Consider the following 56,984-nt stretch of genomic DNA (forward strand, 5'->3'; position numbering starts at 1 on the left):
GGTAGTGTGGGGTTTCCCCATGTGAGAGTAGGTCATCGTCAAGATTAAATTCCGAAACCCCATTTGCGAAAGCAGATGGGGTTTTGTTTTTGCGCCGAGAAAAATGCTGTCAGATCTGCGACAGCTCCTACACAGATTGTCGGTGGCAATCATCCCCTGTTGCCCTTAAGGTTCGGGCTTAGATATTTGCATCATTAGCCAAGGAAGCAACCATGTCCGTCACAACCTCTCTGAGCCCCGGTTTCATGGTGGTGCATGGCAACCGCCCGGATGAGCTGCGCAGTCTGGTTGTGTCCTGGATGCGACGTTATCCCTTGGAGCCGCTGGAAAACGAGATTGCCCTGGTACAAAGCAACGGCATCGCGCAATGGCTCAAACTGGCCCTGGCCGAAGATACCTTGCAGGACGATCAGGGTGGCTGCGGAATTGCAGCAGCCATCGACGTTCAGCTCCCCGGCAGTTTCATGTGGAAGCTGTATCGGCAGGTGCTGGGCCGCGAGGAAATCCCGGAAATCTCCCTGCTGGATAAAGCACCGCTGACCTGGCGCCTGATGCGCCTGCTCCCCGCTTTGATCGACCAGCCACACTTTGAGCCGCTGCAACGCTTCCTCACCGCCGACACCGATCTGCGCAAACGCTATCAACTGTCCGAACGCCTGGCTGATCTGTTCGACCAATATCAGGTCTATCGCGCCGACTGGCTGGAAGACTGGGCCGCCGGACGTCATCAATTGCGCAGCGTTCGTGGTGAGATCAAACCCCTGGCCCCTGCCAATATCTGGCAGGCCGAGCTCTGGCGTGCCTTGTTGCTGGATGTCGGTGAGCAAGGCATGGCCCAGAGCCGCGCCGGGGTGCACCAGCGTTTTATCGAGCATATGAGCCAACTCACAGACGCGCCAAACGGCCTGCCTGCACGAGTGATTGTCTTCGGCATTTCTTCATTGCCCGCCCAGGCGCTGGAAGCCCTGGCCGCCCTGGCAAAATTCAGCCAGGTGCTTCTCTGTGTACATAACCCTTGTCGCCATCACTGGGCCGATATCGTGGCCGACAAGGACCTGCTGCGCCACCAGTACAAACGCCAGACCCGCAAGAGCGGCATGCCGCAGATACTCGATGCCGAAGCCATGCACCAGCACGCTCACCCGCTGCTTGCGGCCTGGGGCAAGCAGGGTCGTGATTACATCAATCTGCTGGACACCCACGACGAGCCCAACAGCTACCGTTCATGGTTCAAGGACGAGCGTATCGACCTGTTCAGCGAGAGTGAGCCGACCACGCTGCTCAGCCAGTTGCAGGACGATATTCTCGAGCTGCGCCCTTTGGATGAGACACGCTCGCTATGGCCTGCTGTCGCGCCTCTGGAAGACCGCTCTATCCGTTTCCATGTCGCCCACAGCGCCCAGCGTGAAGTGGAGGTGCTGCACGACCAGTTGCTCGCCCGCTTCAGCAAGGACCCGAGTCTGCGGCCCCGGGACATCATCGTCATGGTCCCGGATATCGATAGCTACGCGCCGCATATACGCGCCGTGTTCGGTCAGCTTGATCGTCATGACAACCGCTTTATTCCCTTCACCCTGTCGGACCAGAGCCAGCGGGGGCGTGATCCGTTACTGATCGCCGTCGAGCATTTGTTGAAGATCCCCGATAGCCGTTTCCCTGTCAGCGAGATCCTCGACCTGTTGGATGTCCCGGCCCTGCGCGCGCGCTTCAAGATTCAGGAGCGTGACTTGCCAATGCTGCACCGTTGGATCGAAGGCGCTGGTGTGCGTTGGGGCCTGAGTGCCGGGCAACGTGCAGGGCTCGGCCTGCCTGAAGGCCTTGAACAGAACAGCTGGCATTTCGGCTTGCGTCGCATGCTGCTCGGTTACGCGGTAGGTGCCGGTGCGGCCTATGAAGGTATAGAACCCTACGACGAAATCGGTGGCCTTGATGCGGCCCTGATCGGCCCTTTGGTAGCCTTGATCGATGCCCTGGAAGTCGCTCATCGCGAGTTCTCCCAGATCGCGACACCCGAGGCCTGGGGGATGCGTCTGCAAGCGTTGATTCAAGTGTTTTTCCGTGCCGACAGCGAGCACGACGACTATCTGCTCAGCCAGCTGGAGCAATTGCGCGAGACCTGGATGCAGACCTGCGAGGCCGTCGGTCTGACTGATGAACTACCGCTCACGGTGGTCCGCGAAGCCTGGCTGGCGGGGCTCGATCAGGGGCGTCTGTCCCAGCGTTTTCTCGCCGGGTCGGTGAACTTTTGCACCCTGATGCCCATGCGCGCCATCCCCTTCAAGCTGGTCTGCCTGCTGGGTATGAACGACGGTGATTACCCGCGTGCGCAACCACCACTGGACTTCGACCTGATGGGTGGCGACTACCGCCCCGGTGACCGTTCGCGCCGTGAAGACGACCGTTATCTGCTGCTCGAAGCATTGCTCTCGGCCCGTGAGCAGCTTTACATCAGTTGGGTTGGCCACAGCATTCGCGACAACAGCGAGCGCCCGGCATCGGTACTGATTGGTCAACTGCGCGATCACCTGGCCAGCGGCTGGAAGCTGGCCGGTGCCGAGCTGGCGGATGATGCCGGGCAGCGGCTGCTTGAGGCGCTGACTCTGCATCATCCGTTGCAACCTTTCAGCGGCAAATACTTCCACGAAGGCAACACCGCACTGTTCAGCTTTGCCCGCGAATGGCAGGTGTTGCATGGTCCACTTGAACAACCGATATCACTGCTTAGCCTGCCCAAACACGAGCAGGACGAACCCCTGAGCCTGATGCAGTTGCAAGATTTCCTGCGCAACCCGGTCAAACACTTCTTCAGCCAGCGCCTGAAGATCTATTTTGAAGTGGCGCAAGCCCCGCTGGCCGATGAAGAGCCCTTCGTGCTCGACGCGCTTGAGCGCTACAGCCTGAGCGAAAGCCTGCTCAGCGCCGCCCTGGTTGAAACGGCAGGCAGCGACGATGCCCTGCAAGCCCGGGCCCGTCGTCTGCAAGCCAGTGGCCTGCTGCCCATGGCCGGTTTCGGCACCAGCCTGCAACAGGAATTGATTGAGCCGCTGCCCGAGCTGCTGCAACGCTATCAGGCGCTGCTGCAACTCTGGCCGCAGGCGTTGGAGAGCGCGCTGCCCATGACCTTCAGTCATCAGGGCGTCACGGTGGATGGCTGGCTCGGCGGGCTGCGACAGAACGCACAGAACCAGTACCTGCTGATCCATGTAATCCCCAATTCCATCGGCTCGAAGAAGACTCGCAAATGGCACCGCCTGGTACGCCCTTGGGTGACCCATCTGGTGGCCTGCGCCTGTGGCCTGCCCTTGAGCACGGCGCTGGTGGCCAGTGACGAAACCCTACTGCTCGAAGCGCTGCCTCTGGAACATGCCCGGACTACTCTGGAGCACCTGCTCACGGCCTGGCTCAAGGGCATGGACCAACCGCTGCCGGTGGCGGTGAAGACCGCCTTTGCCTGGCTCGGCCAGACTGATCCGGCGAAGGCCGAAGCAGCGGCCTGCAAGGCCTATGAAGGTGACGGCGTGAACAGCGATGGCGAGCGCCGCGAAAGCACTGCCCTGGCCCGGCAGTTCCCGGACTTCGCTGGGTTGATCGACAGCGAAGAATTCCAGGGTTGGTGCGAAACCCTGTATCGACCGATTATCAACGCGCCCTGGCAGTCCCTGTCCGGCGCGGAGGCCAGCGCATGACTCTTGCTAACTCGTCCCTGCCCCTGGCCCTGCGCTTCCCCCTGCACGGCAGCCAGTTGATCGAGGCCAGTGCTGGTACGGGCAAGACCTTTACCATTTCCGCCCTGTACTTGCGCCTGATCTTGGGCCATGGGGACAGTGAGTCCGCCTTTGGCCGCGAGTTGCTGCCGCCGCAGATTCTCGTCGTGACCTTCACCGACGCTGCAACCAAGGAACTGCGCGACCGCATTCGCACGCGTCTGGCCGAAGCGGCGCGGTTCTTCCGCGACGAGATCGCCGCCCCCGATGCCCTGCTCGCTGATTTGCGTGATCAGTACGCCACCGAGCAGTGGTCGTCCTGCGCCAGTCGCCTGGATATCGCCGCGCAATGGATGGACGAAGCGGCTGTCTCGACTATCCACGGCTGGTGCCAGCGCATGCTGCGCGAGCATGCCTTCGACAGCGGCAGCCTGTTTACCCAGAGCCTGGAAACCGATCACAGCGAATTGCTCGGTGAAGTGCTGCGCGACTACTGGCGGCGTTTTTGCTACCCCATGAGTGCCGACGCCCTGGACTGGGTGCGCGCTAACTGGGGCGGCCCGGCAGCCTTGCTCTCGCGGGTTCGCGGGCTGTTCGGCAGTGAGCGTAAGGTGCCGCAGCAAGCGCCTGCCGAGCTGATTCTGGCGGCCTTGCAGGAGCGCCGCGAGGCCCTGAAAACCCTCAAGGCTCCCTGGCTCGAGTGGTCTGCGCAGCTGTACCGTATCTGCCTCGACGGTGTGGCGAACAAGGCCGTCGACGGGCGCAAGATGCAGGAGCGCTACTTCAAACCGTGGTTCGACAAGATTACTGACTGGGCCAGCGACGACACTCAAGAGGTGCTGGATATCGGCACCGGCTTCACGCGCCTGACCCCCGAGGGCATGGCCGAAGCCTGGAAGGGCAGTGCGCCTGACCATCCTGCTCTCGACGCGATGCTCGAACTCAAGGCCGCTCTCGACCGCTTGCCCACCCCCGACGCTGCCGTGCTCGAGCATGCCGCGTACTGGGTAGGCCTGCGTTTTGAGGAAGAGAAACGCCGTCGTGCCGAAATGGGTTTCGATGATATGTTGCTCAGGCTCGACGCCGCGCTTGGCGCCGATGGAGGCGAGCGTCTGGCCAGCCTGATTCGCGAGCAGTTTCCGGTAGCCCTGATCGATGAGTTCCAGGACACCGACCCAGTGCAGTACCGGATTTTCGAGCGCATCTATCGCCTGGAAGAAAATCAGCGCGAGACGGGCCTGTTCCTCATTGGCGACCCCAAGCAGGCGATCTATGCCTTCCGCGGCGCCGATATCTACACCTACCTGCGTGCCCGTACCGCCACTGCCGGGCGCTGGCATAACCTGGACACCAACTTCCGTTCCAGCCATGCCATGGTCGCTACGGTCAATCATCTGTTCCTGCGCGCCGAACAGCGTGATATCGGCCGCGGCGCCTTTCTGTTCCGCGACGGTGAGGACAATCAGGTGCCCTTCCTGCCAGCGCTGTCCCAGGGCCGCAAGGAAGTGCTGCAGATCGACGGCGAACCGGGGGCGGCACTGACCGTCTGGCAGATGGCAAGCGATCAACCGGTGTCCGGTGTGGGTTATCGGCAGCAATTGGCGGCCAGTTGTGCCAGCGAGATCGTCCGGTTGCTCAATGGCGGCCAACAGGGGCGTACCGGCTTTGCCAAGACTGACGGCGCCCTGCGCGGCGTGCTGCCTGCCGATATCGCTATCCTCGTGCGCGACGGCAAGGAGGCTCAGGCCATACGCGGCGAGCTGACCGCCCGTGGCGTGCGCAGCGTGTATCTGTCGGACAAGGACTCGGTGTTCGCCGCCCAGGAAGCCCATGATGTGCTCGCCTGGCTGCGTGCCTGTGCCGAGCCGGATGTCGAGCGCAGCCTGCGTTCGGCGCTGGCCTGCATCACCCTGAACCTGTCCCTGGCCGAGCTGGAACGGCTCAATCAGGATGAATTGGCCTGGGAAGCGCGGGTCATGCAGTTCCGCAAATATCGAGATGTCTGGCGTAGCCAAGGCGTGCTGCCGATGCTGCGCCGCCTGCTCCACGATTTTGAATTACCCCAGGCGCTGATCGCCCGCAATGACGGCGAGCGAGTGCTGACCAACCTGCTGCATCTGTCCGAATTGCTGCAGCAGGCCGCCGCCGAGCTGGATGGCGAACAGGCGTTGATCCGTCATCTGGGCGAGCACCTGGCCTTGTCCGGGCAGGCCGGGGAAGAGCAGATCCTGCGTCTGGAAAGCGACGAGCAACTGGTCAAGGTGGTGACCATCCACAAGTCCAAGGGCCTGCAATACCCCTTGGTGTTCCTGCCCTTTATTTGTTCGTCGAAGCCAGTGGACGGCAGTCGGCTGCCCCTGCATTTCCACGATGCACAGGGCCATGCGCAGATCAGCCTCAAGCCTACCGAGGAGCTGATCGAGCGCTCGGACAACGAACGCTTGGCGGAAGATTTGCGCCTGCTCTACGTCGCCCTGACTCGCTCCGAACACGCCTGCTGGCTCGGCGTGGCTGACCTCAAGCGCGGCACCTCCAGCAGCTCGATGCTGCACCGCTCGGCATTGGGTTACCTGCTCGGCGGTGGCCTGCCATTGACCGATGCCAGTACCCTGGCGAGCTGGCTGCGGGATCTGGCCGAAAGCTGCGACGGCTTGGAGGTGCGGGATGTGCCCGAAGTCACCACTGACAGCTTCAGCCCGCCGGCCAATCTGGCAGCCCTGCGCAAACCGCGCCTGCCCCGGCGCAGCGCCGCGGAAAACTGGTGGATCGCCTCCTACAGTGCCCTGCGCATCGGTGACACCCTGGTCGCCGGCAGCGATGAATCGCCGGATACGCCACAGCAGCAAAAGCTGTTCGATGACGAGCGCCTTGATCCCGAAGCACCCCGTGAGGTGCCATCCAGTGGCGGCGATATCCATCGCTTCCCCCGTGGCTCCAACCCCGGCACCTTCCTTCATGGCCTGCTGGAATGGGCCGGTGAAGAAGGCTTTGCCCAGGTTGCTGCCGATCCGCAGCGTCTCGAGGACGCCGTGGCCCGCCGCTGCAACCGGCGTGGCTGGACCAGCTGGATCACCACCCTGCGTGACTGGCTGCAACACCTGCTCAACATGCCGTTGGCATTGGGCGCCGATGTCGCGCCGGTGGCCCTGGCAGGCCTGGATCAGCCCAACCAGTACCGTATCGAGATGGAGTTCTGGTTCGCCTGCCACAAGGTCGACGTGGCGCAGATGGATGCCCTGGTGCGCCGCTACACCCATAACAACGCGCCACGGGCCGCGACCCAGACCGTATCGATCAATGGCATGTTCAAGGGGTTTATCGACCTGACCTTCGAGCACCAAGGGCGCTATTACGTGGCCGATTACAAATCCAACTGGCTAGGCCTCGATAACCAGGCCTACACCGAACAGGCCATGCTCGATTCCATGCTGGAAAACCGCTATGACCTGCAATACGTGCTCTATCTGCTGGCCCTGCATCGCCAGCTCAAGGCGCGTCTGGCCGACTATGACTACGACCGGCACATGGGCGGCGCGCTCTATGTGTTCCTGCGCGGCATCGACTCCCCCGGCCAGGGCCTGTTCTTTACCCGGCCGCCCCGCGAACTGATCGAACGCCTGGACCTGCTGTTCCAGGGCCAGCCTGACCTGCTTGCCGGAGAACCCGCATGAGCCGCTCCTTCGCCGATTTGCTGCCGACGCCCTTGGGTGATCAGAGCCTGAGTGGTCTGGCTCCCCTGAGCCGGGTCGATGACCTGCTGTTGCTGCTGGAGTGCTGGGTCGAGCGCGGCTGGCTACGGGCTTTGGACCGGGCCTTTGTCGGGTTTCTCAGCGGGCTGGATGCCGAGGCCGATCCTTTGGTGCTACTGGCGGCGGCCCTGACCAGTCACCAGCTGGGTCACGGCCATGTCTGCCTGGACCTGCACGAAACCCTCAAGGCGCCGGACTTTGCCCTGTCCCTGCCGCCCGAGGGCGATGTGCAGAACACGCCGATGCTGCTGCCGTCGCAACTGTTGGTGGCACTGGATGGCGATGCCTGGTGCCGAGCGTTGGCCGCTAGTCTGTTGGTCGCCCAGGCCGATGACTTCAGCGATGCAGGCATGAGCAAGCCCTTGGTGCTCTCCGGCGAGCGCCTGTACCTGCGCCGTTACTGGACCTACGAGCGGCGCATCGATGCCGCCTTGCGTCAGCGCCTGGCGCAACAGGAAGCCGCCCCCAAGGATCTGGCACAACGTCTCGACAGCCTGTTCGGCAAGGCCGGCAGCAACCTGCAAATCGACTGGCAGAAACTGGCCTGTGCCATCGCCACCCGCGGTGCATTCAGCATCATCACCGGCGGCCCCGGCACCGGCAAGACCACCACCGTGGTGCGCCTGTTGGCGCTGTTACAGGCGCCGGCGGTGCAAAGCGGCACCCCATTGCGCATCCGCCTGGCGGCTCCGACCGGCAAGGCCGCTGCGCGTCTGACCGAGTCCATCAGCCAGCAGGTGTTGAGCCTGGATGTCAGCGAAGAGGTGCGGCAGAAGATCCCCAGCGAAGTGACCACCGTGCATCGTCTGTTGGGCAGTCGTCCCGGCACCCGGCATTTCCGTCATCACGCGGGCAATCCGTTGCCGCTGGACGTACTGGTGGTAGACGAGGCCTCGATGATCGACCTGGAAATGATGGCCAATCTGCAGGACGCCTTGCCGTCCCACGCACGCATGGTACTGCTGGGTGACAAGGACCAGTTGGCCTCGGTGGAAGCCGGAGCAGTATTGGGTGATCTGTGTCGCGACGCCGAAGTCGGCCGCTACAGCCCGCAGACCCAGGCCTGGTTGCAGTCGGTCAGTGGCGAAGACTTGAGTCAGAGTGAGTTGCAGACCGGTGATCAGGCCCGCGAGCCGCTGGCGCAACAGGTGGTGATGCTGCGTTATTCCCGACGTTTTGGTGAGGGCAGTGGTATCGGCCAGTTGTCGCGTCTGGTCAACAGCCAGCAGGATAGCCAGGCTCGTGCGCTGTTGAATGCGCGCAGTCATGACGACCTGTTTGCCCTGGCGCTCAAGGGCGAGCAGGACAAGGCGCTGGAGCATCTGCTGCTCGACGGCCATGGCAGCGGCGGCCCGCAAGGCTATCGCTATTACCTGAGCGTATTGGCGCAGGAGCGTCCACAAGCCAGTGCACCGTTGGAAAATCCGTGCTGGAGCCAGTGGGGGCGCAAGGTGCTGGAAGCTTTCGATGCCTTCCAGTTGCTCTGTGCCGTGCGTAAGGGCGCCTGGGGCGTGGAAGGGCTGAATCTGCGGATCACTGCGGCGTTGGATCAGGCCGGGCTGATCAATAGCGATCAGCCTTGGTACGAGGGCCGCCCGGTGCTGATGACCCGCAACGACTACGGCCTGGGCCTGATGAATGGCGATATTGGCATCACCCTCAGCCTGCCGGAACTCGACTATGCCAAGACCGGCAAACAGGTGCTGCGCGTGGCCTTCCCGCGCAACGACGGCAGCGGCGGGGTGCGTTTCGTTTTGCCGAGTCGGCTCAATGATGTGGAAACCGTGTACGCCATGACCGTGCACAAATCCCAGGGCTCGGAATTCGCCCATACCGCGCTGATTTTGCCGGAGGCGCTGAACCCGGTACTGACCAAGGAGTTGATCTACACCGGTATTACCCGTGCCAAGCACTGGTTCAGCCTGATCGAACCGCGCCAGGGCGTGTTCGAAGAAGCGCTGCAGCGCAAGGTCAAACGCTTGAGCGGGTTAATGTTGGGGTTGTCCAAGGCCTGACACCCTATTCCCTGCACAACTCGTTGGAGCGAGGCTTGCCCGCGAATCTGGCGACGCGCAATACCAGGCAAACCGCGTCGCATCTTTCGCGGGCAAGCCTCGCTCTAACGGTGTTGCGGCGCTTTAGCCCATCTGCTCCATCAATCCCGCAGCGCTATCGAACTCCATCGCTGCCGCCCGCTCCAGGCCCATGAACTGCAACACCCGCTCACCGGCCTTGCCTGCGCGAATGGTCTGCGGCCCTGCGTCGGCTTGCACCACGCCGTCTTCCATGAAAATCACCCGGTCGGAGATGGACATGGCGAAGTCCATTTCGTGGGTGACGATGAGCATGGTCATACCTTCCTTGGCCAGGTCGCTGATGACTTTGAGCACCTCGGAGACCAACTCCGGGTCCAGCGCCGAAGTGGGTTCGTCGAACAGCATGATCTGCGGGTCCATCGCCAGTGCGCGGGCAATGGCTACCCGTTGTTGCTGGCCGCCGGACAGCTGATGCGGATACTTCAGCGCGTGAGCAAGCAAGCCGACCTTATCCAGCAAGGCATAGGCCCGTTCTTCGCTGATGGCTTCGTCGCGGCCGTGGTAGACCGGTGCCATCGTCACGTTGTCGAGGATGGTGCGGTGCGGGAACAGGTTGAAGTTCTGGAACACCATGCCGATGCGCTGCACACCCCGGCGGATCTGCGGGTTATTCGGTTTGTCGCCAGCATGAATAAAGCTTTCACCGAACAGGATGATCTCGCCCTTGTCGATGCTTTCCAGGCCATTGACCGTGCGAATCAGCGAAGTCTTGCCCGAGCCCGACGGGCCAATGATAGAGATCACCTGACCACTGTTGACGTCCAGGTCGATGCCCTTGAGCACCTGATGATGGCCGTAGCTCTTGTGAATATTCTTGAGTTGCAGCGCGGGAGTTGCGCCACTGTTGACCGGCGTTTCGTTGCGCAGGGCAACCTTGCCCAGGCGTGCGCGCAGGCTTTCCACGTCGCTGTGTTCCAGGGTTTGCGGCTTGCGGTTGTTCAGCTCCAGATGCTGCTCCAGGCGCTGGAAAAGCCAGCCGAACACGGTGACGATCAGCACGTAGTACACCGCCACCGCCGACAGGGTTTCCATCACCAGGAAGTTGGTCGCATACAGGCGCTGGCCGACGGTCAGCAGCTCGGTCAGAGAAATCACCGAGACCAGGGAGGTCAGCTTGACCACCGTGATGTATTCGTTGATCAGGGTCGGCAGGGAGATGCGGAATGCCTGTGGGATCACGATCAAGCGTTGCAGGCCGATCACGCCGATACCCAGGGCGCGGCCCGCTTCCTTCTGGCCCTTGGCCACGGAAATCAGACCGCCACGATGAATCTCCGCCATATAGGCCGCTTCCGTCACCACCAGTGCCAGCAGGCCGGAGTAGAACGGGTTGGACAGCACTTCACGGGTAAAGGGAAACATCTGTGGCAGGTTGTAGACGAATACCACCAGCACCAGCAGCGGCACGCTACGGAAGAACCAGATATAAATCGACGCCGGAATGCTCAACCAGCGGGCGCTCGACAACTTCGCCGACGCCAGCAGAAAGCCCAGTAACATACCAATGAACCAACCCAGCGCGCTGAGTTCGATCACGGTGATGCAGGACTCCCAGAAATCCGAAATCGAGAACAGGGAAAAAAAGTAAGGCCAATCGAATTCCATGGGCACCTCAAGCTGTCGGCCCCGTGGGAGGCCGACAGGTCAAACAGAGAGAAGAATCAGTTGCTTGGTTCTTCGAGATTGTATTTCTTCAGCAGGGCTGCATATTCGCCGGACTTCTTGGTTTCTTCGAAGGCCTTGAGCAGCGCGTCATGCAGCTCGGTGTTGCCCTTCTTCACGTAGATACCCAAGGTCTGCTGATAGATCGAGTGCTCGGTGCTGACCACGACACGGCCCTTGGTGCGCTCGGCGATCAAACCGGCAGCGCCGTCGATTTCCACTTGGGCCTGGACGTTGCCCGACAGCAGCGCCTGAGTCACTTCCGGCGCGGACGGGAACTCGCTGACGGTGATGGCGCCCTTGCTGTTCGGCACGCAGTAGTCAGTGGACAGCTTGTTGAACTGGGCGACCCAGGTGGTGCCCTTTTCCAGGCCGACTTTCAGGCCGCAGAGGTCTTCCGGCACTTTCGGGCTCAGGGGGCTGCCCTTGAGCACCATGATCGCCGCGCCGGTCTTGGCGTAAGGAATGGCATCGGCTTTCAGTTTGCGTTCATCGGTCACGTACATGCCGGAGATGATCGCGTCGTAGTGGCCGGAGTCCAGGCTGGTGATCAGAGTCGAGAACTTGGTATCGGTAAATTCGGTCTTCAGGCCCATGTGCTTGGCCAGCAGACGGGACAGATCCGGGTCGGCGCCGACCACGTTTTTCTTCTCGTCATAGGACTCGAACGGCGGATAGGTGATTTCCATCCCTACCTTGAAAACACCCGGGCTTACGGTCGCGGCCGCATGGGCCAGGTTGGCACCGAGCACGGCGGCGGCAAGCAGGGTCAAGCGGACAGCAGTGTTCTGGTTGTTGCGCATCGTCGGTGACTCCGGATCAGGAAAGGTTAAGCACGGTTTTGGTTGGCAAAGCGGTATTTCTATTCTGTTCAGCAGGCCTCAGGCCGGGTCTGCCGCCTGGTTTTTCAGGTGACCGAAACTCGACGGCTTGCGGGCCTTTTCGTAGAGCTTGAGTTCGCCGCTCGCCACTTTCTTGCGCAGGTACTGATAGGTCTGCAAGGCCTGGCCGAACATGTGTTCGCCGATGGTGATCTCCTCGTAATCCTTGCCGTCCTGAGCGAATTGCGGCAGCGGTTTGATCTGGGTGTGGAAGTCACAGGCGTAAAACAACGGGAAGGAATAACGCTCCTCGCTGACGGTGCGCACGCGGTGAGCGGTTGCAACGAACGTACCAGCGGTCATCACTTCGAGCATGTCGCCGATATTCACCACGAAGGCGCCTTCCACCGGCGGCGCGTCGATCCACTGGCCCTGATCGTTCATCACTTCCAGGCCCGGCTTGTCGGCGAGCAGGATGGTGAAGCACTCGTAATCGGTGTGTGCACCAATACCGGGCGCGTCCTGGGCGGCGCCGTCGAACGGGTAGTGGATCAGGCGCAGCTTGGAAGGCGGGCGGGTGACCATGGCATCGAAGTAGCCTTCTTCCAGGCCCAGGGCCAGGGCGAAGCCGTCGAACAGGCGGCGGCCGAGGGCGAAGATCGCTGCGTAATAAGCTTCCACTGCCGGACGGAAGCCGGGCAGGTCCGGCCACTCGTTGGCGCCGATCAGCGGGGTCTTGGCGATCACCAGCGGGTCTTCGTCACCCACTTCGAAGCCGATATCGAAGGCTTCCTTATGATCCGGCTTGCCCTTGGCATACACCTCTTCGCCTTCCGGCACGAAGCCCTTGTGGCTGCGCGAAGTGCCGATGTAGTGCTGCATCTTGTATTCCAGGGACTGAGCGAACAGGTCCTTGGCGGCCTGGCGCAGGCCGTCGATCAGGCCTTGCTCGATGCCGTGGTTCTTGATGTACAGAAAGCCCACGGCGCGTGCTGCGGCGCCGAGGTCTTCGGCCACGAGCTTGCGCTGTGCGATATCGGCACTGAACAGCCCGGCGATATCCACCACCGGGATGCTGTTGAAATTGGCGGTCGCCGAAACGGCGGCGGCTGAAGGTTCGGACATGACGAAACGCTCCTTATCGGCTGGAGGAATGAGTGAAGCGTTGAAAGTGTTCGCGCTCGGTCTGACCCATCCACACATTCAGCGACCACAGATCGGCCACCGGGACATTGGTGAAGGGTAGGTGATGCAAGTATCCGTCGGCGCCGAATTCCGGAGTCAGGGTCGTAACCTGATAACCGCGAGCCTGCTGCGAGCGCCAGATGGCTTCCCAGTGTTGTTGATGGAAGGCCAGCTCTTTGGCGTATTCCGGCGCGCCAGGGTGCGGCACTTGCGGGCCCTGGTCATAACCGACCCGGGCTTGAATGTGATGGACGCGTTCGACAAAGGCGCTGAGGTCATCTTCCGGGTCATTAAGCAGGCGCTCGCAAGTGACGACCCAGTGGCTGATATCACTGGTGAAGCGCATGTCCGGCAACTGCCGGATCAACTCAAGCGTGACCCACGGGTTGAACAGTGAACGCGCGCGATGGCTTTCGAAGGTGCACATCTGCCCGTGCTTGCGCGCCAGTTCCATGGCCTGGCCGAAGAACTCGACCTGTTGGGCCAGTGACCAGCGATCATTGCCGGCCAGAAGATTGACGAAGCGCGGGTCCATTTCGCCGGCCCAGCCAAGCTTTTTGTCCAGGTCGGTGAGGTGCTCGGCGACAGTGGCCGACTGTTCAGGCAATACGTCGTAGGCGGTGAAAACGGTGGCGATATAGCCGACCTGATTGCTGCGTAAAAAGGCCGCGAACTCGGCGCGCTCCACGGCGGACAGCGGCAGGCGGGCTTCCATGCCGCTGAAACCGGCGGCAAGCAATTCTTCCAGAGCCTGGGTCTTGCTGGCGGTGTAGCCCCACAGCGTGCGGAATATTTCCAGTTTCATCGAGCGACCCCAAAGCTTGCACTAATGATTGAACGAGTTGCGCCTCGACCAAAGGTCAGGAGCAGGCGACAACGGGCAGTAACCATTTGCAAGACAGGCGCTGGTCGCATCTCGATGGAACGACTCGTTATGGGGGCTGATCTTATTGGCGCCCGACGAGCGGGAAGAATAGGAAAGCTTAAATCCATAGTTCAGAGATTTCTAAACTATGTGGATCCCAGTCAACCTATCCTAAAGGTTACTAACTATTTCTGTGTAATTAAGTAGACTAGTCATCTATGAGCGAGTCCAGTGTCGTTGGAGCCGGGCTTGCCCGCGAATCAGACGGCGTGCATTTCCAGGCAAACCGTAATGAGGCCTTCGCGGGCAAGCCTCGCTCCAACAGGATGACCAACTGTAATCGCTGTATTTGCTTCTATATAACGAATACGCCTAAAAGCTATGCAATAGCTCTACACCGCATCATCCCTATAAACCCGGCAGCCATGTTCTACCGGGATGCAGCAAAAAAACCGAAGCCTTCGCGCACTGCCATTCCCGGGCCATGACCCGGACGAGCCGTGCGCGTGAACCGTGATTTAAGCCCGAGGTTGCGATGCAAAAACTGACGATCAATGGCCAGGAGCAAGAGCTGGATGTCCCCGATGACATGCCTTTGCTCTGGGCCCTGCGCGATGTAATGGGCCTGACCGGCACCAAATATGGCTGCGGCATCGCCCAGTGCGGCGTGTGTACCGTGCACCTGGACGGCCATGCCGTGCGCTCTTGCGTGTTGCCGGTCAGCGCCGTGGCGGGGCGCAAAGTCACCACCATCGAAGCCATCGGCGAGCAGCCGATCGGTCAGGCTGTGCAGAAGGCCTGGCTGGAGCACGAAGTGGTGCAGTGCGGTTACTGCCAGTCGGGCCAGATCATGTCAGCGGTGGCGCTGCTGCAGGAACACCCGAAGGCCAACGACGAACAGATCGTCAACGCCATGTCGGGCAACCTGTGCCGCTGTGCCACCTATACCCGTGTTCGCGCCGCCATCAAAAGCGTCAGCCAGGCCTGAGGAAGTCGTCATGTCCGATACAACACAAACCGCCGCGATGGTTTCGCGTCGCGGGCTGCTCAAGGGTGGCGCATTGTTGGGTGGCCTGGTGGTCAGTACCTGGCTGCCGCCATTAATGTCCCGTGGTTTTGCCGCTGACGCCATTCAAGGCGCGCGCCTGGGTGATGCCGCCGAGAAGGGCTACGGCGCCTTCGTGCGCATCGACCATGCCGGCCAGGTCACCGTGATTTCGCCGAAGATCGAAATGGGCCAGGGCGTGCAGACCGGCATTGCCATGATGGTCGCCGAAGAACTCGAAGTGCCCCTGAGCCAGGTAACCATTGCCGAAGCTCCGCCCAATGCGGCGCTGTACACCGACACCCTGCTGCAATTCCAGGCCACCGGTGGTTCATCTTCGACGCGCTACACCTGGGAGCCGCTGCGCAAGGCCGGTGCCGGGGCGCGCATTGTGCTGACTCAGGCTGCCGCCCTGCGCTGGAACGTCGCGCCGAGCCAGTGCCACGCCGAAAATGGCCGGATCATCGGCCCCAATGGCCAGAGCGCCGGTTACGGCGAACTGGTGGACGCCGCCGCCGCACTGCCGTTGCCTACGGATATCCCGCTCAAGGCCATCGCCGACTTCAAGTTGCTGGGCAAGCCCGTGCAACGCCTGGACACCCCGCACAAGGTCAATGGCAGCGCCAAGTTCACCATCGACCTGCAAGTCCCCGACATGCTCATTGCCTCGTCCCTGACCTGCCCGGTCCGTGGCGGTACATTGCGCAGCGTTAAAGATGACGCCGCGCGTAAAGTGCCCGGCGTGCGTGACGTGATTCGCCTGAGCAATGCCGTGGCCGTTACCGCGACCAACTTCTGGGCCTGTCAGCAGGCGCTCAAGGCCCTGGAAATCGAATGGGATCTGGGGCCGCACGCCAACACCGACTCCGCGCAACTGGACAAGGCCCTGCTTGACGCCAGCTCGAAAGACGGCGTGTTCGCCAAGCAGGCCGGTGATATCGCCGGTGCCCTGAAAAGCGCGCCGAGCCATTTCGAAGCGGTCTACGAACAACCTTTCCTGTCCCACTCGCCGCTTGAGCCCATGACCTGCGTGGCCCATGTGCGGCCCGACGCTTGCGAGCTTTGGGTCGGTTGCCAGGCGCCGGGTTTCGCCCAGATGGGCGCGGCCAAGGTCTGCGGCATGCCGGTGGAAAAAGTCGTGATCCACAACCAGCTCATCGGCGGCGGCTTCGGTCGCCGTCTGGAGTCGGACTTTATCTTTCAGGCCGTGGATATCGCCCGTCAGGTCAGCTACCCGATCAAGCTGATCTGGAGCCGCGAAGAGGACATGACCCACGACCTCTATCGCCCGCACTACGTCGACCGCCTCAACGCAGCGCTGGACAAGGACCTGCGTCCGGTCGGCTGGGAGCACCGCATTGCCGGTGCCTCGGTAGTGGCCGCCTATCTGGGGGCGCTGCCACCCAATGGCGTGGACGGCGATGCCGTGGAAGTGGCCATCGACCCGATCTACACCTTGCCGCACCTGCAGGTGCGCTACATCCGCCAAGACCCGGAAGCAATTGCCGTGTCCTGGTGGCGCGGTGTGGGGCCGCTGCGCAGCACTTACGCCGTGGAAAGCTTTATCGACGAACTGGCCCATAACGCCAAGGCCGATCCGGTGGAATACCGCCTGAGCCTGATGCAGTCGCAACCCCGCGCCCAAGCCGTGCTAAAAAAGGCCGCTGAACTGGCCGACTGGAAGACCCCGCTGCCTGCAGGTAGCGGCCGTGGCGTTGCGGTTTCGGCAGTGTTCGGCAGCTTCGTCGCCACCGTGGTCGAGATTGAAAAGCAGGGCGACAAGGGCCTGCATATCAAGCGCCTGATCACCGTGGTCGATTGCGGCTTCGTCAACAACCCGACCTCGGTGCTGTCGCAGATGGAAGGCGGCACTTTGTTCGGCCTGTCGGCCGCGCTGTTCAACGAAGTCCTGGTCGAAAAAGGCCAGGTGCAGCAGACCAACTTCCACACCTATCGGCAGATCCGCATGAGCGACGCGCCGCCGGTGGAGGTGCACCTGATGCCAAGCCTGGAAAGCCCTGGCGGTGTCGGCGAAACCGGTGCGGTGCCCGCAGCGGCCGCTTTGGTCAACGCCGTGCATGCCGCAACCGGCGTTCGCGAGCGTCGTCTGCCCCTGAGCCGTTTCGGCTATTTCACTGTTTAAGGAGCGCACCATGAAATTATTCAAGCATGCGCTCGGCCTGCTGGCAGGCGCGTTTGTCCTGACATCCCAGGCTGCCGACCCGACGCTGGTCAGCAAGGGCGAATACCTGACCCGCGCCGCCGACTGCCTGGCCTGCCACGTCATCCCCGGCGGCAAGCCCTATGCCGGTGGCCTGGAATTCAAGCTGCCGTTTGGCAGCCTGTACTCGCCCAACATCACCCCGGACAAAGAAACCGGCATCGGCAACTGGAGCGATGACGACTTCGTCAGCGCCCTGCAAAAAGGCGTGGGCAAGGACGGCAAGCATTACTATCCGGCCTTCCCGTACACCTCCTATACGCTGATGTCCCGTGATGAGCTGTTGGCGATCAAGGCCTATCTGTTCAGCCTGGAACCTGTGAAGCAGGCGCCGCCGGAAAATACCCTGTCGTTCCCGTTCAACCAGCGTTGGGGCATGACCTTCTGGAACCTGATCTTCGCTTCCGACGAGCGCTTTGTGCCGGACAGCAAGCAGACTGCCGAATGGAACCGTGGCGCCTATCTGGTTCAGGGGCCGGGCCACTGCGGCGAATGCCACACCCCGCGCAACCTGTTCCAGGCCCTGAGCAGCGGCAAGGCCCTGGCCGGTGCCGAGATCGGCAACTGGCGCGCCTATAACATCAGCGGTGATGCCCAGCACGGTATCGGTGCCTGGCCGCAGGAAGCGCTGATCAGCTACCTGTCCACCGGTTATGCGCCGGGCTATGGCGGGGCGGGCGGGCCGATGGCTGATGCGGTCGAGCACAGCCTGCGTTTCCTCGATCCGGCCGATATCAAGGCCATTGCCGTCTACCTCAAGTCCACCCCGGCGCAGACCGACGGCGTGCCGCGACCGACTGCCAACGTCAACGACGCTGCGCTGCAGGCAGGCCTGGGCATGAAGTTGTTCAACGACAACTGCGTGGCCTGCCACCGCCTCGATGGCAGCGGCAACCAGTCGCCAGTGGCGGGCCTGGCCGGGCTGAAAACCGTCAACGACCCGACCGGCAAAAACCTCGTCGCCACGCTGTTGGAAGGCCACACGCCGGGCGCCGTTCGCGTCGACCAGCGCATGCCCAACTTCGCCCACAGCTACAGCGATGCGGAAATGGCGGCGGTCAGCACCTTCGTGCTGCGGCGCTTTGGTCAGAGTAATGGTCAGGTCAAACCGGAGGATGTGACGAGCAGCAGGGCGGGGGCGCTGCATTAATTTGAAATAAAACCCTTAGCAGACTCTGCCCTGTCATCGACGCTGCGATGTTTTGCAGTAAACCCTGGACAAGGTGGGCAGCGAATTGTGGGAGCGAATTCATTCGCGAAAGCGGCATTCCAGGCGATGGAGTTTCTGTGCCTGTAATGCCCTCTTCGCGAATGAATTCGTTCGCACTTAATTCGCTCCCACACGCATCTCCGTATTTAAGAAATATCTTGCAACATCCTTCGGTCATTATGGGATCCAACTTTCTCAAGCTTTCCCCCCATCTGCCGCTAACCCACAAAGGAGATACAAACTCGATACAAAGACGCTAACCAGCCAGGAAGCTCCATGACTTCTATATCCGCAGTGAACTCAACGTTGCAGGCGACGCTTATGCCCGTCAGCACGACCCCTCCGGTGCAAAGTGATGCAGGGGCTTCCACCACGCCGGATACGCCAGCGTCGGTCGTCGTGCTTGGCGAAAACACTTCAATTGGTTATGCCGAAACCTACACTTCGCGCGGCATCGTGCCCGGCGGCAGTGTGAACGTCGTGCAGGAAAGTGAAGGCTACAACAAGGTGACTTACGCCATGTTGGGCAACCTTGACTCGTCCTCGACCAACACCCGTTTCCGCGGCGTGGGCGCAGCTCTGATGCAGCAACTGGCGGAAGGCAAGAGCACGTCTATTACGCAGTCACTGCTCAAGGCGAGCAATTCGTCCAGTACCGATGCCATCACCTCGGCGCAGAATGACCTGCACAGCAAGTCTGCCAACACCTTCTCCCTGACCCTGAAAATGGCCAGCGGGGCTACCGTGACCCTGAGCCTGGCCGGTGGCAGCCGTGGCCTGGCAGTATCTGCTGATGTGTCCGGCGGCAAACTCAGCGCCGAAGAACTGAACGCCCTGGGCGACCTGGCCGATTCATTCCAGGGCGCCATCGATGGCCTGACCGCCGTGCCGCCAAGCCTGAAGCTGGGCGATCTGGCCAAGCTCGACCCGAACATGTTTGCCTCGATCGACCTCAGCTCCACGCTCAAGCTCGATGCAGACCATACGCAGACTTTCAGCTTCCATGCCGACAGTGCGTCCAAGTCCCTGAGCCTGGTCGGGCCAAATGGCAACATTGCCCTGACCGTGGATACCAAGAACGCCGCTATCCTCGGTAACGCCGAGCAACAGGCCAAGGCCTTGAGTGCTTACCTCGACCAGTTCGAGGACGCGCGCAAACGCGGCGAAGGCGACGATAACCTGATGTCGATGTTCAAAAGCGCCTTTACTGACCTCAACGGCTATAACAGCCCGGTCACTTCGGCCGGCGGCGCACCCCAGCGTCTCAATGCGATCACCCTGAACGATGTTGATCACGGCATGCTGACGGGCCTTGCCGACTTCAGCGCATCCATCGAGCAAGCGGCGAGCCGTCCGAACCCGATGCAGCCAAGCGAAATCGACAAGTTCACCTACAACGTGTCGCAGAACTCCGTGACCAAGGGCAATAGCCAGCAGAACCGCTCGGTGGAACAGAATCAGCAATCAGACCTGAGCGCGGCGTTCCACAAGAACCTCTACCCAGGTTCAGCGCTGGACCTGACCAGCGATAAAAAGACTCAGAACTACTACTACACCGAGATCGAGGACAAGGCGAGCAGCACCACCAAGCTGGCCTATGACAAGGGTTCGCTGGTCGAAGCCAGCCTGAGCCAGAGCGCCAGCCAGACCACTCGCACACGCAAATACGTATTGGGCGAGCTGGAATCGGATATCTACACGCCCAAGGAAGTGAGCAAGTCCAAGAACATGCTCAGCCTCATCCAGGCGGCCGTGCAGCGTGATACCGAATCGCGACGCATGAGTGGCAAATCCACGCTGCAGGACGACATGAAAGACTTCCACAGCAAGATCCTGCTGCAACCCAATCCGTCGTTGATTCGTAACTGATCGACCACCTATAGCGAGCTCAGCCTGCCCCGTTGGAGCGAGGCTTGCCCGCGAATCAGCCGATGCGGTGTATCAGACACACCGCATTGAGGCTTTCGCGGGCAAGCCTCGCTCCAACAGATCACGATGGCGCATTTTCAGCGCCGCAGTGAGTCCCGACAGCACTCCCGCCCCACACCGCTGTCTGTTCCTGTAACAGGAATATTCCCTCAGCAGGCACGCTATGAACCCGTGGTGGCAAGAAGTCGTCGACACCCTCGAAGCAGAATTCTCTGATCTCACCGACGCCTCGGAACTGACCCGCATTACCGTGCGCCTGGTCATCGCCGCCGTATTGGGCGGGGTGCTGGGGTTCGAGCGTGAGCATCAGGGCAAGGCCGCCGGCATGCGTACCCACATGCTGGTGGCCATGGGCGCGGCGTTGTTTGTGCTGGTGCCGAGCATGGCCGGCTCCGACGCCCAGGCGCTGAGCCGGGTCGTGCAGGGAATCGTCGCCGGTATCGGCTTTCTCGGCGCCGGGACCATTCTCAAGGGCAACGGCCACGACACCAGTCACGTCAAAGGCCTGACCACCGCCGCCGGCCTGTGGATGACCGCCGCCATCGGCACCGCCGCAGGCATGGGCCGTGAAGCCACGGCGGTCCTCAGTACCTTGCTGGCCCTGGGCATCCTCAGCCTGATGCCGTCGCTCGTCGAACGCATCGTCCCGATCAAGAAAAAGCCCCAGGATCAAGAGCAGCCCTGACCCTTACTCGAAGAACTCATCCTCAAGCGTGGCGGGCGGCTCTTCACTCGGCGGGTCACCTTTGGGAATCACCGGTGGCATCGTAGTGGGTGGATCTTCAGCTGGCGGTACGGGTAATACAGGCTTGTCGATATTGGGATCAGGGGTTTCTGCCGGGATCGGAATGCTCATCGGTTTCACCTTCCAGTCATGGGTTTTCGACGCTTGAAACGTTTCGACCGCAGGGTGGGCGCAATGATTCAAAGCGATGCTCGGGCGGCCTATATGATGGCGTATGGCCTGGTTTTGTCTCATCAAAAGTGACGAATGTGCAGGACCGCTCCCTTTCTTTTGAGGGAAATTTCCTTAACAATTCCGGCCCCTTGTTTCTGCGAATTTCAGGGTCTAGCCTGCGTCCCGCCACTGAAAGGTTCGGTGGTCGGGTGTGAGAACCTGAGTTCATGTGTTAGCAAGGCGTCCAGATTTTTTACCGAGCTGTTTTCGGTAGATGCTCTATGACGGCTGTTACGGGCAGACTTCGGTCTGACCGGGTTTGCATGTGGCTCGGCTTCTCACCCCGTTAACAGCCGTCACCTCTTCATCGTGTGAGAACGATAAAGAGGCGTTTTTGGAGTTATCACATGCTAGACAAATTGATCCCCGATCCACCCCACACCCCCGAAGAAACCCTGATCCGCATATTCGAGATCCTGCGTTGCGCCGCAGCGGTCGTCTACGAATCCGGCGATCAGCTCAATGGCACCAAGCGCGACCTGCCTTTTGCGGCGATGTACCTGATCGATATGGCTAAGGCCTTGGCCAATCATCAGATTGAGCAGCTGCAGGCACAGCGAGCGACGTGACCCTTGTTTAATGTGGGACCGGCTTTAGCCGGGAAGGCATGGGTAGGGTCGATACATTTCTATCGCCTGCCTAATGGTCTTCCCGGCTAAAGCCGGTCCCACAAAACGCTCATCCATTCAACTCGATTACAACGTCTGCCAATTCTGCACACTGCTGCGCTCGAGCATACGCCCGTGCCAGGCAAGCAGCGCGGTGCATTCTGGCGGCACTTGCAGATCCACCAACCCGGCAAAGATCAAACCGCCAATCACCGTAATATCGGCCATCGAGAATGTGTCCCCGGCGATAAACGCCTGCTTTCTCAGCACACCATCAAAGTAATGCATGCCTCGCACCGCCTTGTCGCGCTGGCGAAAGCCCCACTCGGCGTTCTGATACAGCTCCACCTCAGGGCCAAGCCCCGGCGTACCGTGGTGGAAGTAAGTACTGATGGCATCGAGCAATTCCAATTCAGCGCGCTTGCTCATCATATGGATCACACCCTGCTCGCGCGGCGTGCTGCCGGTGAGGGTCGGCGTGCCTTGCAGGTGATCGAGGTACTGGGTGATCGCGGTGCATTCGGCAATCAGAGTGCCGTCATCGAGCTCCAGCACCGGCAGGGTGCCGGAGTAGTTCAGGGCCAGGAACTCGGGCTTCTTGTGCTCGCCTTTCCACAGGTCCACCGAGACAAAACTCACCTGCGCCTGCAGGTTCTTTTCAGCCAGGGCGATACGTACGCGTGCCGGATAAGGGCCGGTGTGCCAGTCATAAATCTTCATTGAACAAAGCCTTTGCAAGGGATCAGGGGAAAGGCGAGAGGCGTAACAAATCTGCCTGTCTGCCAGTTGACAGGTAAAACGATAGGCGTTAATTTTTTATCGGTCAAGCCCCGCTGTCGCTTAATATGCCCAGCCATTGCAGAGGGGCGGGAGGCAAGACAGTGAGTTCGAATTATCGGGAAGCCATACTGATGGCCGCCAAATGCGCGGCCCAGGCCCATGGCTACAGCGGGCTGAATTTCCGTGATCTGGGCGAAGAAGTCGGGATCAAGAGCGCGAGCATCTACTACCACTTCCGCAGCAAGGCCGAGTTGGGCGCAGCGGTTGCCCGGCGTTACTGGGAAGACACTTCAGCCAACATGGAAGCCCTGCTGGCCGAGTCCGCCGAGCCCTTGCACGCCCTGCGCGAATACTCTGGCCTGTTCCGCAACTCATTGGCCAACGACAACCGCCTGTGCCTGGGCAGCTTCCTCGGCGCCGAATTCGACGACCTGCCGGACGAAGTCAAAACCGAAGTACAGACCTTCGCCGATATCAACGTCGCCTGGCTGAGCAAAGTCCTCCTCGCCGCCAACGCCTTGCCCGCCGCCAACAGCGAAAAACGCGCCCGCGCCATCTACGCCGCCGTGGCCGGCGCACAACTCATGGCCCGCAGCCGCGCGGACATCGCGCTGTATGACGAATTGATCGACAGCTATCGCGAGGCGGGGTTATTGCCGGAGTAGGTGTACTGGCGTGGCGACGGACTGAATTGGAATGCAATTTCCTCCGGGGTTTGAAAATATATAACTCCAGGCGTACTTTTTCTTTGAGCCTGGAGGGCTTCAGGGAGACTGAAATGAAATACCCGATTTGCATCGAGCGGGGCGATGATCGCACCGCCTTCGGCATCCAGATCCCGGACATTCCCGGTGCCATCACTGCGGGCGATACCTTCGAGCAAGCCCATAGCGCCGCCGTCGAGATCGCCCACATCATGCTGCAAGAAATCGCAGCGGCGGGCGGTGAGATTCCCAAGCCCAAGGCATGGTCAGAACACGCAAAGAACCCGGACTTCGACGGTATGGGCTGGGGCATGCTGGAAATCGATATCACGCCTTACCTGGGCAAGACCGAGAAGGTCAATGTCACGCTGCCGGGCTATGTGATTCAGCGGATCGATCAGTACGTTCGTGATCACAACATCAAGAGCCGTTCGACATTCCTGGCTGACGCGGCGCTGGAGAAGATGGGGCGGGTATAAGCCTCGCCTGTATCAAACACTGCGCAAATACCTGAACTGAAATGAGCTTTTGTGGGAGCCGGCTTGCTGGCGATGGCGTCGGATCAAACACCGACATCCTTGCGAGCGCTGCGCACTTGATCGCCACGGTGCGGCGATCCGACAAGCCGGCCCCCACAGGATGTGCTTTCACCCCTGCTGGCCTATCAATCGATAAACCCCACCACGTTGCTCTCGCCCAATAAAAACGCCCGATTCAACTCGGTCGTCTCCCTGATGTAATCCCACAGCAAGGTAATGCGCTTCAACTTGCGCAAATCCTCGCGGCAGTACATCCAGAATTGGCGGGTGATGTTCACTTCTTCCGCCAGCACCGGCAGCAGCCGTGGATCCTGCGCGGCAAGGAAGCACGGCAGGATCGCCAGTGCGCGGCCTTGCAGGGCGGCGACGTATTGGGCGATGACGCTGGTGCTACGCAGGTGGGCCTGGGCGCCGGGGAGCAAGTTGGCCAGGTAGAGCAATTCGGAGCTGAAGGCCAGGTCGTCGACGTAGCTGATAAAGCGGTGTTCGGCCAGGTCCGCAGTGCTGTGGATCGACGGGTGTTGCTCCAGATAATCCCGGGTCGCGTACAGGCGCAGGTTGTAGTCGCACAGCTTGCAGCACACGTAGGGGCCGTGTTCCGGGCGTTCCAGAGCGATGACGATATCGGCTTCGCGCTTGGACAGGCTGATGAAGTGCGGCAGCGGCAGGATATCCACCGAAATGGCTGGGTAGGTATCGAGGAAGTGGCTCAACTGCGGGGTGATGAAGAAGCTGCCGAAACCTTCGGTGCAGCCCATGCGGATATGCCCCGACAGCGCCACGCCCGACCCTGAAACCTGCTCGCACGCCAGGTGCAGGGTGCTCTCGATGGACTCGGCATAACCCAACAAACGCTGGCCCTCGGCGGTGAGGATAAAGCCGTTGTTGCGCGACTTTTCGAACAGCAACGTCCCCAGCGCCGTCTCCAGTGCATTGATCCGCCGGGACACGGTGGTGTAGTCCACTGCCAGGCGCTTGGCCGCCGAACTGGCTTTGCGCGTGCGCGCCACTTCGAGGAAAAACTTCAAGTCATCCCAGTTCAAGGCACCCAAGGAGGTGAGGCTTTTTTGCATGTTGAACCTGCTTTTATGTGCGTTCTTATTAGAAGTTTGCACATCTATACTCCGAAGCACGCCCACAACCAATACCGGAATTCGATCAAGAAACCGTGAACTTGATGCCCATGACTGACCGTAGGACCGGCTTTAGCCGGGAGGGCGTTCGCTCGCGGCTAAAGCCGCTCCTACGAATGCAATACAGCGCAAAAACACATCCCGAACACCCTGCACAAAAATAAATAAAGCGGAGGAGTTTATGAAGAACGCCATTACGGCTGACGCTGGCGCGCTCGATGCCAGTGCTGCAAAGAAAACCCGTTCCTATCGTCTTGCCGGGATGGCAAGCATGGCCGGTACCACCATCGAGTGGTACGACTTTTTCCTCTACGGCACGGCTGCCGCCCTGATCTTCAGCAAAATCTTTTTCCCCGCACTGGACCCGATTACCGGCGTGCTGGCGTCGTTCGCCACCTATGCCGTGGGCTTTCTTGGCCGTCCGCTGGGCGGGGTGATTTTCGGTCACTTTGGCGACAAGATCGGCCGCAAGTCGATGCTGTTGCTGACGCTGATGCTGATGGGGATTCCGACCATCATCATCGGCCTGATCCCCACCTACGAGCAGATCGGCTACTGGGCCGCGCTGATTCTCGTGGGGATGCGCTTCCTGCAAGGCATGGCCGTCGGTGGCGAGTGGGGAGGGGCGGTATTGATGGCCGTGGAGCATGCGCCGGAAGGCAAGAAAGGCTTCTATGGCAGCCTGCCGCAAACCGGCGTGGGGGCCGGGTTGGTGCTGGCGTCCCTGGCCATGGGCCTGGTGGCGAAGCTGCCGGAAGCCGACATGCTCAGCTGGGGCTGGCGCCTGCCGTTCATCGCCAGTGTGGTGCTGCTTGGTGTTGGTTGGCTGATTCGCCTGAAAGTGCCGGAGTCGCCAGATTTTGAGCGCATCAAGAAAGAAAACACCGCCGTCAAAATGCCGCTGTTCAAGGTCCTGCGCGAACACCCGCGGGAAACCCTGACCATCATCGGCGCCCGTACCGCCGAGAATGCTTGGTTCTACATGTCGGTGACCTTCGCCCTGGCTTACGCCGCCAACCAGTTGCACATCCCCCGTGCCGACGTGCTCAACGCCATTACGGCCGGTGCGGCGCTGTCGTTGTTCACCATGCCGTTCTGCGGGCATCTGTCGGACAAGGTCGGCCAGCGCCGCCTGTATTTCGCCGGTTTGCTGTTGCTCTGCGCCTTTGTCTATCCGTTCTTCGCCATGCTCGAAACCCGTGAGCCGACCCTGGTCTGGTGGGCCATGGTGCTGGCGGTGGGTGTGGTCTTCCCGATTCTCTATGCACCGGAATCCCTGCTGTTTGCCCGGCAGTTCCCGGCGCAGATCCGCTACAGCGGCATCTCCGTCTCAGTGCAACTGGCCGGCGTTCTGGGCGGCGGATTCGCGCCGATGATCGCCACCAAATTGCTCGAATCCGGCGGCGGAAGCCCGCATTACGTCATCGTTTACCTGATCGGCATGGGTGTCGTGGCGCTGTTCTGCACCGCGCTGATGAAACGCGATCCGAAGCGCGTCGCCTGACCGAACTTACTTGAGGAAACTGCCAAATGAATGCCCATAACAACAACACCAGCGTCGCCCGGGTCAAACTGCTGATCGACGGCGAGTGGGTTGAATCCCAGAGCACCGAGTGGCGCGATATCGTCAATCCGGCCACTCAGCAAGTCCTGGCCCAAGTGCCTTTCGCCACCCTGGGCGAACTGGATGCCGCCGTCGCCGCTGCGCAAAAGGCCTTCCTGACCTGGCGCCACACCCCGGTGGGTGCGCGCATGCGCATCATGCTCAAGTTGCAGGCGCTGATCCGCGAGCATTCCAAGCGCATCGCCGCCGTGCTCAGTGCCGAGCAGGGCAAGACCATTGCCGATGCCGAGGGCGATATCTTCCGCGGCCTGGAAGTGGTCGAGCACGCCTGTTCCATCGGCACCCTGCAGATGGGTGAATTCAGCGAGAACGTCGCCGGTGGCGTCGATACCTACACCCTGCGCCAGCCGATCGGTGTCTGTGCGGGCATCACGCCTTTCAACTTCCCGGCGATGATTCCGCTGTGGATGTTCCCCATGGCCATCGCCTGCGGCAACACCTTCGTGCTCAAGCCATCGGAGCAGGACCCGATGTCGACCATGCTGCTGGTTGAGCTGGCGGTGGAGGCGGGCGTGCCCGCTGGTGTGCTCAACGTGGTGCATGGCGGCAAGGACGTCGTCGACGGCATCTGCACCCACAAAGACATCAAGGCGGTGTCGTTCGTCGGTTCGACGGCGGTGGGCACTCACGTCTACAACCTCGCCGGGCAACACGGCAAGCGCGTGCAATCGATGATGGGCGCGAAAAACCATGCCGTGGTGCTGCCTGACGCCAACCGCACGCAGACCCTCAACGCTTTGGTCGGTGCCGGTTTCGGCGCGGCCGGTCAGCGTTGCATGGCAACCTCGGTGGTGGTGCTGGTCGGCGCGGCCAAACAGTGGCTGCCGGACCTCAAGGCCCTGGCGCAGAAGCTCAAGGTCAATGCCGGTTCAGAGGCGGGGACGGACGTCGGCCCGGTGATCTCGCGCCAGGCGAAGAAGCGCATTCTCGATCTGATCGAAAGCGGCGTGCGTGAAGGTGCCAAGCTGGAACTGGACGGCCGCGACATCAAGGTGCCGGGCTTCGAGGACGGTAACTTTGTCGGCCCGACGCTGTTCTCCGGCGTGACCACCGAGATGCAGATTTACACCCAGGAAATCTTCGGCCCGGTACTGGTGGTGCTGGAAGTCGACACCCTCGATCAGGCGATCGCCCTGGTCAACGCCAACCCTTACGGTAACGGCACCGGTCTGTTCACCCAGAGCGGCGCGGCGGCGCGCAAATTCCAGAGCGAAATCGACGTTGGCCAGGTGGGCATCAATATCCCGATTCCGGTGCCGGTGCCGTTCTTCAGCTTTACCGGCTCGCGTGGTTCCAAGCTCGGCGACCTCGGTCCGTACGGCAAGCAGGTGGTGCAGTTCTACACTCAGACCAAGACCGTCACCAGTCGCTGGTTCGATGACGACAGCGTCAACGATGGCGTGAATACGACGATCAACCTGCGTTAGGGAGAACTGCCATGAAAATTGCATTTATTGGCCTTGGCAATATGGGCGCCCCGATGGCGCGAAACCTGCTCAAGGCCGGCTACCAGTTGCACCTGTTCGACTTGAACACCGCCGTGCTGGCGGAACTGGCCGCCCTCGGCGGGCGCATCAGCGAATCACCGAAACACGCGGCCCAGGGCAGCGACATGGTCATCACCATGCTGCCCGCCGCCGCCCATGTGCGCAGCGTGTACCTGGGTGAAGACGGCGTACTCGCCGGGATCGCCGCCGGGGTGCCTGCGGTTGATTGCAGCACCATCGACCCGCAGACCATTCGTGACGTCGCTGCGGCGGCGGCCAAACAGGGGGTGGTACTGGGTGACGCGCCGGTCTCGGGCGGTACCGGTGGCGCCCAGGCCGGGACCCTGACCTTTATGGTCGGCGCCAGTGCCGAACACTTTGAAGTGCTCAAGCCGGTGCTGGCGCGCATGGGCAAGAACATCGTGCACTGCGGCGATATCGGCACCGGGCAGATCGCCAAGATCTGCAACAACATGCTGCTGGGCATCTCCATGATCGGCGTCGCCGAAGCCATGGCCCTGGGCAATTCGTTGGGCATCGATACCGGGATCCTGGCCAATATCATCAACAGCTCCACGGGCCGTTGCTGGAGCTCGGAAATCTACAACCCCTGGCCCGGCGTGGTCGAAACCGCCCCGGCTTCACGCGGCTATACCGGCGGCTTTGGCGCCGACCTGATGCTCAAGGACCTGGGCCTGGCCACCGAAGCGGCGCGGGCCGCCCATCAACCGGTAATCCTCGGCGCCCTGGCCCAGCAGCTCTATCAAGCGATGAGCCAGCGCGGTGAGGGAGGGAAGGATTTCTCGGCGATTATTGAGGGGTATTGCAAGGCTGAATGATGGCGTTGTGCTAACTCCCGTAGGAGATCTCGTGGGAGCGAATTCATTCGCGAAAGCGATATTCAAGCCGCTGAAGATGCGCTGAATTTACTGGCCTCTTCGCGAATGAATTCGCTCCCACCATATGCTCCCGGTTCAGCCAGCCAGCAACGCGTTCAGCTCGCCTTTTCTTTCCAGTAGCGCCAAATCATCAAACCCGCCCACATGCAGGTCGTTGATGAAAATCTGCGGCACGCTGCGGCGGCCGCTGCGGCTCATCATTTCCAGCATTTTCTCGTTCGAGCCGGCGACGTTGATTTCGATCGGCTTGATCCCTTTACCCGCCAGCAGGCTTTTCGCGGCGACGCAGTAGGGGCAGGTATTGGTGGTGTAGACGGTGACTTCGCTCATGGCGGACTCCGATGCGAGTAAGGACATGGACCTATCCTAGGGCGATGGGTGTATCGTTCGGCTGCTAAAAGTCGAAGAAATGCAACCGATCGTCCAAACCCGAGGTGTCCATGGATCGCCTGTCCACGCTGCTCAATCACTTCGGTGTCAGTGCCGGGACCTTTCACAGCGGTGAGTTCTGCAACGCAGCAGCCTTCGACGAGGGCGGGCGTCATGGTCATCTGCATGTGCTGCGCAGCGGCGTGCTTGGGCTGCGCCTGGCCGATAATCGCGAGCTGACCCTGAGCGAGCCGACATTGATTTTCTTCCCTCGGCCTTACACCCATCGCCTCATTCCTGATGGTACTGAACCGGCGCAAGTCGTTTGTGCGAGCCTGGATTTCGCCGCCGGGTCGGGCAATCCGATAGCCGCTGCTCTGCCCGATTACTTGCTGCTGCCGTTGTCTTCCAGCGCGCTATTGGGGCCGACGCTGGAGTGGCTGTTTGCCGAGGCGTTCGGGGATATGTGCGGGCGCGAGGCAGTGATGGATCGGCTGTTCGAGCTGTTGGTGATCCAGCTGTTGCGCTATTTGCTCAACGAAGAGCAACTGGGCAGCGGCATGCTTGCGGGGTTGGCGGACGTGCGTCTGGCCAAGGCATTGAACCTGATGCACGCCATGCCGCAACAAGCCTGGACGGTAGGTGAGCTGGCCGAAGCGGCGGGGATGTCGCGCGCCAGTTTTGCCGCACACTTTCATGAGGTGGTTGGGCAGCCACCCGCCGAGTATCTGCTCAGCTGGCGGGTGAGCCTTGCGCAGAAACGCCTGCGCGAGGGCCGCCCCATCGCCTTGATCGCCGATGAGGTCGGTTATGAAAGTCCTTCGGCACTGGCGCGGGCCTTTCGCCGTAGAACCGGCTCAAGCCCGCGCCAGTGGTTGCAGGCCACTCAGAACGGTTTGTAAGGCAGGAACTTGCCATCCATGGTGATGACGGCGCGGGAGCCGCCTTCCGGGTCGTCCACTTTCTTCACGTCGAGTTTGAAGTTGATGGCGCTGATAATGCCGTCGCCGAACTGCTCATGGACGATGGCTTTGAGGGTGGTGCCGTAGACCTGAATCATCTCGTAGAAGCGATAGATGGTCGGATCAGTCGGGATGCCATTGGGCAGGCTGCCGCGCAGGGGAATGGTCTGCAGTTGAGCGACGGTGTTGTCGTCCAGGTCCAGGTGCTTGCCAATGACTTTCGCGGCATCGGCCGGCAGCGGGTGCTGGCCGAGCAGGGCGGCGGTGACATAGGCCAGACTCAGGCCGGTGCCTTCGGTCAACTGGGCGAAGGACATGTCCTTGCGGGCTTTGAGTTCCAGAACTTTGCTGGTCAGGGCCTGGGACGGGTCCTGGAACGCATGGGACTGTTGCATGGAGGTATTCCTGTAAGCGAGGGAAGGGCGGCAGTGGCCCATACTCATCGCCTCTGCGCGATAGCGTCCAAGACCGATATGCAATAGTTTCTATTGCTCCTGCCTATAGCTTCTGCGGAGATCTCCATGCTGCTGCGCCATATCCGTTACCTGCTGGCCGTGGCCGAACAGGGCAACTTCAGCCGTGCCGCCGAGGTGCTGCATGTTTCGCAACCGACGTTGTCCCAGCAGATCAAACAACTGGAGGAGGAGCTCGGCGCCGAACTGCTCGACCGCTCGGGCCGCAGCGTCCGGCCTACGGCTGCGGGGGCGGCGTATATCGAACATGCGCGCAAGATGCTGCTGGAGCTTGAAGCTGGCAAGCGGGCCATTCACGATGTGCAGGACCTGTCACGAGGCACCTTGCGCCTGGCCCTCACGCCGACTTTCATCCCTTACCTGGCCGGCCCGCTGATCCGCAACTTCACGGCCAGGTATCCCGATATCCACCTGACCGTCCTCGAGCGCTCGCTGAACGACATCGAGAGTGAGCTGGCCGAGGACAGCATCGATATCGCCATTGCCTTCGACACCGTGCGCAACCCGGAAATCGAGTGCCTGCCGCTGTTGGTGGAGACCCTGGGCCTGATGGTGGGCAAACATCATCCCTTCTATGCCCGCAACAAGACCTGGGTGGCGCCGCCGCAGTTGTCCGAGCAGCCTCTGGTCCTGCTGACCAAAGACTTCATCACGCGGACCTGCATCGAGGAGTACTTCCGTGAGCATGAGGTCAAGCCCAAGGTGGTGATGGAGACCAACTCGGTTGGGGCGATCCTGGAGATTCTGCGTCACGCGCCCATGGCCACCATCCTGCCCGAGGCGATCGCCAGTGAAGAACGCGGCCTGCGCTGCTACCAGCTCAAAGGCTATCCGCCTCAGCGTACGGCAGCGCTGTTGCGGCGGCGTCATGGTTACCAGAGCGCGGCGGCGTTGGCGTTTACGCAGATGGCTGAGGCGTGGTGTGTTGATAATCTTGGTGGGCGGGAGGTCTAGATCTCAGTAGCGGACACTGTGGGACCGAACCGGTAATACGCCTTCCCGGCTGAAGCCGGTCCCACGACAAACCGTGTTCGAATCTTAAGTTTGTGTTGAGGCAGGTAAGCGGGGTTCGACGTAGCTCAGGGACAGGTTGACTTCGTCCTTGATCACATCGAGCAAGTGGACGGCGGAGAAGGCCAGGTCGCGGTCTGCCCCTGTTCGGTTTTCGCCGCTCTCATAAGCAACGGCTGCGGTGCAACGCAACAGATCAGATATCCGCAGCAGTGATTTTTCGAGTAAAGCTTGAGTTTCAACGGTGATCATTAAGGGGATACCTTTAAGCAAGGCCACCGCATTTGCGCTGCTAAACGGAATGGGTGGCGACTTTGACGCGGGTTAGCAGACCGGTTGTACCCCCAGTACCGGCGCACTCGTAGGTGCCCCACGCAAAGTCGCCATGACGCAACTTACACGCAGGGGTACAAGTCAGGCTGCTAAACCCGATCACTGATTTTCAGCGACCGGCGCAGACTAGAGAGCGAAATTCCTCCGCGCAATGCGTTCGGGATTCTTTCGGAAAGTTCATACGAAAAATACCGAAACTTCTTTCGGGAGAGCATTTTATTGTGAGAGAAAGTAAACTTTCCTTTATTTCTGTAGGAAAGCTTAACTTCGGTTTGTAGGTAGTGTCTGGAAATTCTAAAGTCTCGATTGTGTTCTAGCTATCCCATGACTGGACTCAATACTCTCGCGCTTCCAGTTACAGGGAGTTCAAGAGATGAGCAAGGCTTACGTATTTATTAATGACCGAATGCAGGGCGATAACGCTATAAAGGCAGCGCTGGGCGCAGACAAAAAATTCGACACGCTCAATGTCCATATACGCAATCAAGTCGTTCTTCCGGGGCAAATCGTTATTGTCCCCGACAGCAGTACCCAATCATGCACTATCGAAGAGGCCGAACTCATCCGTATGGCCCAGCATGTCAGCCATCAGATTCACCATAATTCCCTCGGTTCCGATGGCCTGATGCTGAAGAACTACGATGTGCTGCAAGATGTGCTTGGCTACGGTTCACTGGGTATCGGCGCCGTCTCAGGTAGTTGGAGCAACCACCTCAGCGCGATTGAAAAGACCCTCGCGGATATCGAGAGGCTGCACAAGCTCGCCCTTCAGCGTGGTACGCCGATTGCCCGGCAAGAATTCATCAATCAACGCCAGGTGTTGTTCACCAAGCTGGATGGCCAGCTCAAAGGCATCGCCCGCTGGGGCTCGGGGCTGAGGAACAGAGGTTCGATCAAGAAGATGCTGGGTATCTCGACGAAAAGCTATCTGCATAGCGGCGAGATACGGGATTACGCAAAACGCATGAACGGCGTGGCCAGAGCGGCGAAGGTGCTTAAATCCGGGACCTATGTGGGGATTACATTGAACGCGGTTTCGACGGGGTTGGAGATTGAAGAGGCTTGCGCTGTGGGGCGGGAGGGAGCTTGTGAGCGGGCTCAATATGTGGAAGGGAGCAAGTTGGTGGCGGGTGTCGGTGGTGGATTATTTGGAGGTGCAGTGGCAGGGATGGCGGCTAAATCGATATGCGTCGCCGTTGCGGTACCTACGGGAGGATGGGGCGCTTTGGCTTGTGGAATCATTGTCGGGCTCGCAGGCGGATATGCAGGCGGAGCCATTGGGGAGAAAGGTGGCGCGGTTGCTGGGGAGCTGCTTTATAAATGGAGAACGCTGTGATGGATATTGATCCAGGATTGTGGGCAATCGCCGTCTTCTTCAACGTCTTTATATGTGTAGGTCTTTTGTTGTTTTTCTATTACCGAAGGCTGGAAGTACTGGAGAGCTATCTTGAAGGCGTTAAGTCTGTCGAGTGGAATCGATCTGTGTGCGGAGACAGCTATCTCGGTCGTCAGTTGAGATTCTCTAACATAATGCTGATCGTGCTCATGCCAAATCTTCTTTTTAAGCGCGGGCAGATTCCAAAGGGCGCAGACAAACGCATACCTGAAAAACTGCGACGACAGTTGAAGGCTGCGACGGTGTACATGGTGCTTACGGCAGTGGCTATGGTGGTGTTTTATTTCGCATTACCCGACGAGCCTGCCACTTGATATCGCTCTTTTAGAACTGGCTTGCCGGGTAATGTGTTTATCAATTGCTGGCGATGGATTGGTCTGCTATCTGGTTGCGAGCGCTGCGCACTCGATCGCCACCAAGGCAGCTCCTACAGATCTCATTGCAGATACAGGGCAAGGCGGAAAAAGCTAGGATACGATCCCTTCCCTGACCCCTTATGGAGCCCCCCGCATGGCCTTGCATATCAACACACCGCTGCTCGAATCCCGCGCCCTGAGCGAGCGCGCCGGTTATTCCGTGTGGCTGAAACTCGATGCCCTGCAGCCGCCCGGCTCGTTCAAGATTCGCGGTGTGGGGCATGCCTGTGAAGTCCACCATGCTCGCGGCGCCAAGCGCTTCATTTCGTCTTCGGGCGGTAATGCCGGGTTGGCGGTGGCGTATGCCGGGCGGGTGTTGGCTGTGCCGGTGACAGTGGTGGTGCCGCAAACCACTACGCAGCGCGCGCAGGATTTGTTGCGTCTCGAACAGGCCGAGGTGATCGTGCACGGCGCGTCCTGGCAGGAGGCCAATGCCCTGGCCCAGACTCTGGTGACGGATGCCGATGCCTTTATCCACCCTTTCGACGATCCACTGCTGTGGACCGGCCATGCCACGCTGATAGACGAAGTCGCGGCGGCCGGGCTCAAGCCGGATGCAGTGGTCTTGTCGGTGGGCGGCGGCGGCCTGTTGTCGGGGATGATCGAGGGGCTGCACCGCAATGGCTGGCAGGACGTACCGGTGTATGCGGTGGAAACCACGGGCGCGGCGTCCTTTCACGCGGCGGTGCAGGCCGGGGAGGCGGTGGAGATCGCGGCGATTACTTCGGTGGCGACTTCCCTTGGCGCCAAACGGGTCTGCGAGCAGGCGGTGGCGAGCCTGAGGGATCACCGAATCCACAGCATCGTGGTGTCGGATGCCGAGGCGCTTGATGCGTGTGAGCAATTCCTCAGCGACCACCGTGTGCTGGTCGAACCTGCCTGCGGTGCTGCGCTGGCCCTGGCCTATCACCCGGAAAAACTTCAGGTCCGGGGCAAAGTGCTGTTTATCGTCTGCGGCGGTGCGACGGCAACCCTTGAGCAGATTCGGGCCTGGGCCAAAGCCTGATCATCGCTGGCTGAGCCAGGGTGTTTGCGGGCTCCAGAAGATGATGTCGACGCCCAGATAATCCTCGGCGAAACGAACGAATTCTTCGCGGGTGAAGGGCGCGCCGGACTTTGGATTGGTGTAGGTCAGGGTCGGTTCCTGCACCGCCATGGCGACCTGTTCCAGTCGCGGCTTGTAGCGATTGAAGAACGGGTAGGTGTTGTTCATATGGGCTTTTCTGTAGGGCACGATATCCGGGCCGCCGAGGCCGATGCGATTGCTTGCCGCGAACTCGAACAGGCGCGACATATAGCGCTGGTCGTCATTCCATTCGCAGGGAAAGAAGTTGACGTACTGCACCACAGGGGACTGTTTGAAGGCGTTGCGGGCGAAGCGGATGTTGTCCAGCGTCGCGGCGAAGTAGCCCTCGCAGGTGAAGCCGGAGGACGCATCATTCACATCAATATCGATAGCCGTTTCCGGCAAATTCATACCGGCGATGCGGCCATCGAATGACGTCGCCAGGGCAGCCAGCAACGCCTGGAAACGCGCCCGCACACCGGGTTGCCATTGCATCGCCACCCAGCCCTGGCCTTCGGGCATGCCTTCACCGGCATTGTCCGATTGCGCGACCAGCCCGCCGTGATAGACCGGCTCCTGTTGCAGATAAAGCGGGATATTGCGGGCGTCGGGATCGAAGAAACGATCCTGTATCTGGATGAACAGTTTCTTGTCGCGGGCGGTCAGGTGAGCCAGGTCTTTTTCGATGGCGGAAAAGTCGTACTGGCCTTGGGCGTTTTCCAGCCGCTTCCACGAGTAGACAATCTGCACCCCTTCGATATCGGGGCGTGCCAACAATGTCTCAAGTTGATCAAGCTCGCCGGATGAGGTGTAGAGATAGTGCTTTGGCGGGGCCGCCAAGACGTTGCCGATGCCAATGATCAGCAGGGCAATGAGGGTGATGAGGCTGCGCATTTTTCACATCCCTGGCAGTGGGTAAGGGATGTTTTATAGGTGATTATGCGGTGGAATGTGCGGTATGGGGATATCGCAAGGCGACGAGTTTTGCAAAGGCCAATTTGTGTAGCCCATTTTGTGGCAGCCACTTGTGGGAGCGAATTCATTCGCGAAGAGGCCGGTACTTCCGATAGAAATCGTCGTCGGGAATGCCGCTTTCGCGAATGAATTCGCTCCCACAGAATTGGCTCCCACAAAAAATATGCTCATTTCATCTTGCGATGACGATCAGGCAAAAACGAAATACTTGCGCACGGTCTCGACCACTTCCCAAGTCCCTTTGAAGCCTGGCTCGATGATGAACTTGTCGCCGGCTTTCAGGTGGATCGGGTCTTTACCTTCCGGGGTCAGGACGCAGTAGCCTTCCTGGAAGTCGCAGTATTCCCACTTGGTGTATTCCACGTACCACTTGCCTGGGGTGCAGATCCAGGTGCCCATGATCTTTTCGCCGTCAGCGGAGGTGTAGCAGTTGAGGTTGACGGTGTGCGGGTCGCCCGCGAGTTTTTCCCACTTGCAGGCATCGACGACGGGCAGTGGGTGGGTATCGCGCAGGATGGTAATCAGGTTAGACATGACAGCTCCAGATCAGTGGCGCAAATTGCGTGCGCCCACCATAGGCCGGATAGGGCAGGGTCAGTTGTCTGAACTCGACATCGGGTTGTCCATAAACGCTGGTTTTCAGCCTTGTTTCAGTGCGTCCAGCAAGACCCTGGCATAACCCGGCAAGGCGTTGAAGTCGCGGGCGCACAGCAGCAATCGGCGCTGCGCCCAGGGATCGTTCAACGCCACGCTCTGGAACGGGCGCGGCGTTTGCCAACGCTGTAACACGACCTGCGGCATCACACTTAAGCCGACACCCCTGGCAACCATGCGCATGGCCGCGTCGAAGCCTTCGGCGCGCACGCGAATTTTCAGGCGGCGGCCGACGTGCAGTGACTGTTCTTCCAGGTACAGGGCCAATGCGCTATTGGCGCTCATGCCAACGAATTCGTGGTCCAGGGCCTGGCTGAAACTCAGGGTTTCTTCGCCGGCCAAGGGATGGCCGAGAGGCATCAACAGCGCCAGTGGATCGTCACGAAATGGCAGGGTCTGTAGGTCGCTGGCGTCCACTGCATCGGAAATGATCCCGATGTCCGCCGCGCCTTGGCGTAGAGCGTGAAGGATGCGCAGGCTTGGGTGCTCTTCCAGTTCGACATCAATCGACGGGTTGCTGACCAGAAAGTCCGCCAGCAACTCCGGCAGGTGTTCACTCAGGGCTGAACTGTTGCCCAGCAGGCGCACTCGGCCCTTGAAGCCCTTGGCGTAGTCGCCCAGATCCGATTGCATGCGCTCGACCTGTTGCAGGATCAGCCGCGCATGCTGAGCCATAGCCTGGCCCGCTGGCGTCGGCGTGACACCGCGGCGGCCACGTTCGAACAGCGGGGTATTCAGTGAGGCTTCCAGCGCGCGGACCCTGGCGCTGGCCGAGGCCAGGGACAGGTGGCTGCGATTGGCGGCGGCGGTGATATTGCCGCTTTCCACGACTTTGAGGATCAGGCGCAGGTCAGTCAGGTCGAAGTACATGTCGATCAGCCTATGGCAGAAACTGAGGCTGGCTCAGTATATGGCAGATTTTCAATGCGTGCGGTGGCAGCCATGATGAGGCCATGAACGCACTGATCGAACACTATCAAATACTGGGTTGGGGTCTGTCGGCACTTGTGCTGGGCACCTTTCTGCTGGCCGGCACGGTCAAGGGTGTGATCGGCCTCGGCCTGCCGACAGTGGCCATGGGCTTGTTGGGCCTGGCTATGCTTCCGGCTCAGGCAGCGGCGCTGTTGATCATTCCATCGACGGTGACCAACGTCTGGCAGTTGGCGATCGGCGGGCAGTTGCGGCCGTTGCTCAAGCGCCTGTGGCCGCTGCTGACCATGGTAGCTCTCGGCACCGGAGTGGGCTCATGGCTGTTGGGCATGAGTGCGGGGCCGACCATGAGCCGGGCGCTGGGAGCAGCATTGCTGTTGTATGCGCTGTCTGCCCTGTGTTTGCCGCAACTGCATGTGCCCCAGCGGCATGAGCGCTGGCTGGGACCATTATGTGGGTTTTTAACTGGCTTGATCAGTTCGGCCACAGGCGTGTTTGCCATTCCCGTTGTGCCTTATCTGCAGTCCTTGGGGCTTGCCCGCAACCAGTTGGTTCAGGCCCTGGGCCTGGCCTTCACTGTCGGCACCCTGGCCTTGGCGGCAGGGTTGTTCAGCAACGGTGCTCTGGGCAGCGGCGAGCTGGGTGCTTCACTGCTGGCGCTGATCCCGGCGTTACTGGGCATGTGGCTGGGGCAGTTGCTGCGCCAGCGCATCAGCGCCCAGGTGTTCAAGCGCCTGTTCCTGCTTGGCGTCGCCGGGCTGGGCCTGCATTTAATGATTAGCGGATGACGGGCTGATCATGTCGATCAGACGGATCTCGAAATCCCGCTCCAGGTAATACATGCGGTTTTCGAAGAAGCGCGCCATATGCGGCAGCGAGGAGTGCACATCCAGGTGCGCCCTGGATTGCCAGACTTCGTAGAAGATAAACAGTGCAGGATTCTCGCGGTCGCGCAGCATGTGGTACTCGATGCAGCCATCTTCTTCGCGACTCTGCTCCACGTACTGACTGAACAGGGCCAGAAACGCGTCCGACTTTTCCGGTTTGGTGTAAGCGTGGAGGATAAAACCGTGCAAGGCGTTCATGGGACGGGTTCCTGAAGAAAGAAAGTCGCTGAATGCTAATTCAAGAGTCATGCGATTATTTGTGCCTTTAAGGCAAATATCATTTGCTCCGCCTCTGGTTAATCAGTCGCTACTGCATCGTTATCCTGCCGTCACTTTCCTTTACTGACTTCCCGGTCCAGCCCTGTGGGTTTACGGGATAGCGACGAGATCACGATGAAAAAAATCTTGTTTTTGAATGGCGGCAAGCAGTTCGCTCACTCCGAAGGCCGTTACAACGCCACTCTGCAAGAAGCCGCCGTAGCCTTTATGGACCACGCCGGTTTTGACGTGAAAGAAACCTTTATCGACGGCGGTTACGACGTCGCCGAAGAAGTGCAGAAGTTTCTCTGGGCCGACGTCATCGTCTGGCAGATGCCGGGTTGGTGGATGGGCGCGCCGTGGACGGTCAAGAAGTACATCGACGAAGTCTTCACCGAAGGCTATGGCAGCCTGTATGCCAACGACGGCCGTACCCGTTCCGACGCGTCGCAGAAATACGGCAGCGGCGGTTTGCTGCAAGGTCGCCAGTACATGATTTCCGCGACCTGGAACGCCCCGCAACAAGCCTTCGATGATCCGACCGACTTCTTCGAAGCCAAGGGCGTTGACGCCGTGTACTTTCCATTCCACAAGGCCAATCAGTTCCTTGGCCTGACCGGTCTGCCGACTTTCCTGGCGGTGGACGTGATGAAAGTGCCGAATATCGAAGCCGATGTGCAGCGCTATCAGGCGCACCTGGCACAGGTTTTCAATATCAGTGCCTGAGTAGCCCTGCGATAGTCGGATGTTCTTTGCTTCAAACACGGCTAACATCCAGCGTGTTTTGAGCGGAGAACAATAATGAAAGCCAGATCCGACGAGCTACAAGTTTTTATTTCTGTCATCGAAAGTGGCTCTATTTCGGCGGCTGCCGAGCAATTCGGCCAGACGCCTTCGGCCGTGAGTCGCACCTTGTCGCGGCTCGAAGCCAAGCTGGAAACCACCCTGATCAACCGCACCACGCGGCGCATGGATCTGACCGAGGAGGGCAAGTTCTTCCTCGAGCGTGCGCGGCAGATTCTGGCGCAAATGGAAGACCTCGAAGAGCGTCTGTCCTTGCGTCAGCAACACCCGGCCGGCCGCCTGCGGATCAATGCGGCATTTCCCTTCATGCTGCATTCGGTGGTGCCCTATGTCGCCGAGTTTCGCCTGCTGTATCCCGATATCCAGTTGGAGCTGAACAGCAACGATCTGATCATCGACCTGTTGGAACAGAGCACCGACGTCGCCATTCGTATCGGCAGCCTGGCCGACTCGACCCTGCATGCCCGCTCGTTGGGCAGCAGCCCGCTGAATATCCTTGCCAGCCCCGCTTACCTTGAACAGCACGGCACGCCGCGCCGCGTTCCGGACCTGAGCAGTCATACGCTGCTGGGCTTTACCCAGACCGAAACCCTTAACCACTGGCCCCTGCGCCATGCCGAGGGCGATCGCCTGTTTATTCAGCCTGCGGTCTCGGCCTCGAGCGGCGAAACGCTGCGTCAACTGGCTATTGCCGGGGAGGGGATTGTCTGCCTGTCGCACTTCATGACCCACGACGACATCCGCAAGGGCCGCCTCAAAGTACTGTTGCCCGACGCCAATAGCGGCTATCGACAGCCGATTCATGCGGTGTACTACCGCAACTCGCAACTGGCCCTGCGGATTCAGTGCTTTCTGGATTTCATTCAGCAGAAGATGGCGGGGTATGCCGCGTAGAGCGCATTACCAAATTGTGGGAGCCGGCTTGTCGGATCGCCGCACCGTGGCGATCAAGTGCGAAGCGCTCGCACGAGCGGCGGTGACTGACCTGACGCCATCGCCAGCAAGCCGGCTCCCACCATACAGGTCTATGTTCGACAGGCCTTTACCGATTATTTACCCTCTCAGCCCCTTGCCGTTCAGCTTGCTGCGGTTAGGCTGGCGCATCGCCTGTCCCGACCTTTTATCGAGATAACCCTGTGAAGTTCATTCCTGTTCAATATCGCCTGGCCACGGCTGTCCTGCTGGGGACTTTGGGCCTGTTATCCGCCTGTTCTAGTACGCCTACCGATCCGCGCATCAAGTTCAACGAGCAGCTCGATGAGGACCTCGGCACTGCCTATAAGTCGCCTCGCCAGCAGGTAACCGGTTGGGCGGCAGACTGGGATTTGGCCGGGCAATCGGTCGAGGTGGCCTCGCAGGCTCCGGCGACGGCGGGCCCGGTGCCGCTGATCATCTATCTGCCGGGGCTGGGTGAGGCGGCCACGGCCGGTGAGCAGTGGCGGCGGGCTTGGGCGCAGGCCGGTTATGCCGTGTTGTCGATTCAGGATCAGAACGACGGACCGGATATCTACGCCAGTGGCCTGGCTCTGGCCGGTGACTTTCATAGCCTGGCGGCCTATCGCTATGCCGACTCGGCATTGCAGCGGCGCCTGGTTACGGTGCAGAAAGTGATCAGCGAAGCGCGCAGCCGCGCCGCCAAGGGTGATGCGCAACTGGCGGCCATCGACTGGAATCAGGTGGTATTCGCCGGTTTTGACCTCGGCGCGCAAACCGCCGTCGCCATGGCGATGAACCCGGCAGCCGTGCAAGTGCAGCCCAAGGCGCTGCTGTTGCTCAGCCCTTACGCCGAAGCCGGGGCCGATCCGGCGCAGTTCGCCAAGGTAACGGTGCCGGTGTTGTCGCTGACCGGGCAGAATGACGAAGACCCGTTCAACTGGGTCAACACTTACCACCTGCGTCAGGTGGTCGGTGACTCGGTGAATGTCGCCGGGAGTTATCAGGTGGACCTGAACCGGGCCACTCACAAAACCCTTTCCGGCACGGAACTGGTGAGTGCGCCGAAGCCGGATAGCAAGACCGCCAGGCTGCCCGAGGCTACCGATAGCGGCAGCAAACAAGCTCATGGCGGCGGCAAGGGCCGCAGCCGCGGCGCACCTTCGCGAGGGGCCAATGGTCCGTCGGCCGGTGAGCCACCGACTGATCCGAAGCAGGTTGCCGCGATTCAGGCGATTAGCCTGGCGTTTCTCGACAGCCAGCTCAAGCGTGCGCCGGGGGCGGCGGACTGGTTGCACAGGGGGGCAACGGGCTGGCTTGGCGATGCCGGGCGGTTGAAGGAAAAAGTCGGGCGCTGATTGCTGAGTTTGGCAGGCGTCAATCTGCGGGGGTGATTGCTGTGGGAGCGAATTCTGTGGGAGCGAATTCATTCGCGAAGAGGCCAGTGAATTCACCTCCTTTTCGCGGATAAATCCGCTCCCACAGTAGCGCGTGCATATCGTCGGATCTGTGGGAGCGGATTCATCCGCGAAGGGGCTGCTCTGGCTTTACAGCAAACATAGAATCTCCCACACGGTGCGCCTACTCACCGTTATTTGTGACCTCTACGCAACATTCATTTGGCCTGACATGACTTTTTCAGGGGTAATACCTGCTTGATACTGGGGGCAACTGTTACTCACCCCTGAGGAGTCATCCCATGAAGATTTTCATTACAGGCGCTGCCGGTTTTATCGGCGGCTCCATTGCCACCGCCCTGGTCAAGCAGGGTCATCAAGTCACCGGTCTGGTGCGCAATGCCGAGCAGGAAGCTGAAATGCTGAGCCTGGGCATCACGCCGATCACCGGCACCCTGGACGACAGCGGCTTGCTCTGCGAGCAGGCGCGCCAGGCCGATGCGGTGATCAATGCCGCCAGCAGCGACCATCGCGGCGCAGTAGATGCGTTGATCGCCGGTTTGCAAGGCTCGGACAAGGTGTTCCTGCATACCAGCGGTTCGAGCATCGTCGGTGATGCATCGGGCGGTAAAGGCAGCGACGTTATTTATTACGAAGGCCAGTTGCCCGAGCCGACTGTCGACAAGGCCGCGCGGGTCGCCATCGACAATTTAGTGCTCGATGCCGCCAAGCGGGGGGTACGTTCGGCGGTGATCTGCAACACCCTGATCTACGGCCATAGCCTGGGCGTGAAACGCGACAGCGTGCAGTTGCCCCGCTTGCTCAAGCAGGCGCAGAAAAGCGGCGTCGTCCGTCACGTCGGCAGCGGCCAGAATATCTGGTCCAACGTGCATATCGAGGACGTAGTAGCGCTCTATAGCCTGGCGCTTGCGAAGAACCCGGCGGGTACGTTCTATTTCGTCGAAAGTGGCGAGGCGGCGTTTGCCGATATGAGCAATGCCATCGCCAAAGCCCTGAACCTCGGCCCGGCCCAGGACTGGCCGCTCAAGGATGCCGAAGCAGAGTGGGGTTATGAGATGGCCAATTACGGCCTGGGCTCCAATAGCCGGGTGCGCGGCAAGAATGCCCGTGAGCTGCTGGGGTGGGTGCCCAAGCGTACCGATGTGACCGAGTGGATTCTCAACGAGATGCTGTAACTGATTCAGTGGTAGACCCGCCCCGTCTAAGACGCCGTGCTGTCACGCAGCAAACACTAACCGGGGCAGGGGGCAAATCTTGTGGGAGCGAATTCATTCGCGAAGAGGCCGGTACATTCGACGCACTTTCATCGTCTGGCACACTGCTTTCGCGAATGAATTCGCTCCCACAGAGTCTTTGTCAGTACATCCGATACATTTCTGTATCTGAAATACCGCCTTCGCGGGCAAGCCTCGCTCCCACCGATCTAGAGCGCTTTCGAAATGACTTAGTGATGCTCACGCGTCGCGCGGAAGCTCACGTCTTTCCAGCGTTCTTCCATCAGTGCCAGGTTGACCCGGGTTGGCGCCAGGTAGGTCAGGTGACCGCCGCCGTCCAGTGCCAGGTTTTCCACGGCCTTGTTTTCAAACTCTTCGAGCTTCTTTTTGTCCGCGCATTCGATCCAGCGGGCCGACCAGACGGTGATCGGCTCGTAGGCGCATTCGACCTTGTATTCTTCCTTCAGGCGGCTGGCGACCACATCGAACTGCAGCACACCAACGGCGCCAAGGATGATGTCGTTGCTGCGCTGCGGAAAGAACACCTGGGTGGCGCCTTCTTCGGCCAACTGCTGCAGGCCCTGGCGCAGTTGCTTGGACTTGAGCGGGTCTTTCAGGCGTACGCGGCGGAACAGTTCAGGGGCGAAGTGCGGGATTCCGGTGAAGCCCAAGGCTTCGCCTTCGCTGAAGGTGTCGCCGATCTGGATCGTGCCGTGGTTGTGCAGGCCGATGATGTCGCCGGCGTAGGCCTCTTCCAGTTGCTCGCGCTCGGAGGAGAAGAACGTCAGGGCGTCACCGATACGCACGTCCTTGCCCAGGCGTACGTGGCGCATTTTCATACCCTTTTCGTAACGGCCCGAACAGATACGCATGAAGGCGATACGGTCGCGGTGCTTGGGGTCCATGTTCGCCTGAATCTTGAACACGAAGCCGGTGAACTTCTCTTCCACCGGCTCGACGGTGCGCTCGTTGGCGACCCGGGCCAGAGGTTTCGGTGCCCAGTTGACCACGGCGTCGAGGACGTGATCGACGCCGAAGTTACCCAGCGCCGTACCGAAGAATACCGGGGTCAGTTGACCGTCGAGGAACTCCTGCTGGTTGAACTCGTGGCAGGCACCCTGCACCAGTTCCAACTGCTCGATGAAACGCTCGTACTCGTCACCCAGGTGGGCGCGGGCTTCGTCGGAGTCCAGTTTCTCGATGATCTTGACGTCGGTGCGCTCATGACCGTGACCGGCGGTGTAGACGATGATGTAGTCGTCGGCCAGGTGGTAGACACCCTTGAAGTCTCGGTAGCAGCCAATCGGCCAGGTGATCGGCGCCGCCTTGATCTTGAGGACCGCTTCGATTTCATCCAACAGCTCGATGGGGTCGCGGATATCGCGGTCGAGTTTGTTGATGAAGCTGACGATGGGCGTGTCGCGCAGGCGGCAGACGTCCATCAGGGCGATGGTGCGTGGCTCTACACCCTTACCGCCGTCGAGGACCATCAGCGCTGAGTCAACCGCCGTCAGAGTGCGGTAGGTGTCTTCGGAGAAGTCTTCGTGGCCCGGGGTGTCGAGCAGGTTGATCATGTGATCGCGATACGGGAACTGCATGACCGAGGTGGTGATGGAGATGCCGCGTTGCTTCTCCATTTCCATCCAGTCGGACGTCGCATGGCGATCGGACTTGCGTGATTTCACCGTACCAGCAACGGCAATGGCCTTACCCATCAACAGCAACTTTTCAGTGATGGTGGTTTTACCCGCATCCGGGTGAGAAATGATGGCGAAGGTGCGGCGTTTCGCGACTTCGGCGGCCTGTTGGGTCATGGGAAATCGCCTGGCAGGTGAGTCAAAAAAGGGCAGCGATTATAGCCTAAGTCAAGGCAATAACCGAACCGTTCAGTCGATTAGGGGTGGCAATTTGCTGCTTCAGATGGGAACCTTTTAAAACGTGGAGACGTCCATTCCCCTGCAACACGCACTGTCAGGGTCTGCAATATCAGCAAGTTAGCTTGACGAAGCTGCGCTCATGGCTTGTGTTTTCGCCGGGGTACAAACCTCAACGGCGACCCACCCGCTGCTCTTCGCGAACGCTGCGACAGACCACCCGCAAGGGTTGGCCCTGGCATCCGTTCGCCGACTGAAATAAGGAGTCCGCCCGTGGCTAATCGCTATGGCAAGGGGCTGTTGGGAGGTACGGTGACTATCGTACTCCTGGCCCTGCTGGTCCACTGGATCGGCATCGATACAATCAGGCAGTATCAGGATGATCTGCTGTTTTACCTGCAAGCACACGTGATACTGGTTCTGGTCTCAATGTGCGCCGCCCTCGTGGTGGGCATCCCGGCGGGCATCGCCCTGAGCCGCCCGCAGCGCATCGGCAGCGCCGAACGCTTCATGCAGATCTTCAACGTCGGTAACACCGTGCCGCCTCTCGCGGTTCTGGCCATCGCCTTGGGTATCCTCGGCATCGGCAGTGGTCCGGCCATCTTCGCCCTGTTCCTCGCCTCGCTGCTGCCCATCGTGCGCAACACCTTCGAAGGCCTGAAGAACGTACAGGGTTCGCTCAAGGAAGCCGCTACCGGCATCGGCATGACCCCGCGCCAGGTGCTCTGGCAGGTGGAATTGCCCAATGCCGTGCCGATCATTGTCGGCGGTGTGCGGGTCGCGCTGGCGATCAACGTCGGCACCGCGCCACTGGTGTTCCTGATCGGCGCCAACAGCCTTGGCAGCCTGATCTTCCCCGGCATTGCCTTGAACAATCAGCCACAGCTGATCCTGGGCGCAGCTTGTACGGCGCTGCTGGCGCTGTTGCTCGACGGCCTGGTGACCCTCGCCAGTCGTATCTGGCTGGAACGTGGCCTGGCTCGCTGAGCCCGCCGAGAGAAGGAAACAACTCATGAAAAAGACAGGCTGGTTTTTAGCCTTTGCCTTGCTGTTCGCCGGATTTGCCCAGGCGGCGGATAAACCGCTGTTGCGCATCGGTGCCCGGGTGTTCACCGAGCAGACCTTGCTCGCCGAACTGACCGCGCAATACCTGCGCACCAAGAACTATGACGTGCAGATCACCGGCGGCCTGGGCAGTACCCTGGCCCGCAGCGCCCAGGAAACCGGGCAGTTGGATCTGGTCTGGGAATACACCGGTGTGTCGCTGGTGTCCTACAACCATATCGATGAAAAGCTCGACAGCCAGCAGACCTATGACCGGGTCAAGCAATTGGACGCGAAGAAGGGCCTGACCTGGCTCTCGCCGTCCAAGTTCAACAACACCTACGCCCTGGCCCTGCCGCAGAAGATCGCCGACCAGTACCCGCAGATCAACACCATGTCGGACCTGAGCCAGGTGCTCAAGGATGAGGTCAAGGAAGGTCATATCGTCGCCCTCGACACCGAGTTCGCCAACCGTTCCGACGGTCTGGTGGGCATGGTCAAGCACTACGACATGAACCTCGGCCGCGAGAATACCCGGCAGATGGATGCCGGGCTGGTCTACACGGCGCTGCGCAACGGCCAGGTCTTCGCCGGGCTGGTCTACACCACCGACGGGCGCCTGAATGCCTTCCGCCTGAAAGTGTTGCAGGACGACAAGCATTACTTCCCGGACTACACCGCCGCGCCGGTGATTCGCCAGGCCTATCTGGATCAGCACCCGGACCTCACTGGGCTGCTCAAGCCCCTGGCCGACCTGCTGGATAACGCCACCATGCGCGAGCTCAATGCCCGGGTCGATGTCGATCACGACAGCCCATCCACCGTTGCCGCAGATTTCCTGCGCGCGCATCCACTGAACTGAACAGGAGAAGATCATGAGCTTTCTTAACGCCTTCTCCCATCTGGACTGGGCCCAGGTCCTGCACCTGACCTGGCAGCACATCACCCTGGTCGGCATCGCTGTGACGTTGGCGATTGTCATCGGCGTGCCGCTTGGCATCCTGATGACCCGCTTCCCGAGCCTGGCCGGTCCCCTGCAAGCCAGCGCCACCGTATTGCTGACCGTGCCGTCGATTGCCCTGTTCGGCCTGCTGCTGCCGTTCTACTCCAAGTTCGGCCAGGGCCTGGGGCCGATGCCGGCCATCACCGCGGTGTTCCTTTATTCCCTGCTGCCGATCATGCGCAACACCTACCTGGCTTTGACCAGCGTCGAGCCGGGCATCCGTGAAGCCGCCAAAGGCATCGGCATGACCTTCGGCCAGCGCCTGCGCATGGTCGAGCTGCCCATCGCCGTGCCGGTGATCCTCGCCGGTGTACGCACCGCCGTGGTGATGAATATCGGTGTCATGACCATCGCCGCCACCATCGGCGCCGGTGGCCTGGGCGTCCTGATTCTCGCTTCCATCAGCCGCAGCGACATGTCGATGCTGATCGTCGGCGCCTTGCTGGTCAGCCTCCTGGCCATCTTCGCCGACCTGCTTCTGCAATGGCTGCAACGCACGCTGACTCCAAAAGGATTACTGAAATGATCGAACTCCAGAACCTGAGCAAAACATTCCAGAGCAATGGCAAAGCAGTCAAAGCCGTTGATTCCGTCAGCCTGACCGTCAATGAAGGCGAGATCTGTGTGTTCCTCGGCCCGTCGGGCTGCGGCAAAAGCACCACGCTGAAAATGATCAACCGCCTGATCATGCCGACCTCCGGCAAGGTGCTGATCAATGGCGAAGACACCACGGGCCTGGATGAAGTGACCCTGCGTCGCAATATCGGCTATGTGATTCAGCAGATCGGCCTGTTTCCGAACATGACCATCGAAGAAAACATCACCGTGGTGCCACGCCTGCTCGGCTGGGACAAGCAGAAATGCCACGACCGTGCCCGCGAACTGATGAGCATGATCAAGCTTGAGCCCAAGCAATATCTGCATCGCTATCCCCGTGAACTGTCCGGTGGTCAGCAGCAGCGTATCGGCGTGATCCGTGCCCTGGCTGCCGATGCGCCGGTCTTGCTGATGGATGAACCCTTCGGCGCGGTGGACCCGATCAATCGCGAGATGATCCAGAACGAGTTCTTCGAGATGCAGCGGGCGCTGAACAAGACCGTGATCATGGTCAGCCACGACATCGACGAAGCCATCAAGTTGGGCGACAAGATCGCCATCTTCCGTGCGGGCAAGCTGCTGCAGATCGATCATCCGGACACGCTGCTGGCGCACCCGGCCGATGAGTTCGTCTCCAACTTCGTCGGTCAGGACAGCACCCTCAAGCGCCTGCTGCTGGTCAAGGCCGAAGACGCCGCCGACAACGCGCCTTCGGTCAGCCCGGAAACCCCAGTGGCCGACGCCCTGGAAGTCATGGACGAAAACGACCGCCGCTATGTCGTGGTCACCGATAGCGAGAACAAGGCCATGGGCTATGTGCGCCGCCGCGACTTGCACCGTCAGACCGGCACCTGCGCGCAGTTCCTGCGCGAGTTCAACGCCACTGCCGCCTACGACGAACACCTGCGCATCCTGCTGTCGCGCATGTACGAGTTCAACCGCTCGTGGCTGCCGGTGATGGATGCCGAGCGCGTATTCCTCGGTGAGGTGACTCAGGAGTCGATTGCCGCTTACCTGAGTTCCGGGCGTTCGCGAGGGATGAAGACCAGTATCGTGTCGCCGGCTGAATTAGCCTGAAACTTGAGTCCCTGCAGGACTAGTTTTAGCCGGGAGGCCACTCTTCCGGCTAAAACCAGTCCTACGATTTCGCTCTATCGACGGGATTCGGCACTGCCTGGTTTATCTAATTAAATGATCAAGTTTTTCGTAATCTAAAGAGGTATTTATAGGGCACGCCGTGTCGATCTTACGGTACATATCCAGTATCGATAGAGAAAATGCTTCACTGTGTATGTTCTTTTCAGTGATTTGGAAGAAACCGAATGGCTCAGCTTTAGCAATTGTCCAGGTCGCGAGAATTTGAGTCTTCGGAAAAGTGGGTGTCAGAACTTCTTTTTGGGTCCCCTCTGCTTGAGCCGGGAGATTAAAACGCTGTTCAAATTTGCGCACCTCTGCGGTAACGTCGACCCCCATGTTGGCATGTGCGAAGTACAGAACGCCCGGTTTGGCTCCTCCTATGCCTCCTTTAATGCATCCGTAGGCATATTCGGTGGCTTTTGAAATTGATTTCGACCAAGCGAGCACGGCCTTGGTTTGCATATGCGTCATTACCTTCTTTTCCCTCCAACTGTCACGAATGATAGTCGGTTGGGAAAAGCGTGTGTCTGCTGCTGCCTTGAACCCCTCTGCTTGAAGTTCTTTGAAAGTAAATCCTGCGCCACGGAATACAAGAAGATCGAGTACCTGCCATTGTGTACTCCAGGTCCACTCTGGTTTGTCGTTATGGATCAATAGGTCGTTTGTTAGATGCACCTGAGTAAACGTCGGAGTACGAGTTCTGGTATGGCAACGCGGGCAGCTTTGCGGTGGGTCCTTGGGGTTCAACCCCGAGACTTTCATGCAGGAGAAACATTTATATAGAAATAGATCCTTGCGGCACACCGGGCAGGGATGGGTGCAGCCTGACGCGACATCAGCGACATTGATGTAGCTCATACAAAATACGCAGGTAGTCAGTGCCATAAAAACTCCTTGATATTATGAGCCACCAGCGCAAAAAACACCGTTCGTGAATCAGTCCTGATAGACAGTACTCAGCTGACGACTACGCTGTAGTTGATTTTTATAGCCGAATTTCGCGACCTTGCCTGTGATTTTTTTCACCGCTGGGCGAAGCCTGTGCCCCGATCTGGAAATGCGCGTGTCGTGAATGCTAAGGACGTGGTGATCGGCAATCGGAATCGGATACGGCGGGAACATCACGCTGTCATGTCGGTCGGTTATATAGGGGGGAGTGGGTGACGGGTTCCCCCACGGGTGAAAACAGGCAGAAAAGCGACATTTTTTGTTGATCTCGAGCCCTTCAGGTCCTAAAGTTCGCGCCGAACGTCCATGCTGGAAACGATCCATCCGGCTCAAGTACTGACGACGAGACAGCAAGGCCAAGGGCAGCGTCGCTCCCATGGCCTTTTTGCTTTCGGCGACATGCCTTGGGAAGTAGGCGAACCAAAGTGGGGATACGGAGGACGTTCGGTAGGGCATGTCATTGATGACTGGCCCTCGCACCCATTTATTCATTTGTTTGCCATTGGAGTCCCTGAGCATGCCGATCAAGGTTGAAGACTATTTCGAAAAAAACACCTTCGATAAAATGAAGGCGTTCGCCGACAAACAGGAAACCCCGTTTGTCGTGATCGACACCCAGATGATCAGCCAGGCCTACGACGACCTGCGCGCAGGCTTCGAATTCGCCAAGGTCTACTACGCGGTCAAGGCCAACCCGGCTGTCGAGATCATCGACCTGCTGAACAAAAAGGGTTCGAGCTTCGACATCGCGTCCATCTACGAGCTGGACAAGGTCTTGAACCAGGGCGTCAGCGCCGACCGTATCAGCTACGGCAACACCATCAAGAAATCCAAGGACATCCGCTACTTCTACGACAAGGGCGTGCGTCTGTACTCCACCGACTCGGAAGCCGACCTGCGCAACATTGCCAAGGCCGCGCCGGGTTCGAAAGTCTATGTGCGGATCCTCACCGAAGGCTCGACCACCGCTGACTGGCCTCTGTCGCGCAAATTCGGCTGCCAGACCGACATGGCCATGGATCTGCTGATCCTTGCCCGTGACCTGGGCCTGGTGCCTTACGGCGTGTCTTTCCACGTTGGCTCGCAACAGCGCGACATCAGCGTCTGGGACGCCGCCATCGCCAAGGTCAAGGTCATCTTCGAGCGTCTGAAAGAAGAAGACGGCATCGAACTCAAGCTGATCAACATGGGTGGCGGCTTCCCGGCCAACTACATCACCCGTACCAACAGCCTGGAAACCTACGCGGAAGAAATCATCCGCTTCCTCAAGGAAGACTTCGGTGACGACCTGCCGGAAATCATCCTGGAGCCGGGCCGTTCGCTGATCGCCAACGCCGGTATCCTGGTCAGCGAAGTGGTGCTGGTTGCGCGTAAATCCCGCACCGCCGTCGAGCGTTGGGTGTACACGGATGTGGGCAAGTTCTCCGGCCTGATCGAAACCATGGACGAGGCCATCAAGTTCCCGATCTGGACCGAGAAGAAGGGCGAGATGGAAGAAGTGGTTATCGCCGGTCCTACCTGCGACAGCGCCGACATCATGTACGAAAACTACAAGTACGGCCTGCCCCTGAACCTGGCCATTGGCGACCGCCTGTACTGGCTGTCCACCGGTGCCTACACCACCAGTTACAGCGCCGTAGAGTTCAATGGCTTCCCGCCGCTGAAGTCCTATTACGTGTAAGGTTTTCACTGCATAAAAAACCCGCGCTCAGTCGCGGGTTTTTTTATGGGTGTTATGTATGGGTATGTATTAATGGATCCATAGTTACCAGTTTATAGGTGTGTGTTTACTATGGGTTGCTTGGTTGTTACGAGTTGTATGTAAGAAAAGTGAGTGTATTAATCTATTGTGCCGGATTTTTCTTACGCTATTTGATGTGGGGTGTTGTCTTGACGGTTGTTTTACTTAAGGTCTAACCTAGATTTGTGAGCCGCCGATTGGTCTTTAAAAGGCTTTTTTATCGAGCTCACTCCATCAGGGAAGAAAATAACTTAAAGGACCAATAGCAATGAGTGAATCATTAGCGTTGAAAGACGATAATTCCGTAGTTGAGGATGCGGCCAAAGCGCCCGGTGTTCTATTTGAGGCATCCGTTGGGGATTCTCCCGATGTATTGCGCGATAAAGGGTTGATTCTGACAAAAGAGCAGATAAAAAATCTCAAGAAATACGAAGTTGCCGGGTTGGCTTTACCGACTCAATTGCATGATGTCGTTGCCTATCTGGGGTATGAAAGCGGTGCAGGTCAAGGATTAGAGGCCTCAGACTTTCAAAAAACCTTCAGTACCATTCACGCCCACGCCAGACAGTGGAATCCCCTGCGCACGGACTTGATCAATGTAGGCACTAAACTGGAAATTTTCGCTGGCAAGATGGAAGTTTACGGCCGGACCATGGAAGGTATCTATGCGGATATCAGGGCGCTCGGAACGCTGGAAGTTCACGGTATTAAGACGCTGGAAGATGTGAAACGGTTAAAGTTGGAGCTGGGTGACCAATTTCCAGGTATTGATCTGGATGCAAATGACTTGGAAACCAAAAGTGAATTCGCTCTTTATCTGTCGAAAATTCTTGATCTGGTCAAAGAGCAGGAATCAGAGGTCGATGACATAACGCAACGCCTGGCGTCATTTGGTTTTGAGTTGGCGAATACCGTTCATCCTGCCATACGTCTTAAGATGAAAGTTATTGAAAATAGCTCCTTGAGTGAGCAAGTGAGGCAGTTGAAAGATGTTATAGATAATCGTGATGTGCAAATAGACGAAAAATCCAAAGAGTATAAAAAACTTGTCAGCAGTTCCCTGGGCTCTTTGACAGGAGGTGTACCAGGCTTGGCTGGGGCTATCTATTTCGGTGTCGAGGCCGAAAAAGTGCGGAAGGAGAGGAACAGATTACTTGCTGAGCAAAGCAAGGATGTCGCTGACATGCAGCATAAAGATCACGTTATCGGTTCTTTGAAAAGCGTAAAGCTGGATCTGCAAAGACTCGACATTATCGTCATCGATGCCGATATCGCGACCCAGAACCTGACTCTCGTCTGGAACCGGCTTGGAGATTATTTTAAACAGTCCAGCCAATCGGTGGACGCTATCAATGATGCGCTTGCTGTCAGGAGTTTCATGACTAACTTTCGCCTGGTGGCTGAGCCTTGGAAGGGGATCAAAGAAGATGCACGCAAGCTATTGGATGTTTTTGCTGAAGCCGATAAAGAGTTCACAGAAGAATATGTGGGGCTGACCAATGAGTAATATTTTGAAATTTCCCAGCACGCTTGAATTCCTTTCGCCCGATGCGAAAGCAATGCGGCGCCATAAAGACAATGCGAACGATCACGTGATCAACGCCACCGTTGCCTACAATGATACGGCTTATCTTCCACCTCTACAAAGGAAGGTGGAATCTTCGAATAATGCACTCAATGTGACCCAATTTATGTTTCCGTTGAGCGTTCAGAGTATCTCTCTGGATCTGGAATCAAAAGTTAGTCAGCTGCGCTCGTTATTAGACGAACTGGCAAATCCGGCCAGTGAGCAGGAGCGTCAAGATATACTTGAGGATATCAATACACTCCTGGCAGCGGCATTGGTCAAGACAAAAGTCGAGTTTCAGAAGTTATCGTCCAGCATCAGCCCTCTTCTGGAAGGGTTTGATCGTACGCCGACATCGGGATACTTGCTGGGGCATAAAAATGATATCGAACGTTTGTCGAAGGATATCGAGCAAGCCAATAACACGTTGGGTGAGTTGGTGGAGCAACGCAAGACAATCACTGACGCAATCGGTGCAATTGAAAAAATAGGCTTTGAAAAAATTGCAATGGATACTCTGCTGACTGTAGAAGGTCTTGATGCAATTGATGCCGCAGCGCCGCAGGTTGCTGCAGTCAAGCTGGCAATTGAGTCGACGAAAAAATTCATCGAGCACATTGGTAGCGTCATGAATTATCTGGGGCTGACAGCAGCACGCGATGTGATTGTCAAACGCATTAATGAGCAGCAGACAATCATGGGTACCAAAAACAACGAAATCAGGCTGACCAAGCTTCGTATAAGTTTCATTGACGCGATACATGGCTTTGACGACAGTTGTCAGGCGTACTTTGGCGAACTGTCGAAAGTTACGGACGCCCTTGATTTGTTCGTCCGTGCCAACACCTCCATGACCGCTTCGGATCTGGATTCGGTGACCAAGTTCATTGGTGATGCTCAGCAAATGTCGGCCTACCTCAAAGCCATCCAATAAGCGCATTATCTTTTCACGGCAAGTCGAACAGTTGTTCGGCTTGCCATTTCAAGATTTCTCGCTACAGGCAAGGAATTTCATGGCAACCGAGCTGATCACCTACGCAGATATTGCAGGGATGAATAACTATATGCTCTATCTTGAGCGGTTTCCCGAGCGCATCGAGTTTTTCAAAATTACCCTCGATCTTGTCCCTGCCAAGGATTACGGCAAATATATCGAACCGGCCCTTGATCACGTCACCCGCAAGGCGAAGGAACACAAAACCCTCTGGTCCATCCAGATGAAACCCTTGCGACAGTTACATCGGGACCTTGAGCAATTTGTTGCTGATTTCTTTCTGTTTGCGACGCAGTTGGAGGCTTATTGCCTGACCCTGAACAGAAATACCAGGATGGCCGATGTTCTGCGCCAGTCGGTAAGCGATGAGCCGTTCAATCTGTCAGGCAAGCTAATGGTCGTATCGGACAGCACGGTCAGGAACGTTTTAACTTATGTGGGCGCTGAGCTTGATCGTTACCAGGCGGCTTTCGCGACGCAGGCAGCAACCAAGGCTATTGTTCGGGAAAGTTCTTACTCGCTCATTCCGCGCTTCATCGATTTCATGAGTATCAAGATTGTTGAGGCTGCTCGTCGGTCAGTGAGTGAGAGCGACGTGACGTCGGCCAGGAGCAAGCAACACTGGTCGCGATGCCAGTATTTCCATGCATTGCAGGCAGCCAGTAATGTCCAAGCCTACTGCCAGCGACTAAGCGTGTTATTAAAGGCCTCGCTTGAGACGTTCAACGTTATGCAAGGCGATTCCAGCGTGTCCATATCACTTTTTTCCCTGCGGCTCACCCAGGTAAAAGTGCGTGAGGTAGAGCGCCTGTCGAAAATCATGACCGATATATTGCGGCATAGCATTTGATTCACAGCGCACTGATCAGGGAGTCCAGTTCAGCCTGATCACCCTCATTACCCAACTCTGCTGCACGTTGGTGGAAAGACAGCGCCAAAGCCTTGATCGGTAGATGTTCAGACAGCAGCAGGGATTTTCGCGCAACGCGCAGGAAATTCAGATTCCCGCCTGCCAGTGCCGTCTTGAGCCAGGCCACCGCCTGTTCAATATGGCCCTGATCGGCCAGCACAGCGGCGTAGCTGAACTGCCCGCGAAAGTCCCCGGCCTCGGCTGAGCGGCGATACCACTCGTAGGCGGCGGGCAGGTCGGTCTGGCAGCAATAACCTTCTTCTAGATAGCGCCCCAGCAGGTTCATGGACTTGGCGTGACCCATGTTGGCCGCCTGGCGATAGCAATTCAGGGCGCGGCGCGGGTCTTGTTGAATACCGCGTCCGGTGGACAGCAGGTTGCCCAGGTTATACAGGCCCCAGTCCAGGCCGTGTTCGGCGGCGATCAGGTAATGCCCGGCGGCCTTGGCGGCATCCGGTTCGCAGCCCCAGCCATGCTCATGGCAGCGCCCCAGCATATTGCGCGCCATGCTGTGGCCCCTTTGCGCGGCAATGGCGAACCATTGCAGGGCCAGCACCTGGTCTTGTTCGATACCGTTGCCGTCGAGCAGGATCTGCCCCAGCAGCGCCTGAGCGTCGACGATGTTCTCCCGGGCCGCGATCAGGATCGCCTGGGCGGCGCGGGCGGGGTTTTCCTCCAGCATCCGGGCCAATTGCTCGCCATCGAGGCTCTCTTCGCGTTGCAGGTTCCAGTTCAAGAATCAGACCTCGACCCAGCGGCGCAGCAGGTTGTGGTAGGTGCCCGTCAACTGGATCAGCGAAGGGTGATCGGGTACGTCCATGGTCAGTTTCTGAATGGCGTTGTCCATCTCGAACAGCAGGGCGCGCTGGCTGTCTTCGCGCACCAGGCTCTGGGTCCAGAAGAACGAGGCAAGGCGCGCGCCGCGGGTCACCGGGGTGACCTTGTGCAGGCTGGTACTCGGATAGAGCACCATGTCTCCGGCGGGCAGCTTGACCCGTTGCACGCCGTAAGTGTCCTGGATTTCCAGTTCGCCACCGTCGTAGTCATCCGGGTCGCTGAAGAACACCGTGGTCGAGACGTCCGTGCGCACGCGCTCCGGGCTGCCCTTGACGTAACGCACGGCGTTGTCGATGTGGTAATCGAAGCTGCCGCCGCCGGTGTAGCAGTTGAACAGCGGCGGGAAAATCTTGCGGGGCAGGGCGGCGGACATGAACAGCGGGTTGCTCCACAGGCGTTCGACAATCGCCGCACCAATCTCCCTGGCCAGGGGGTGATCTTCGGCCAGTTGCAGGTTGTGCTTGGCCTTGGCCGACTGATAACCCGCAGTCACCTTGCCATCGGCCCACTCCGCCTGCTCCAGCGCCTGGCGGATACGCAACACTTCATCACGATTAAACAAGCCAGGGACATGTAGCAGCATGGTGGTGGGACTCGGTCGTTAAGCACAAGAGGTAGCGAATGGTAGTGATTCTTATTGTCTGTGTAAAACCCGTAACGATGATCAACATCAATGGCCGTTAAAATTTCGTCAACCGAGAATGTAAAGAACGTAAATTTTTCCCAAATAGCAATGTATCTCAATTGTTACTCAGATTCGTTTCCCCTATATTCCGCCGCCTTAACTCCTTGGGGAAGGAACCAACCATGTCGCGCGAACACTTGTTCTCAGCACCTAATTCACCGCGTTCGATTGCCTCGGCAGTTGGCGTGGCAGTGGCGGCAATGTCCGCAGGGCACATGGCTCAGGCCGCCGAAGCCGGCGAAGACAAAGCCATCAGCCTGGGGGCCACCAGCATCACGGGTGAGCAGGACGCTACTTACAAGACCGACGAGTCGGCTTCGAAAAAGTAC

52 protein-coding genes (1 of these 52 running past the window's edge) are annotated in these 56,984 nt (G+C 59.3%); 33 read left to right on the forward strand and 19 right to left on the reverse strand.

Features of this window, described 5'->3' with window-relative positions; genetic code table 11:
* Positions 1-212 precede the first annotated feature (212 nt).
* Genes recC through recD form a run of 3 tightly spaced genes read left to right on the forward strand, consistent with a single transcriptional unit; the run spans position 213 to position 9,468 of the window.
* Positions 213-3,686, forward strand: a complete 3,474-nt coding sequence (gene recC, locus M2401_RS23515; protein WP_259106305.1) for an exodeoxyribonuclease V subunit gamma — start codon at positions 213-215, stop codon at positions 3,684-3,686.
* Positions 3,683-7,375 carry an exodeoxyribonuclease V subunit beta gene (gene recB / locus M2401_RS23520; protein WP_259106307.1) on the forward strand — a complete coding sequence of 1,231 codons (3,693 nt, stop codon included), beginning with the start codon at positions 3,683-3,685 and terminating at the stop codon, positions 7,373-7,375. The genes recC and recB overlap by 4 nt, the downstream gene beginning before the upstream one ends.
* Positions 7,372-9,468 carry an exodeoxyribonuclease V subunit alpha gene (recD, locus tag M2401_RS23525; RefSeq protein WP_259106317.1) on the forward strand — a complete coding sequence of 699 codons (2,097 nt, stop codon included), beginning with the start codon at positions 7,372-7,374 and terminating at the stop codon, positions 9,466-9,468. The genes recB and recD overlap by 4 nt, the downstream gene beginning before the upstream one ends.
* Positions 9,469-9,591: 123 nt before the next feature.
* Here the strand turns inward: recD and M2401_RS23530 are convergent, their stop codons facing one another.
* The 4 genes from M2401_RS23530 to M2401_RS23545 form a co-directional block, all read right to left on the reverse strand.
* Positions 9,592-11,154 (reverse strand): amino acid ABC transporter permease/ATP-binding protein, encoded by a 1,563-nt coding sequence (locus M2401_RS23530; protein ID WP_259106318.1) that lies wholly within the window; start codon positions 11,152-11,154, stop codon positions 9,592-9,594.
* Positions 11,155-11,210: 56 nt separating this feature from the next.
* Positions 11,211-12,014, reverse strand: coding sequence for an ABC transporter substrate-binding protein (locus tag M2401_RS23535; RefSeq protein WP_259106320.1), 804 nt, complete (start codon positions 12,012-12,014; stop codon positions 11,211-11,213).
* 78 nt (positions 12,015-12,092) lie between these two features.
* Positions 12,093-13,157: an isopenicillin N synthase family oxygenase gene (locus tag M2401_RS23540; protein ID WP_259106323.1), complete on the reverse strand. Its 1,065-nt coding sequence runs from the start codon at positions 13,155-13,157 to the stop codon at positions 12,093-12,095.
* A 13-nt stretch (positions 13,158-13,170) separates the two neighbouring features.
* Positions 13,171-14,022 (reverse strand): sugar phosphate isomerase/epimerase, encoded by an 852-nt coding sequence (locus M2401_RS23545; RefSeq protein WP_259106325.1) that lies wholly within the window; start codon positions 14,020-14,022, stop codon positions 13,171-13,173.
* 595 nt (positions 14,023-14,617) lie between these two features.
* Between M2401_RS23545 and M2401_RS23550 the strand changes: the two genes are divergently transcribed.
* The 5 genes from M2401_RS23550 (at position 14,618) to M2401_RS23570 (ending at position 21,172) form a co-directional block, all read left to right on the forward strand.
* Positions 14,618-15,070 (forward strand): (2Fe-2S)-binding protein, encoded by a 453-nt coding sequence (locus tag M2401_RS23550; RefSeq protein ID WP_259106327.1) that lies wholly within the window; start codon positions 14,618-14,620, stop codon positions 15,068-15,070.
* A gap of 10 nt (positions 15,071-15,080) precedes the next feature.
* Positions 15,081-17,270 carry a molybdopterin cofactor-binding domain-containing protein gene (locus M2401_RS23555; protein ID WP_259106329.1) on the forward strand — a complete coding sequence of 730 codons (2,190 nt, stop codon included), beginning with the start codon at positions 15,081-15,083 and terminating at the stop codon, positions 17,268-17,270.
* 10 nt (positions 17,271-17,280) lie between these two features.
* On the forward strand, positions 17,281-18,498 hold the full coding sequence (locus M2401_RS23560) for a cytochrome c (protein ID WP_259106339.1): 1,218 nt from the start codon (positions 17,281-17,283) through the stop codon (positions 18,496-18,498).
* 336 nt (positions 18,499-18,834) lie between these two features.
* Positions 18,835-20,427, forward strand: a complete 1,593-nt coding sequence (locus M2401_RS23565; protein ID WP_259106341.1) for a lactate dehydrogenase — start codon at positions 18,835-18,837, stop codon at positions 20,425-20,427.
* A 223-nt stretch (positions 20,428-20,650) separates the two neighbouring features.
* The gene (locus M2401_RS23570; RefSeq protein ID WP_259106343.1) at positions 20,651-21,172 is read left to right on the forward strand and encodes an MgtC/SapB family protein; all 522 of its coding nucleotides are present in this window, start codon (positions 20,651-20,653) and stop codon (positions 21,170-21,172) included.
* Positions 21,173-21,175: 3 nt separating this feature from the next.
* On the opposite strand, the gene M2401_RS23575 is transcribed toward M2401_RS23570, so the two are convergent.
* Positions 21,176-21,343 carry a hypothetical protein gene (locus M2401_RS23575; RefSeq protein ID WP_259106344.1) on the reverse strand — a complete coding sequence of 56 codons (168 nt, stop codon included), beginning with the start codon at positions 21,341-21,343 and terminating at the stop codon, positions 21,176-21,178.
* 449 nt (positions 21,344-21,792) lie between these two features.
* Here M2401_RS23575 and M2401_RS23580 point away from each other — a divergent pair, with 449 nt between their 5' ends.
* The gene (locus tag M2401_RS23580) at positions 21,793-22,014 is read left to right on the forward strand and encodes a DUF6124 family protein (RefSeq protein WP_259106355.1); all 222 of its coding nucleotides are present in this window, start codon (positions 21,793-21,795) and stop codon (positions 22,012-22,014) included.
* A 126-nt stretch (positions 22,015-22,140) separates the two neighbouring features.
* On the opposite strand, the gene M2401_RS23585 is transcribed toward M2401_RS23580, so the two are convergent.
* A complete protein-coding gene (locus tag M2401_RS23585; RefSeq protein WP_259106357.1) occupies positions 22,141-22,773 on the reverse strand; it encodes a glutathione S-transferase in 633 nt (210 codons plus the stop codon).
* A gap of 161 nt (positions 22,774-22,934) precedes the next feature.
* On the opposite strand from M2401_RS23585, the gene M2401_RS23590 reads away from it, so the two are divergent.
* Together M2401_RS23590 and M2401_RS23595 are read left to right on the forward strand one after the other, a co-directional pair.
* On the forward strand, positions 22,935-23,498 hold the full coding sequence (locus tag M2401_RS23590; protein ID WP_259106359.1) for a TetR/AcrR family transcriptional regulator: 564 nt from the start codon (positions 22,935-22,937) through the stop codon (positions 23,496-23,498).
* Between the two features lie 113 nt (positions 23,499-23,611).
* Positions 23,612-24,016, forward strand: a complete 405-nt coding sequence (locus tag M2401_RS23595) for a type II toxin-antitoxin system HicB family antitoxin (RefSeq protein WP_259106361.1) — start codon at positions 23,612-23,614, stop codon at positions 24,014-24,016.
* Positions 24,017-24,201: 185 nt separating this feature from the next.
* Here M2401_RS23595 and M2401_RS23600 read toward each other — a convergent pair whose 3' ends face one another.
* Positions 24,202-25,149, reverse strand: coding sequence for a LysR family transcriptional regulator (locus tag M2401_RS23600; protein ID WP_259106363.1), 948 nt, complete (start codon positions 25,147-25,149; stop codon positions 24,202-24,204).
* 241 nt (positions 25,150-25,390) lie between these two features.
* On the opposite strand from M2401_RS23600, the gene M2401_RS23605 reads away from it, so the two are divergent.
* The 3 genes from M2401_RS23605 to mmsB are packed head-to-tail and all read left to right on the forward strand — an operon-like array spanning position 25,391 to position 29,159.
* Positions 25,391-26,713, forward strand: a complete 1,323-nt coding sequence (locus tag M2401_RS23605; RefSeq protein ID WP_259106368.1) for an MFS transporter — start codon at positions 25,391-25,393, stop codon at positions 26,711-26,713.
* 26 nt (positions 26,714-26,739) lie between these two features.
* A complete protein-coding gene (locus M2401_RS23610) occupies positions 26,740-28,260 on the forward strand; it encodes a CoA-acylating methylmalonate-semialdehyde dehydrogenase (RefSeq protein WP_259106369.1) in 1,521 nt (506 codons plus the stop codon).
* An 11-nt stretch (positions 28,261-28,271) separates the two neighbouring features.
* A complete protein-coding gene (gene mmsB / locus M2401_RS23615; protein ID WP_259106370.1) occupies positions 28,272-29,159 on the forward strand; it encodes a 3-hydroxyisobutyrate dehydrogenase in 888 nt (295 codons plus the stop codon).
* A gap of 135 nt (positions 29,160-29,294) precedes the next feature.
* On the opposite strand, the gene grxC is transcribed toward mmsB, so the two are convergent.
* Entirely contained in the window at positions 29,295-29,549 is a 255-nt protein-coding gene (grxC, locus tag M2401_RS23620; protein ID WP_259106371.1) for a glutaredoxin 3, read from the reverse strand.
* A 110-nt stretch (positions 29,550-29,659) separates the two neighbouring features.
* Between grxC and M2401_RS23625 the strand changes: the two genes are divergently transcribed.
* Entirely contained in the window at positions 29,660-30,490 is an 831-nt protein-coding gene (locus tag M2401_RS23625) for an AraC family transcriptional regulator (RefSeq protein WP_259106374.1), read from the forward strand.
* Here M2401_RS23625 and cynS read toward each other — a convergent pair.
* The gene (gene cynS, locus M2401_RS23630) at positions 30,475-30,945 is read right to left on the reverse strand and encodes a cyanase (protein ID WP_259106376.1); all 471 of its coding nucleotides are present in this window, start codon (positions 30,943-30,945) and stop codon (positions 30,475-30,477) included. The two genes, M2401_RS23625 and cynS, sit on opposite strands and share 16 nt — an antisense overlap.
* Positions 30,946-31,071: 126 nt before the next feature.
* Here cynS and cynR point away from each other — a divergent pair, with 126 nt between their 5' ends.
* Complete coding sequence (gene cynR, locus M2401_RS23635; RefSeq protein WP_259106378.1) at positions 31,072-31,977, forward strand: transcriptional regulator CynR; 906 nt, start codon at positions 31,072-31,074, stop codon at positions 31,975-31,977.
* 84 nt (positions 31,978-32,061) lie between these two features.
* Here cynR and M2401_RS23640 read toward each other — a convergent pair whose 3' ends face one another.
* The gene (locus M2401_RS23640) at positions 32,062-32,286 is read right to left on the reverse strand and encodes a DUF3077 domain-containing protein (protein WP_259106380.1); all 225 of its coding nucleotides are present in this window, start codon (positions 32,284-32,286) and stop codon (positions 32,062-32,064) included.
* A gap of 454 nt (positions 32,287-32,740) precedes the next feature.
* On the opposite strand from M2401_RS23640, the gene M2401_RS23645 reads away from it, so the two are divergent.
* The 3 genes from M2401_RS23645 to M2401_RS23655 all read left to right on the forward strand — a co-directional run bounded on the left by M2401_RS23645 (position 32,741) and on the right by M2401_RS23655 (position 35,185).
* Entirely contained in the window at positions 32,741-33,703 is a 963-nt protein-coding gene (locus M2401_RS23645; protein ID WP_259106381.1) for a hypothetical protein, read from the forward strand.
* On the forward strand, positions 33,703-34,077 hold the full coding sequence (locus M2401_RS23650; protein ID WP_259106383.1) for a hypothetical protein: 375 nt from the start codon (positions 33,703-33,705) through the stop codon (positions 34,075-34,077). The genes M2401_RS23645 and M2401_RS23650 overlap by 1 nt, the downstream gene beginning before the upstream one ends.
* A 196-nt stretch (positions 34,078-34,273) precedes the next feature.
* Positions 34,274-35,185, forward strand: a complete 912-nt coding sequence (locus M2401_RS23655) for a pyridoxal-phosphate dependent enzyme (protein ID WP_259106385.1) — start codon at positions 34,274-34,276, stop codon at positions 35,183-35,185.
* Here M2401_RS23655 and M2401_RS23660 read toward each other — a convergent pair whose 3' ends face one another.
* From M2401_RS23660 to M2401_RS23670, 3 genes are all read right to left on the reverse strand, one after another.
* Positions 35,186-36,139, reverse strand: a complete 954-nt coding sequence (locus M2401_RS23660) for a hypothetical protein (RefSeq protein WP_259106395.1) — start codon at positions 36,137-36,139, stop codon at positions 35,186-35,188. It abuts the gene before it with no gap.
* A 270-nt stretch (positions 36,140-36,409) separates the two neighbouring features.
* A complete protein-coding gene (locus M2401_RS23665) occupies positions 36,410-36,754 on the reverse strand; it encodes a cupin domain-containing protein (protein WP_259106398.1) in 345 nt (114 codons plus the stop codon).
* A gap of 105 nt (positions 36,755-36,859) precedes the next feature.
* Positions 36,860-37,744 (reverse strand): LysR family transcriptional regulator, encoded by an 885-nt coding sequence (locus M2401_RS23670; RefSeq protein WP_259106400.1) that lies wholly within the window; start codon positions 37,742-37,744, stop codon positions 36,860-36,862.
* Positions 37,745-37,827: 83 nt separating this feature from the next.
* Here M2401_RS23670 and M2401_RS23675 point away from each other — a divergent pair, with 83 nt between their 5' ends.
* Positions 37,828-38,592, forward strand: coding sequence for a sulfite exporter TauE/SafE family protein (locus M2401_RS23675; protein ID WP_259106402.1), 765 nt, complete (start codon positions 37,828-37,830; stop codon positions 38,590-38,592).
* On the opposite strand, the gene M2401_RS23680 is transcribed toward M2401_RS23675, so the two are convergent.
* Positions 38,575-38,889, reverse strand: a complete 315-nt coding sequence (locus M2401_RS23680; protein ID WP_259106404.1) for a putative quinol monooxygenase — start codon at positions 38,887-38,889, stop codon at positions 38,575-38,577. The two genes, M2401_RS23675 and M2401_RS23680, sit on opposite strands and share 18 nt — an antisense overlap.
* Positions 38,890-39,084: 195 nt before the next feature.
* Here M2401_RS23680 and M2401_RS23685 point away from each other — a divergent pair, with 195 nt between their 5' ends.
* The 4 genes from M2401_RS23685 (at position 39,085) to M2401_RS23700 (ending at position 43,279) form a co-directional block, all read left to right on the forward strand.
* A complete protein-coding gene (locus tag M2401_RS23685) occupies positions 39,085-39,675 on the forward strand; it encodes an NAD(P)H-dependent oxidoreductase (RefSeq protein ID WP_259106406.1) in 591 nt (196 codons plus the stop codon).
* 75 nt (positions 39,676-39,750) lie between these two features.
* Positions 39,751-40,647, forward strand: a complete 897-nt coding sequence (locus tag M2401_RS23690) for a LysR family transcriptional regulator (RefSeq protein WP_259106409.1) — start codon at positions 39,751-39,753, stop codon at positions 40,645-40,647.
* Between the two features lie 242 nt (positions 40,648-40,889).
* Positions 40,890-42,044 carry an alpha/beta hydrolase gene (locus M2401_RS23695; RefSeq protein ID WP_259106410.1) on the forward strand — a complete coding sequence of 385 codons (1,155 nt, stop codon included), beginning with the start codon at positions 40,890-40,892 and terminating at the stop codon, positions 42,042-42,044.
* Between the two features lie 341 nt (positions 42,045-42,385).
* Entirely contained in the window at positions 42,386-43,279 is an 894-nt protein-coding gene (locus M2401_RS23700) for an NAD-dependent epimerase/dehydratase family protein (protein WP_259106411.1), read from the forward strand.
* 269 nt (positions 43,280-43,548) lie between these two features.
* Here M2401_RS23700 and M2401_RS23705 read toward each other — a convergent pair whose 3' ends face one another.
* Positions 43,549-45,132, reverse strand: coding sequence for a peptide chain release factor 3 (locus tag M2401_RS23705; RefSeq protein ID WP_259106412.1), 1,584 nt, complete (start codon positions 45,130-45,132; stop codon positions 43,549-43,551).
* A 333-nt stretch (positions 45,133-45,465) separates the two neighbouring features.
* On the opposite strand from M2401_RS23705, the gene M2401_RS23710 reads away from it, so the two are divergent.
* From M2401_RS23710 to M2401_RS23725, 4 genes are read left to right on the forward strand one after another with little or no spacing between them, the layout of a single operon-like run.
* Positions 45,466-46,179 carry an ABC transporter permease gene (locus M2401_RS23710; protein ID WP_259106414.1) on the forward strand — a complete coding sequence of 238 codons (714 nt, stop codon included), beginning with the start codon at positions 45,466-45,468 and terminating at the stop codon, positions 46,177-46,179.
* Positions 46,180-46,204: 25 nt separating this feature from the next.
* The gene (locus M2401_RS23715) at positions 46,205-47,098 is read left to right on the forward strand and encodes a glycine betaine ABC transporter substrate-binding protein (protein ID WP_259106416.1); all 894 of its coding nucleotides are present in this window, start codon (positions 46,205-46,207) and stop codon (positions 47,096-47,098) included.
* Positions 47,099-47,111: 13 nt separating this feature from the next.
* Positions 47,112-47,765 (forward strand): ABC transporter permease, encoded by a 654-nt coding sequence (locus M2401_RS23720; protein ID WP_259106418.1) that lies wholly within the window; start codon positions 47,112-47,114, stop codon positions 47,763-47,765.
* Entirely contained in the window at positions 47,762-48,913 is a 1,152-nt protein-coding gene (locus M2401_RS23725; RefSeq protein ID WP_259106420.1) for a betaine/proline/choline family ABC transporter ATP-binding protein, read from the forward strand. Before M2401_RS23720 ends, M2401_RS23725 begins: the two co-directional genes overlap by 4 nt.
* A 102-nt stretch (positions 48,914-49,015) precedes the next feature.
* Here the strand turns inward: M2401_RS23725 and M2401_RS23730 are convergent, their stop codons facing one another.
* A complete protein-coding gene (locus tag M2401_RS23730) occupies positions 49,016-49,858 on the reverse strand; it encodes a ribonucleotide-diphosphate reductase subunit beta (RefSeq protein ID WP_259106422.1) in 843 nt (280 codons plus the stop codon).
* Positions 49,859-49,909: 51 nt separating this feature from the next.
* Positions 49,910-50,449: a hypothetical protein gene (locus tag M2401_RS23735; RefSeq protein WP_259106424.1), complete on the reverse strand. Its 540-nt coding sequence runs from the start codon at positions 50,447-50,449 to the stop codon at positions 49,910-49,912.
* Between M2401_RS23735 and M2401_RS23740 the strand changes: the two genes are divergently transcribed.
* The 4 genes from M2401_RS23740 to M2401_RS23755 all read left to right on the forward strand — a co-directional run bounded on the left by M2401_RS23740 (position 50,439) and on the right by M2401_RS23755 (position 55,073).
* Entirely contained in the window at positions 50,439-51,602 is a 1,164-nt protein-coding gene (locus M2401_RS23740; protein WP_259106426.1) for a type III PLP-dependent enzyme, read from the forward strand. The two genes, M2401_RS23735 and M2401_RS23740, sit on opposite strands and share 11 nt — an antisense overlap.
* 328 nt (positions 51,603-51,930) lie before the next feature.
* Positions 51,931-53,169, forward strand: a complete 1,239-nt coding sequence (locus M2401_RS23745) for an alpha-xenorhabdolysin family binary toxin subunit A (protein ID WP_259106428.1) — start codon at positions 51,931-51,933, stop codon at positions 53,167-53,169.
* Positions 53,162-54,163: an alpha-xenorhabdolysin family binary toxin subunit B gene (locus M2401_RS23750; protein WP_259106429.1), complete on the forward strand. Its 1,002-nt coding sequence runs from the start codon at positions 53,162-53,164 to the stop codon at positions 54,161-54,163. Before M2401_RS23745 ends, M2401_RS23750 begins: the two co-directional genes overlap by 8 nt.
* 79 nt (positions 54,164-54,242) lie before the next feature.
* On the forward strand, positions 54,243-55,073 hold the full coding sequence (locus M2401_RS23755; RefSeq protein WP_259106431.1) for a hypothetical protein: 831 nt from the start codon (positions 54,243-54,245) through the stop codon (positions 55,071-55,073).
* A 1-nt stretch (position 55,074) separates the two neighbouring features.
* Here the strand turns inward: M2401_RS23755 and M2401_RS23760 are convergent, their stop codons facing one another.
* Entirely contained in the window at positions 55,075-55,869 is a 795-nt protein-coding gene (locus M2401_RS23760; protein WP_259106434.1) for a tetratricopeptide repeat protein, read from the reverse strand.
* Between the two features lie 3 nt (positions 55,870-55,872).
* The gene (locus M2401_RS23765) at positions 55,873-56,553 is read right to left on the reverse strand and encodes a Fe2+-dependent dioxygenase (RefSeq protein ID WP_259106436.1); all 681 of its coding nucleotides are present in this window, start codon (positions 56,551-56,553) and stop codon (positions 55,873-55,875) included.
* A gap of 224 nt (positions 56,554-56,777) precedes the next feature.
* Between M2401_RS23765 and M2401_RS23770 the strand changes: the two genes are divergently transcribed.
* Positions 56,778-56,984: the 5' portion of a TonB-dependent siderophore receptor gene (locus M2401_RS23770; protein ID WP_259106437.1), read on the forward strand. The gene runs 2,046 nt beyond the window's last position; the window shows 207 of its 2,253 coding nt (coding positions 1-207); it begins with the start codon at positions 56,778-56,780; the stop codon falls past the right edge of the window.

This window comes from Pseudomonas sp. JUb42, from assembly GCF_024807945.1.
Classification (GTDB): Bacteria; Pseudomonadota; Gammaproteobacteria; order Pseudomonadales; family Pseudomonadaceae; genus Aquipseudomonas.

Coding starts and splice junctions, on each gene's coding strand:
- M2401_RS23570 (WP_259106343.1), top strand. CDS start 20,651: ATGAACCCGTGGTGGCAAGAAGTCGTCGACACCCTCGAAGCAGAATTC.
- M2401_RS23530 (WP_259106318.1), bottom strand. CDS start 11,154: ATGGAATTCGATTGGCCTTACTTTTTTTCCCTGTTCTCGATTTCGGAT.
- M2401_RS23625 (WP_259106374.1), top strand. CDS start 29,660: ATGGATCGCCTGTCCACGCTGCTCAATCACTTCGGTGTCAGTGCCGGG.
- M2401_RS23535 (WP_259106320.1), bottom strand. CDS start 12,014: ATGCGCAACAACCAGAACACTGCTGTCCGCTTGACCCTGCTTGCCGCC.
- M2401_RS23670 (WP_259106400.1), bottom strand. CDS start 37,744: ATGTACTTCGACCTGACTGACCTGCGCCTGATCCTCAAAGTCGTGGAA.
- cynR (WP_259106378.1), top strand. CDS start 31,072: ATGCTGCTGCGCCATATCCGTTACCTGCTGGCCGTGGCCGAACAGGGC.
- M2401_RS23560 (WP_259106339.1), top strand. CDS start 17,281: ATGAAATTATTCAAGCATGCGCTCGGCCTGCTGGCAGGCGCGTTTGTC.
- M2401_RS23705 (WP_259106412.1), bottom strand. CDS start 45,132: ATGACCCAACAGGCCGCCGAAGTCGCGAAACGCCGCACCTTCGCCATC.
- M2401_RS23640 (WP_259106380.1), bottom strand. CDS start 32,286: ATGATCACCGTTGAAACTCAAGCTTTACTCGAAAAATCACTGCTGCGG.
- M2401_RS23575 (WP_259106344.1), bottom strand. CDS start 21,343: ATGAGCATTCCGATCCCGGCAGAAACCCCTGATCCCAATATCGACAAG.
- M2401_RS23645 (WP_259106381.1), top strand. CDS start 32,741: ATGAGCAAGGCTTACGTATTTATTAATGACCGAATGCAGGGCGATAAC.
- M2401_RS23755 (WP_259106431.1), top strand. CDS start 54,243: ATGGCAACCGAGCTGATCACCTACGCAGATATTGCAGGGATGAATAAC.
- M2401_RS23650 (WP_259106383.1), top strand. CDS start 33,703: ATGGATATTGATCCAGGATTGTGGGCAATCGCCGTCTTCTTCAACGTC.
- M2401_RS23655 (WP_259106385.1), top strand. CDS start 34,274: ATGGCCTTGCATATCAACACACCGCTGCTCGAATCCCGCGCCCTGAGC.
- M2401_RS23750 (WP_259106429.1), top strand. CDS start 53,162: ATGAGTAATATTTTGAAATTTCCCAGCACGCTTGAATTCCTTTCGCCC.
- M2401_RS23720 (WP_259106418.1), top strand. CDS start 47,112: ATGAGCTTTCTTAACGCCTTCTCCCATCTGGACTGGGCCCAGGTCCTG.
- M2401_RS23580 (WP_259106355.1), top strand. CDS start 21,793: ATGCTAGACAAATTGATCCCCGATCCACCCCACACCCCCGAAGAAACC.
- M2401_RS23585 (WP_259106357.1), bottom strand. CDS start 22,773: ATGAAGATTTATGACTGGCACACCGGCCCTTATCCGGCACGCGTACGT.
- M2401_RS23685 (WP_259106406.1), top strand. CDS start 39,085: ATGAAAAAAATCTTGTTTTTGAATGGCGGCAAGCAGTTCGCTCACTCC.
- M2401_RS23765 (WP_259106436.1), bottom strand. CDS start 56,553: ATGCTGCTACATGTCCCTGGCTTGTTTAATCGTGATGAAGTGTTGCGT.
- M2401_RS23745 (WP_259106428.1), top strand. CDS start 51,931: ATGAGTGAATCATTAGCGTTGAAAGACGATAATTCCGTAGTTGAGGAT.
- recC (WP_259106305.1), top strand. CDS start 213: ATGTCCGTCACAACCTCTCTGAGCCCCGGTTTCATGGTGGTGCATGGC.
- M2401_RS23680 (WP_259106404.1), bottom strand. CDS start 38,889: ATGAACGCCTTGCACGGTTTTATCCTCCACGCTTACACCAAACCGGAA.
- M2401_RS23700 (WP_259106411.1), top strand. CDS start 42,386: ATGAAGATTTTCATTACAGGCGCTGCCGGTTTTATCGGCGGCTCCATT.
- M2401_RS23605 (WP_259106368.1), top strand. CDS start 25,391: ATGAAGAACGCCATTACGGCTGACGCTGGCGCGCTCGATGCCAGTGCT.
- M2401_RS23675 (WP_259106402.1), top strand. CDS start 37,828: ATGAACGCACTGATCGAACACTATCAAATACTGGGTTGGGGTCTGTCG.
- M2401_RS23600 (WP_259106363.1), bottom strand. CDS start 25,149: ATGCAAAAAAGCCTCACCTCCTTGGGTGCCTTGAACTGGGATGACTTG.
- M2401_RS23545 (WP_259106325.1), bottom strand. CDS start 14,022: ATGAAACTGGAAATATTCCGCACGCTGTGGGGCTACACCGCCAGCAAG.
- M2401_RS23540 (WP_259106323.1), bottom strand. CDS start 13,157: ATGTCCGAACCTTCAGCCGCCGCCGTTTCGGCGACCGCCAATTTCAAC.
- mmsB (WP_259106370.1), top strand. CDS start 28,272: ATGAAAATTGCATTTATTGGCCTTGGCAATATGGGCGCCCCGATGGCG.
- M2401_RS23715 (WP_259106416.1), top strand. CDS start 46,205: ATGAAAAAGACAGGCTGGTTTTTAGCCTTTGCCTTGCTGTTCGCCGGA.
- grxC (WP_259106371.1), bottom strand. CDS start 29,549: ATGAGCGAAGTCACCGTCTACACCACCAATACCTGCCCCTACTGCGTC.
- M2401_RS23595 (WP_259106361.1), top strand. CDS start 23,612: ATGAAATACCCGATTTGCATCGAGCGGGGCGATGATCGCACCGCCTTC.
- M2401_RS23730 (WP_259106422.1), bottom strand. CDS start 49,858: ATGGCACTGACTACCTGCGTATTTTGTATGAGCTACATCAATGTCGCT.
- M2401_RS23690 (WP_259106409.1), top strand. CDS start 39,751: ATGAAAGCCAGATCCGACGAGCTACAAGTTTTTATTTCTGTCATCGAA.
- M2401_RS23550 (WP_259106327.1), top strand. CDS start 14,618: ATGCAAAAACTGACGATCAATGGCCAGGAGCAAGAGCTGGATGTCCCC.
- M2401_RS23665 (WP_259106398.1), bottom strand. CDS start 36,754: ATGTCTAACCTGATTACCATCCTGCGCGATACCCACCCACTGCCCGTC.
- M2401_RS23555 (WP_259106329.1), top strand. CDS start 15,081: ATGTCCGATACAACACAAACCGCCGCGATGGTTTCGCGTCGCGGGCTG.
- M2401_RS23740 (WP_259106426.1), top strand. CDS start 50,439: ATGCCGATCAAGGTTGAAGACTATTTCGAAAAAAACACCTTCGATAAA.
- M2401_RS23610 (WP_259106369.1), top strand. CDS start 26,740: ATGAATGCCCATAACAACAACACCAGCGTCGCCCGGGTCAAACTGCTG.
- M2401_RS23725 (WP_259106420.1), top strand. CDS start 47,762: ATGATCGAACTCCAGAACCTGAGCAAAACATTCCAGAGCAATGGCAAA.
- recB (WP_259106307.1), top strand. CDS start 3,683: ATGACTCTTGCTAACTCGTCCCTGCCCCTGGCCCTGCGCTTCCCCCTG.
- cynS (WP_259106376.1), bottom strand. CDS start 30,945: ATGCAACAGTCCCATGCGTTCCAGGACCCGTCCCAGGCCCTGACCAGC.
- M2401_RS23565 (WP_259106341.1), top strand. CDS start 18,835: ATGACTTCTATATCCGCAGTGAACTCAACGTTGCAGGCGACGCTTATG.
- recD (WP_259106317.1), top strand. CDS start 7,372: ATGAGCCGCTCCTTCGCCGATTTGCTGCCGACGCCCTTGGGTGATCAG.
- M2401_RS23660 (WP_259106395.1), bottom strand. CDS start 36,139: ATGCGCAGCCTCATCACCCTCATTGCCCTGCTGATCATTGGCATCGGC.